Genomic DNA, 55,620 nt, shown 5'->3' with positions numbered 1-55,620 from the left:
AATCCGATGAATTTCACAACCTTGTCACTCATCTTTTTATACGAAAGTATAATTTAAATCTTTTATTTAGAAGTTAATAATTTTAAAAACAAAAAAAATTGAAAACATTTGAAATTTTACCACCACCCTAATTTTTTCGGTTGGCCTCTAAAATGCTCCAGCAATTCACAGATATAAGTGCCGGTGCCCGTAGCTGGGTCTAAAATATCCACGCCGGGGTCTATCAGGTATTTGTCAAAATGCTTTTGACACAACCAATCAGCCCCTTCAATCATAAAGCGCACTATTTCGTTGGGGGTATAAACTACGCCCAAGCGGTCGGCGGCTTTGGTGTTATAAACCTTGTAAAAATTTTCGTAAATGACCTTGAGAAAGGTTTGCTTCTCGCTGTGGCTGCCAATTTGGGTGGCCGTGCTACGAATAGCGGCATAGTAAGGCTCTAAGCCTTTGAGGGTTTGCTTTTTCAGTGCGCCGGTAAAAAACACCGATTCCAGCGCATACAACTCGCGCGCTACGTTATTGTGTTGGTGAAAATCACTATCGTCAAATACTTTAGAGAAAATTTCTTCGGTCAGGATATGCTGAATCAGCATTTCGCGCACATCGGCAGCGGTTAAAATGGGATTAATCGCCTCTTGCGCGTGCTGCAAAAACTTTTCTGCCGCTTGCTGAAATTCTGCATGGTTGCTTTGCGCTTGGTCTATCATGGCGCGCAGGGCTTGCAATACGGCAGGCAAATCCGTTTTGAATTGCGCTACCGCCGCGCGAAACCCTGCAATTTCGGGGCGCTCGTAGCCAAAAAACAGTTTGAGCAGTTTTTCTAGCGCCGTGGGGTTGCCCATATCGCAACGCAGCACCTCTTGTCGATTTTGCCAGAGTACGGCGGTAATATCGTCGCTGAATAAAATATTGTCTTGTGGGTAGCCTTTGGCAAACTTTTTATGCACTTCGGCTTCTAGTTTATCGTCGGCATCTTTGGCTTCCCAATAACCCAAAGGCAGCCGCAATTCGTGCAACAAAGCACCATCCACATTGATATTGGTTTTGTGGATCGTTTTGAGTGGGTATTCGGCCAAAAATACCAAACCCTGTTGTCGCCCCCACGCCTTGAGCAGGTCTTTGAAGGCTTCCCGCACAATGGTTTCGCGCTGGCTGCCACTGATTTTCTTAATCAGGTCTAGTTGGCGCAGGTAGTCGTGAATCAGGTGTTGGCTCATAGAGGCTTTCGGGGTGGGGCGCTTTTATCGTACCGCACCAGCACAGTTTAGTCCTCCGTAGCCTGCATGAGCGCACCAACGTACCAACGCACCAGTGCTTGGGCGGCGTTGTTTCAGGCAGCGGCCAGCTTAACGCAGCGCTTCGGGCAGCTCTATTTTGACTTCTAGGACTTCTAGGTTTTCTTGGCGCTCTAAATGCACCTTGATGTCATCCAAGTTGATGTCCACATACTTAGAAATCACGGCCAGCAACTCGCGCTGCAAGGCGGGCAGGTAGTCGGGCATCGCGGCATTGCGCCCACTGCGCTCGTGTGCCAGAATAATTTGCAGGCGCTCGCGCGCCACATTGGCGGAGGTTTTTTTTTCGCCTAAAAACAAGGTGAGCAAAGACATTTGCAGCTCACCTTCCGCCAAAAATGCGCTTAAAGAAGCCGGGCTTTTCTGCTTCGGTAAAGCGCATGGGTTTGTCTTCGCCCAAAAAGCGCGCCACCAAGTCTTGGTAGGCTTCGGCCACCGGGGTGCCCTTGAGGTGGATGGCCGGCAAGCCTTGGTTGGAGGCTTGCAGCACTTCTTCCGACTCGGGCACCACTCCCACGAGCGGAATACGCAAAATATCTTGGATGTCGGTCAGGGACAGCATGTGGCCGCCTTCTACCCGATTCGGGTCGTAGCGCGTGATGAGCAGATGCTCTTTGATAGGCTCGCCGCCATCAATGGCGCGCTGGGTTTTGCTGCCCAACATGCCCAAAATGCGGTCGGAGTCGCGCACCGAAGAGACTTCGGGGTTGGTGACCACCAGCGCATCATCGGCAAAGTGCATCGCCATCAGGGCACCGGTTTCGATGCCAGCGGGAGAGTCGCAGATGATGTAAGCAAAACCCATCTCCGCCAAGTCTTTTAGCACCTTGCCCACGCCTTCTATGGTCAGGGCATCTTTGTCGCGCGTTTGCGAGGCCGCCAAAATGAACAGGTTTTCGGTGTTTTTGTCTTTGATCAGGGCTTGGCTGAGGTTGGCCTCGCCCTGAATCACATTAATCAGGTCATAGACCACGCGGCGCTCGCAGCCCATGATGAGGTCCAGGTTACGCAGCCCGACATCAAAGTCAATGACGGCGGTTTTATGACCGCGCAGGGCCAGACCAGAAGAAAACGCGGCGCTGGTGGTGGTCTTGCCGACACCTCCCTTGCCTGAGGTCACGACAACAATTTTGGTCATGGAGTGCAATTCCTGTGCGGTATATAAAAAATTCAGAGGCAGACTGGGGCCGGTGGGCACCGTCCTTACAGCGCTTCGATGATGAGTTTTTCGCCATCGAGGCGCACTTGGGCCGGTTTGCCCACGACGTCGGCGGCAATCGCTACCTCGGTGGTGCGGTAAATGCCCGCAATAGAGATGAGTTGGGGGTCCATGCAGGTGGTAAAAATGCGCGCGCTGGTATCCCCTCTGGCCCCGGCAATGGCACGCCCACGCAGGGGGGCATACACGTGGATGTTGCCGTCGGCAATGACTTCGGCACCAAAACTGACCATCGCCAGCACCACCAAATCGGCCCCACGGGCATACACTTGCTGGCCCGAGCGCAAGGGTTTGTCCACGACCACCGCGGGCACGCGGGGGGCTGGGCGCACCACTTCGACTTCATGCACGACTTCGTGGATGATTTCGCGTATTTCGGGGCCAGGCGCTGGGGCACAAGCCGCAGCGGGAGCGCGCGGGGCAGGGGCATCGGAGGCCGCAATCAATCCGGCGCTGTGGGCGCTGGCCATTTGTGCGGCACTGCCGCCACGCACGGCCACCGGCACCGTATGGTGCTGGCGCAACAGCTGGTTGAGGGCCGCAAAGTCAATCGACCCGGTGTCGTCACGCACCCCGCTGAGGTCAATCAGCACGGGGTCGTTGTCAAAAAAATCGGGGTCCGCCGCCAAGCGCTGGGCCAGCTCGGCAGCCAGTACCCCGACATCGGTACTCTTGAGCACCACGGCCACCACGGGCAGTGAGGCGCTCTTGAGGTCAAAGCTGGCGCGATTCTGTACCGCAGTGTCTATGGCCATGGGCGTGAAAAATGAGGGGAAAAGAACAACCGGCGACGATTGCGCGTCTGTCAGCCGCGAAGTGTAACGCGCGCGCCCTTGGGATGCACCTGTTAAGACACGGGTTTAGGGCGCTTGGCAGCAGTCCATAAACACTTAGTAACAAAGGCCCACCTTGAGCGCGCAAAAAGGACACAAAAAAGGCCAAAAATGGGGCTTTGCAAGCCGCTAATTGCCCGCACAATGTGCCGTGTCGGCCTTGTGGCATGGTGCCACTGTTATCTGAGCTTGTTTGTTCTTTCAGAAAGATTTTTTGCATGATTGCCCTGAACCACACCCATGATCCTGCCGCCCGTAGCTGGTTGGCTTCGGCCAATTTACCCGGCTGCGATTTTCCTATTCAAAACTTGCCGATAGCTGTTTTTCGCCACTTCCGCGAAGACGAAGCCTTCCGGGGTGGCATTGCCATTGGCGACCAAGTGATTGATTTGGCGCGCGTGGTGGTGGTAGGCTGCCTAGAAGGGCGCGCCGCCGAGGCCGCGCTGGCCGGTGCATACCACAACCTCAATGTGCTGATGGCGCTGGGGCCAGATGCTTGGCAGGCATTGCGCCACGGCCTGTTTGATTTGCTCAAAGAGGGTGCCGAAGGCCCCAAAGTGGATGCCCTGCGTACCTGTCTGATTCCACAGGTGGCGGTCGAGTACAACGTGCCGGCCCAAATTGGCGATTACACCCATTTTGATACCTCGATTCACCACGCCGCCCACAGCGGTGCCGATGCCGTGCCGCCCAATTTTGCGTGGTTGCCGCTGGCTTACCACGGGCGCGTCTCTAGCATTGGTGTCAGTGGCCAAGCGTTCCACCGCCCGCAGGGCCAGTCTTTGCCCGCTGGTGCCACTGCGCCGGTGTTTGGCCCCAGCCAAAACCTAGACTACGCGCTAGAACTGGGCATTTACATTGGCCCCGGCAATGATTTGGGCCATTCGATTGGCCTAGACCAAGCCGAAGCGCATATTTTTGGCGTTTGCTTGCTCAATGATTGGTCAGCGCGCGATATTCAGGCTTGGGAAGCACAGGCTTTTGGGCCATTTTTGTCCAAGAGCTTTGCCACCACCGTCTCGCCGTGGATTGTGTCGATGGAAGCGCTGGCCCCCTACCGCCAAGCCTGGAGCCGCCCCGAGGCGGCGCCCAAGCCGCTGCCTTATTTGGATGCGGCCAGCAACCACGCCGCTGGTGCTTTGGATATTCAGTTGGAAGTGGCGATTCAAACCGCGCAACGCAGCGCTGCCGGTGCCGAGGCGGTGCGCGTGTCGCAAACCAGCTTCCGCCACCAGTATTGGACAGCCGCGCAAATGTTGGCGCACCACACCGTGGGCGGCTGTAACCTGCAACCGGGCGATTTGCTGGGCACGGGTGCCATCTCTGGCCCCACGCCCGCCGAAGCCGGTACGCTGCTAGAACTGACCCAAGGTGGCCGCGCCCCCATCACCCTGAGCGCCCCCGGTGCCGCTGATGAGCAACGCGCCTTTTTGCAAGATGGCGATACCGTGATTTTGCGCGGCTGGTGCGAAAAGCCCGGCGCCGCCCGCATCGGCTTTGGCGAATGCCAGGGCACGGTGCTGCCAGCGCGTAGCAACGGCTAAATCGGAGATGCAGGCTACTCGTTAGGTAGCCGTCTTAGTGATGCCATAAGGACGACTTGGTCGTCCTTTTTTTGTTGCTGGCGAAATCTACGCCCCATGTAAGTAGAAACCCTGTCAGTAAAAACCCGTACTTTTTGCCGCCCAAGGCTAAAATTCGCAGCTTTGACCAGTTGCGGAGCTTTTCTATGTCTTTGGCCAATCGGGTTCGTTACCCAGACTTTCTCCAGCGCGTGATGACTGCCGAACAGGCAGCCGCCTTGATTCCTGCCAGTGCCAATGTCGGCATGAGCGGCTTTACCGGCGCGGGCTACCCCAAAGCCGTGCCGCTGGCGCTGGCCGCACGCATCGAGAACGAACACGCCCAAGGGCACCCGTTCCGTATCAGTGTGTGGACAGGGGCTTCCACGGCACCCGAGCTGGATGGGGCGCTGGCCAAGGTCAATGGCATTGAAATGCGTTTGCCGTTCCAGTCGGACCCGATTTGCCGCAACAAAATCAACAGCGGCGAGATGCAGTTCAGCGACATGCACCTGTCGCACGTAGCGCAACATGCTTGGTTTGGCTTTTTGGGCCATTTGGATGTGGCCGTAGTGGAAGTGGCCGGCGTGCTGCCCGATGGCCGTTTGATTCCCTCCACCGCCGTGGGTAACAACAAAACCTGGCTGGATTTGGCCGACAAGGTGATTTTGGAAGTCAACACCCAGGTGCCAGAAAAAATGGACGGGATGCACGACATCTACTATGGCACTGCCGTGCCGCCGCACCGCAAACCCATCCCCATGACGCATCCGCACGAGCGCATTGGCGAGCCTTATCTGCACGTTGACCCGGCCAAGGTGGTGGCGGTGGTACACACCCAGCAGGGCGACCGCGACACCCGTTTTGCCGCACCCGATGCGGTATCGGAAAAAATCGCCAGCTACATCATCGACTTTTTGCAGTTTGAAGTGAAGCAAGGCCGCTTGCCGACCAACTTGCTGCCCTTGCAATCGGGTGTGGGTAACGTGGCCAATGCGGTGCTGGCCGGGCTGCTGCATAGCCCGTTTGAGCAACTGACCGGCTACACCGAGGTGCTGCAAGATGGCATGTTGGATTTGTTGCGCGCAGGCAAAATGGTGTCGGCCTCGGCCACGGCTATCTCTTTAAGTAAAACAGCGCTGGCCGACTTTACCCAAAACATTGATTTTTACCGCGAGCGCATCTTGCTGCGTCCGCAAGAAATCAGCAACCACCCCGAGTTGGTGCGCCGCTTGGGCATCATCGCCATGAACGCGATGATTGAGGCGGACATTTATGGCAACGTCAACTCGACCCACATCATGGCTTCGGGCATGATGAACGGCATTGGTGGCTCGGGCGATTTTGCGCGCAATGCTTATCTGTCGTTCTTTGTCACGCCTTCGGTGGCTAAAGACGGTGCCATCTCCTGCATTGTGCCGATGGCTTCGCATGTGGACCACACCGAGCATGATGTGCAAATTATCGTGACGGAACAAGGTTTGGCCGATTTGCGCGGCTTATCGCCCACGCAACGCGCCCAGCGCATTATTGACAACTGCGCGCACCCCGACTACCGCCCAGCACTGCACGATTATGTGGCCCGCGCCAAAAAAGGGGCCAGTGGCCAGCACACGCCGCATCTGCTGGACGAGGCGCTGTCGTGGCACAGCCGCTATGTGCAAACCGGCAGCATGAAAGCCGCCGCCTAAACAGGCACGCTGCCACTTTCAGTGGTGGTGGGCCAGTGCCAAGGCTTTTGCATGGCCTTGGCGCTGCTTTTTCAGAATAAAGCGCGCCAGCTCTTTGTCCAAGCGCCGAATGTGGATGGACAACCAATCGCGCAACAACCAAGACAGCTGTGCGGCCACCGTAATGGCCCCAGCATGGTAGCGCTGGCGCAGTTGCTGCAAGTCGGCCACAAAGCGCTCGTGGCCTTTTTTGTGCTCTGCCAGACGTGGGTAGCCTAAGGCTTCCATCTGCTGCTCTTCGTGGCGGATATGGCTGAGGGTGTCGCGGATGATGTCTTCTAACAAGCTGCCTACCACTTCGTGGCCGCGCCCCTCGGCGGTGGCGGTGTGCAAGGTATTGACTTGCTCGACCAACAATTGGTGGTCTTGGTCAATCGGGCCATTGTCAATAGCCATGTCGTTGCCCCATTGGAAATAAGCCATTTGCGTTCTCCCGTTGGTGGACACCATGTACACAAAAACGTCGATCCGGTGTCAGGGCCGACACCCCGTTTTTACGCCTGCTCTATGACAGAGGGAAGTAAAAAATGTGCATTTCTATATCGGCAGGACAAGCAAATAGTTTTTTTCTTTGTATCCTTGCCTCTTGATAGCTATTAATTTGATAGCAATCGAGTCGCTTTTTAAGCGCTTAAAATCCAGTGTAATTTACTCAACTATTGCTTGTATGTTAGAGCTGTGGCAGCATCAGCGTACCGCGCACCCGGCCTTGCAGCTGCAAAACTTGCTGCGACCGGCCATGCCGCAGTCAGGCCCGCTGGCACACCGCTGTCTTTGATGTTGTCAAGTTCCACACAAAACGACGAAGAACCGCGTCAAACCGCTGCACCACCATCAAAAAAGCCATCCGGCACCTGCAAAACAGGCAGCGGATGGCAAATTTTGGGGTGTGGGCCTATGCCCACACTGGCTGATTAAGCCTTTGCAGTGCTCTTGACGGTCTTGGCAACTACGTCAGTAACGTGCGCTTCGGCTTGGCTCATGGCTTGCTTGGCAGCAGCTTGGGCCGAATCCAGCACTTGTTGGCCGGTAGCAGCAGCGTTTTTGAACGCGGTAACAAAGGCTTCGCTGCCAGCAGGAGCATTTTTGGTCAGCGACTCAATCGAGCTGTTGAAGGTTTTTTGGGCTTCTGCAATCTTTTCTTTGGAAGACTTGCTCAGTTCGGTGCTGGTGGCCGAGGCGATTTCATAGACGCTGCGGCTGTAAGCGGTGGCCTTTTCTGTCAGGGGCTTGACCAGATTGGTTTGGGCGGCCAGCACTTCTTCTGGAGTCTTGGCAGCGGCGACGGCTTGCAGCGAGTCGAGCGTACCGGTCAGTACCGACTTGGCTGTGGCCAGGTTCAGCTCGGCCAGCTTTTCAAAACCGTTGAAAGCGGTGGTGGCGGCAGCAGAAAAATCAGCAGCAGCGTTTTTGCCAGCGTCAGCGATAGCTTGGGCGTTGATGGTTTGCATGTGAAAACTCCTAAAAAGTAAAAATTTGCGCGCCACCCCAAACCATACCGGGCTTAGAAAAATGTTGCGGCGCAACATGACTGTTATGGTAAGGCCGTTTTGCCAAATTGCAAGCAAAAAATGTTGCAGTGCAGCATTTTTTTACAAACGTCGCTTTTGCCAGTACCCAGCAGTCTGTGCCACACTTGCCCCATGTCTTCTAAAGAATGGGCAGACGCAGCGCTGCAAGCTTTCGATCAGGTGGTTCAATCGGGTGGGGGCCTGCGTAGTCGGCCCGGCCAGCGGCGCATGGCGCAGCAGGTGGCACACACCTTGAGTGTCGCCACCTTGGGCGCACCCGAGCCGCAAGGGGCCACGCCCGTGCGCTCTATTGCCGTGATTCAGGCCGGTACTGGGGTAGGTAAATCGCTGGCCTACTGCGCCCCAGCGATTGCGGTGGCTTTGGCGCGCGGCACGCGGGTGCTGATTTCTACCGCCACCGTGGCCCTGCAAGAACAACTCATCCACAAAGATTTGCCCACGCTGTTGGCACAAATGCCGCAGCCGTTCCAGTTTGCGTTGGCCAAAGGGCGCGGGCGCTATGTGTGCAAGCTCAAGCTAGAGCAACTCTCGGGCAGCGGAGCGCTTGCGTTAGAAGAAGACGATTTATTCTCGGAAGAAGAAAACGCCGCCCGTGCCACCCGACCTGCACACGAGACCGAAGCCCGTCTGCACTACTACCGCAGTTTGGCGCAAACTTTGGCGCACAACACCTGGAACGGTGACCGCGACAGCCTAGACCAGCCCCCACCCGCCGATGTATGGAGTCCGATAGCCGCAGAAGCTGGCGCTTGTACCGGCAAATACTGCGCGGCGTTTAGCCAATGTAGCTATTTTGAGCAGCGCAAAGTCTTGGTGGCCGCGCAGGTGATTGTGGTCAACCACGATTTGCTGCTCTCTACCTTGGGCGGACGGGTACTGCCCGATTTAGACAACTGCTTGTTGGTACTCGATGAAGCGCACCACCTGCCCGCCACCGCCTTAGAGCAATTTGCTTGCAGCATGGATTTAAGCCGCCTGCGCTGGATTGACCGCCTGGCGCACCAAGCCACGCGCGTGGGCGCCCACCTTGAAGCCCCTGAGATTGCCGACATTCCCGGCCATGCCACACAATTGCGCCAGCACCTGCAAGACCTGGCCCGTCTCATCATGGATGTGTATGACGATACCCTGCGCCCGGCCAGCCCCACCACAGGCCGCACAGGTGCGCCAGAATCCCGTATGCCCACCCGCGTGCGCGTGCCCGGCGGCATCTTGCCCGAGGCGCTACTGGCACCACTAGAACAATTGGGGCAACAATCGCTGGGGTTTCTCAATAGCCTCAGTGCCATCGGCAAAGCACTGCGCGCCAAAATCCGCGAGCAGCCCGAAGAGGCCCAGCGCCTCTCTACCCTGTATGCCCAAGTCGGCATGTTGGCACCGCGCTTAGAAGCCGTCTGCAACACCACCCAATGGCTGCTGCAACAACCAGCCCCCCATGAGGGCGCTACCGCCGTCCCCCATGCCAAATGGTTTACCGTCACAATGGATGGCGAATACATCGCCCTGCAAGCCCATGCCAGCCCCTTGCTACCGGGGGCCACCTTGCAGCAACAATTGTGGCAACAGGTGCGCGCTGCGGTATTGACCTCAGCCACTTTAAGCAACGGCGACCAGTTTGGATTTTTTCTGCGCGAAACCGGCTTAGATGAGGACGATGCCACCACCACCCTAGAAGTGCCCAGCCCGTTTGACTACGCACGCCAAGGCACGCTGGTGGCTGTGGCCACCCATGCCGACCCCAAAGATGCCAGCCGCTTTACCCCAGAAATGGTAGCGGCCCTGTTGGCTGATTTGGCCCAAGTGCGCGCTGGGGCGCTGGTGCTATTTACCTCGCGCGAGCAAATGCGCCAAGCGGTAGAAGCCCTGCCGCCAGCTTTGCTACCGCTGGTGTTGGTGCAAAACACCCTACCGCGCCCCCAATTGCTGCAACGCCACCGCGAGCGCGTGGCCGCTGGGCAAGCATCCATCATCTTTGGGATGCAATCGTTTGGGGAGGGGCTGGATTTACCCGGAAGCTTGTGTGAATCGGTATTTATCACCAAACTGCCCTTTGCCCCACCCGATGACCCGGTGGGCGAAGCGCGCGCCGAGTGGCTACGCGCCGTAGGGCGTGACCCGTTCAATGAGCTGGTAGTGCCCGCCACTGCCATGCGTTTAGCGCAATGGGCGGGCCGCGCCATCCGCAGCGAAGAAGACCAAGCCCATGTCTATTGCTACGACCGACGATTAACACAAACCCGTTATGGCCAGCGCTTATTGGCGGGTTTGCCCAGCTTCAGCCGCGTATTGCGCCCAGCGGCTTAAAAAATTTTGAGCCTGTGCCTTTAGGACTGTTTTTTCGGACTATAATTTTGGTCTTACTTCGGTAAGCGCACGATTTTCAAAAAATCGTCATCTGCGGGATTAGCTCAGTTGGTAGAGCGATACCTTGCCAAGGTATAGGTCGAGAGTTCGAGCCTCTTATCCCGCTCCAGTTTTTTCCTTTTGCGTGCAAACCGCCCATGTGGCTCAGTGGTAGAGCACTCCCTTGGTAAGGGAGAGGTCGCGGGTCCGATTCCCGCCATGGGCACCAAAGGACAATTTCAGGCCAATTCAGGCCATATCAAAAGCCCCTCTCTCCATAGGCAAAGGGGCTTTTTTGTTGCCTTGCATCGTGTCATAAGCCATCATGGCATCCCGCCTTTTTGTTGGTTCTTTTGTTGGTTTCTAACCAATAGCACCAACAGGCACCAACAGGGGATGCACCGTGGCACTGACCGACACCTTTATCAAGAACGCAAAGCACAGCGGCAAACCGGCTGGCGACAAACACAGCGATGGCGGAGGGCTGTACCTGCATATCAAGGCCCAAGGCAAGTATTGGCGCATGGCCTACCGTATCCACGGCAAACAGAAGACGCTGTATATCGGCATCTATCCGGCGCTATCGCTGGTGCAAGCACGCAAGGCGCGTGATACTGCCAAGGCCCAATTGGCCCAAGGCATAGACCCCAGCACCGCCAAACGCGAAGCCAAGCAAGCCAGCACCAGCGCTGCACAGCACACCTTTGAAGCTGTGGCACTGGCATGGCTAAAGGCTACTGCCCACAAACGCACGCCAGCCACAGCAGCGCGGATAGAGCGCCGCTTGCAGATTGACGTTTTCCCAGAGATAGGCCGGTTGCCCATTGCCTCTATCAAGCCACCCACCATGCGCGCTATGCTGGATAAGGTAACTGCCCGTGGTGTAACCGACACCGCCCAGCGTATCGGCAAAGCCTGCGAACTGGTGTTTGCCTACGCTATAGGCCGTGGCTTGGTAGAGCGGGACGCAACTGTTGGTATGCGTGCCACCATGCCCCGAGCCAAGATACACCACCATCCCGCTATCACTGACCCGCTGGCGCTGGGTGCCTTGTTGCGCGCCATGCACGCCTACAACGGCCATCCTTGCACGGTGGTGGCCTTGAAACTATCGCCGCTGCTACTGGTGCGCCCCGGTGAACTGCGCCGTGCCCAATGGTCAGAAATTGACCTCGACAGCGCAACATGGGCCATACCAGCGGACAAAATGAAAATGCGGAACGACCATATCGTGCCCTTGCCAGCCCAAGCCGTGGCGATGTTGCGCGAACTGCACAGCCTTACAGGGCATGGCCCTTGCGTCTTCAGCACCAGCGCCAAAGCAGATAGGCCCATGAGTGAAAGCACGGTGGCCCAAGCCTTGCGCGCTATGGGCTACCCCAGCACCGTACAGACTGCCCACGGCTTCCGTGCCACCGCCCGTACCATCTTGGATGAGGTGCTAGGTGAACGGGTTGATTTGATAGAACACCAGTTAGCGCACACGGTAAAGGATGCCAATGGCCGCGCCTACAACCGCACCGCCCACCTACCGGCCCGACGCACCATGATGCAACGGTGGGCAGACTACCTAGACCGGCTACGCACTGGCGCAGACATCATCCAACTGCACAGCAAGGCGGCATAACCACCACAGCGCCAGCCCGGCCATGCCACAATAGACCCCAGCGCCCCAAGCCTCGGACTAATTACCCGATGGCTATACCGGAACCCCCTGTCCGGTGTTGGGGCGCTTTCTTGTTTTCAGGGGGCATACAGGGGGAAGTATGGATTGTGCAGACAGCCTGCGAAAAATATGCGCCGATAGCCGCATTACTGAGTCCGTGGCTAATGGGCTGATAAGGCAAGCCGAATTCTTAAAACGCTGGAAAGAGGAAATACGCCCAGCGACACCAACGGAAACAGCTAGGGTGCGTTCCTTGCAGAAAATCAGCGAACTGGCCGATAAATTAAAAAATGCCATAGATGGCTTGGAATTTGAAGACCGCTTGGCTTTGGATTCTGAGTTTTTCAGCTATGACGATATGCTGGACACAGGCACACCAGCCAGAGAGCTAGACCTTGGTGGATATGTTGTTCCACGAATCACGATAGCAGCCTCCCGCGCAATTGAAAGAATACCAAGCAGTGGCAAGGCTGGCGCGGCAAAACTAATCCACAGGCAGGCTGACTTTATCCGCTGCATAGCCTCTGAGGTAATGCCCGCTGGCATCGTGCCAACACACACAGGGGTTTTCCGCAAGATTTGCGAGGCTGTATTCAAAGCGGCTGGCGTTCCATACTCGGACAAAGCACACCGATATTTCATGGAGCACGTCCGCCCAAGTTTCCGAGATGCTGGCTACAGCCTTTGAGCCGCTTTGTCTATGTACAAAATTGGCCCTTTTTTGGCCCGAATTCGTACATAGACTTACCGCAACAAACCCGAAAAAATGCGTGCATTCCATCCACAGGACTGCACAACATGCCAGCCAATACCCCAGCATTTGACCAACTGCCAGACAGCGCTTTTATCCGTCAATCGCAACTGGTGACCGACTCCAAGCGCCCCGGCCCGGCCTTGCTGCCTTTCAGTGCCAACACACTTTGGCGCAAGGTCAAGTCTGGCCAATTTCCCTCCCCAGCGAAACTTTCTGAGCGCGTAACCGCATGGCGCGTTGGTGACGTTCGCCGCTGGCTGGCACAGCAAGCCATTGGAGGTGCCGCATGAGCCAAGCCACCACTGCCCACCAAGAAGACGTAGAACAGACCCTCATGCAAGTGAAGGAGGGCATTCAAGACGTTCACCTTTACCAACACGACCAAACCGAAGTATTGAAGCGCCTCGAGGCCGTTTTGCTACGCATTGAAGCCACTCTGGCCACCGGTAAGCCTAGCCCCGTGGGGGCACAGTAATGGTGGCCGCCATCGTGTATTTGGTGCTGCGCTTGCGCCAGTGGAAGGCCGCCAAATGATGGCCCAAGCCACCTTAGGGCTGGCGCTGACTTGCACCGCCGCGCCGCGCTGTGGCACAATGACCACCGATGCCAACAAGCATCACGGGTTTGGAAGCCCGATTACCGAAGGCGCAGTAGCCGCGCCCAGTTTGGAGAGCGGCTTTTTTACGTCCACATGCTGCGTGTGGCACGCACAGCTATCCTTTTTGGTGGGCTGTGTGGGGGCATCTGCAAAGGTGCGCCGGTTCCTTCGGCCGGTCTTCCAACCCTGCACAGTCTGCCACCATCGTTTGGAAGCGATGGCGGCAGGTTTACCACCTGTTCCGAAGGAGCCTATCTTGGCTAACGCTATCCCCAAGGGCCACACTGCGCCCGCATCCAAGACCGCCTTGGTCAAACCCCACCTCGACCCCGTTGCTTTGCATGGCGAAGCCGTCAACGCGTTGGCTATGGCCAAGTTCTACGCCAATCGCCACAACCATGCTGGGGCCAAACGCAAATGCGTTCAAGCCTTGTCTGCGCTGCGCCAGTTGGCAGCATTTGAGCGTGTGGAGGTGGCCCATGCTGTCTAACAACACCCCCACCACTATCGAGCTGGCATCCAACAGTGTATTGACCGTTGCACCCTCTATGGTGTTTCCTAACCGCTGCATTGATATGCGGTTTTACGACCGCGCCGCATGGGCCAGCTTCGGCATTGAATTGAGCGCAGACCAAGCCCGCCAATTGGCCGCTGCACTGGTGGCCCAAGCGGACGCTTTGGAGGTGGCAGCATGAGTAACTTTTGCCTGAAAGACCCCAAAGGCCGCAATGCCTCCGTGCCCGATTACTCACCCTACGAACCCCAGCGTAATGAAGCGGCTGTACTGGTGGGTGAAATGGCGCTGGCACGCATTAGTACCGCCCACGAGGGTATCCGTTCCATCGTCACTATCTTGCAGCAGCGTGAGACAGATATGGAGATGGATGGCGAAGTGCTGGCGCTGTCAACCGCTACTGTGACGGGGTTACTCAATGCACTGGCTTGCTGTGCAGACTTTGCTGAGATGTACGCCACTGGCGCAGACCCCGGCCACACCCGCCGCCTCGAACGTGCCGAACATATTGCCGCTATACAGGCCGCTGAAAAAGCTGCCAAACGAGGCGAAGCGGCATGACAAACGAACTCGACCGCGCCCACAGCGCCCTGCAAGCCATCAGCCCCAACGTGCCCCGTGAGGACTGGGTGAAGGTGGCTATGGGTGCCCATGCTGCCGGAATCAGCTTCGACAGCTTCGACCAATGGAGTAGCCACGGCGACACCTACACCCAAGCGGCTGCCCGTGACCTGTGGAAATCCATTAAGCCCGGCAAAGGCAGGGGCGCTGCAACCCTGTTCGACATTGCCAAGCAACACGGCTGGCGCGATGGCAAAACAAGTCCACCACGGCCCGCAAAGGCCGCGCCGCTACCCATGCCTACCCCGAAGCCGCTGCGCCCCGGCATGGCCCCTGCTGAAGTCTGGGAGCGTGCAGCGCCAGCCACAGCCCAGCACCCTTACTGCGCCAAAAAGGAAATCAGCGACGGCCCCGCCCTTGCTGGCTTGCGCGTGCTACCCGATACCGACGCGCTACGCATTGGAGGGCACAGCATGGCCGGTGCATTGCTGGTGCCTGTACGTGGCCCCGATGGTGCGCTGCTATCGCTGCAAGCCATCCCGCCCACCGGCCCCAAGATGAACCTGCCCGGCTGTCCTATGGCTGGGGTGCATGTGGTTGGGCAACTGGTGGCAGGCCAGCCCGCCTATGTGTGCGAGGGTATCGGCGCGGCGTGGGCGTGCTTTATCGAGACAGGCCATGCCGCCGTGGTGGCCTTTGGCGTGGGCAACATGGGCAAAGCCGCTGGCGCTGTGCAGACTATGTGCCCCGGTGCCAGGCCTGTGCTGGTGCCCGATGCTGGCAAGGAAGCCGAAGCCGACAAGGTGGCCTTGGAACTGGGTTGCGCCGTGGCAAAGATGCCTGAAGGCAAGCCAGCCAACTATGACGCATGGGACGTTTGGCAGGATGAAAGCGTGCCCGGTGCTGTGGCCTTGGCCGCCATCCTAGAGGCCGCTACAGCCCCCGTAGAAGCCCCGGAACGCCTACCCCTTGGCATTGTCTTTGCCGACCAACTGGGAGACACCTACAACCCGCCCGATGAGCTGGTACAAGGGCTACTCACGGTGGGCGATGGTTCCATGCTGTACGGCGACAGCAACAGCGGCAAAACCTTCTTTGCTATCGACCTTGCCTGTGCTGTGGCCCGTGGCGTGGAATGGCATGGCCGCAAGGTAGAGCAGGGGCTGGTGATGTACGTGGCCAGCGAATCGCCCGGTTCTGTGCGTGGGCGACTGCAAGCCTACCAGCAGCACCACCGATGCAAGGTTCCACACTTCGCCATCGTGCAAAGCCCGCTAGACCTGTTTTCCGATGATGTGGATACGGTGGCCCTGATTGACGCGGCAAAGCACCTAGAGCGCCTTGCAGGCCAGCCCGTGCGCCTGATTGTGGGCGACACACTGGCGCGGCTGTCCGCTGGTGCCAACGAAAACAGTGGGCAGGATATGGGCCTAGTGGTGCAACGCTTTGACCGCATTCGCCGCGCTACTGGCGCGCACTTCCTCATGATTCACCACAGTGGCAAAGCCGCCGCCGCTGGTGCCCGTGGTTGGTCAGGTATCCGCGCTGCTGTGGACACCGAGATAGAGGTGACGGACGCACCCACAGGCCGCTGTGCCGAAGCCACCAAGCAACGGGATTTAAGCACCAAGGGAGAGCGCATTGGGTTCACCCTAGAGCGGGTAACGCTGGGGCTTACCAAGTGGGGAGAACAGGCCACGTCGTGCGTGGTAGTGCCCACCGATGCACCAGACAAGCCCACTGGCAAGCGCATGGGCGAAGTGGAGGGGGCCATCGTGGAATTTTTAGCCACCCGCAAGACTGGCCTCAAAAAGAAGGAATTGGTAGAGCACTTTGAAGGCCGGTACAGCAGTTCCGGCATCTACAACGCCGTTAAGAAGCTGGCTTCGGCCCAAGTGGTTTGGGACGTTGCTGGCATGGTTTCCATCGCTGGGAGTGCCCGGTGACTTCATTCCATCTTTTTTTTCCACTGGATTCCACTATTCCACTCCCTATAGGGGGAGTGGAATGGAATGGAATTTTCCACAATTCCATTTTATTCCAATGGAAAAGAATGGAATGCGTGGAATTCCTTGATAGATAAGGCATTGCAGCTACAAAAAGCATAGCAATCCCCCCCCTTTGCTGGCGCTGCCTGACACCCAGCGCCAGCCCCCCACCCAAGACCGAAAAAAGACCGCTATCAAAGACCGAAGAACGACCGAATCTATAACTTTTCAATCTATCAAAAAGGCTTTTTATGCTTATCCCTGACAGCACCCAGACCGACTACACCCCTATCGAGGCTGGCACCTACCCGGCCAAATGCGTGGGCTTGATTGACCTTGGTACGCAAACTAGCACCTATGAGGGCGAGGCCAAAGCGGCCCATAAAGTGCTGGTGTCCTTTGAAATCCTTGACCCAGAGACCCGGCGCAACGATGGCACGCCCTTCGTGGTGTCTAAGCGCTTTACCCTGTCCAAGCATGAAAAAAGCGCGCTGCGTGGCTTCCTGCAAGGTTGGCGCGGACGGGACTTCACTGCTGAGGAAATCCGCCGGTTCGATTTGGCCGTGGTGCTGGGGCAACCGTGCTTTTTGAGCGTGGTCAATACCGGTAAAGATGGCAAGACTTACGCCAATATCGCCAGCGCATCCAAGCTCCCGCGCGGTATGGCGGCCCCGGCTGGTGAACTGCCTTTGCAGCATTTTGATTTGAGCGCGCCAGACTGGGAGTTATTCGCCCAACTGGGAAGCCGCCTGCAACAGCAGATTAGCGAATCGCCGCAATATCAAGCCATCCCGAATAAGCCGCGTTCTATTGCACTGGCACCAGCACCTACCCCGGCCCCTGTTACCCCGCCTATGGCCCCACCAGCGCCAGCCGCTGCCCAGCCAGCACCACCGGCCTATTCAACCGAGTTCGCGCCGTTTGATGATGACGGCATCCCGTTCTAAGCGCCATGCGAATCAAGGACAAAGCTATCAAGGTGCTGGTGTCAGTCAGTGGCCCGGACTGCCTCAAAAAGCCCTGCTACTGGCCCCGGCCTGACCCCGGTTCATTTACACAGGGCAAGGGCTACACCAGCCGGGAGGGTAACGGCTGGCTATGCGGTACACGTGAAATCCACGGCTGCCCCCCTCAAGTTCACACCCCACCATTGGAGCGCACACCATGCTGATTTTTCTCGACATCGAAACCATCCCCAGCCAGCGGCCCGGCGCTGCTGATTTGGTCAAGGCCACGATTAAGCCGCCCGCTACCCTGAAGAAGCCCGAATCCATCGCCGCCTGGTGGGCTACCGATGCTGCCGAAGCCGCTGGGGAGGCGTACCTAAAGCAAGCCCTAGACGGTGGCAGCCGTGGGGAGATTGTCTCGATAGCTGCCACCAATGGCGACGGCCTAGAGTGGGTGCAATGCCGTGGGCAAGGCGATAGTGAGGCCGCCTTGCTGCAAGCCTTCTTTGACGCTGTAGAGGGCTGGCAAGTGAAGGAAAGCAAGCAATGGCCGCATACCTTCCCGCCCGATGACCATACCGCCGTGGCCCACAATGCCGCCTTTGATTTGGGCTTCCTCTACCGCCGCGCCGTGGTGCATGGGGTACGCCTCCCGCGCTGGCTTCGCAATGCAGGCCCAATGGGACGGGCTGGCCAGCACTACAAATGCACCATGCTGGCGTGGGCTGGCTTCGGCAAGTTCGTGCGGCTGTCCGAGTTGTGCGACGTGCTGGCGCTGCCCAATCCCAAGGATGGCATGGATGGTGCTGGCGTGTATGACGCATGGTTGGCTGGCCAGCGTGAGGCTATCGCCGCCTACAACCTACAGGACGCGCAAGCCGTGGCCAGTATCTGGCACAAGCTGCAAGCCGTGGGGGCCGTGTAATGGCTGGCATGTCTCGCACCAAGGGCAAGGTGGGGGAGCGGGAGCTGGCACGCCTGTTGTCCGAGTTGACCGGGTACACCGTGGCCCGCCGGGTTCGCAATCTGGCTGGGGAGGATGACCTGCAAGGGCTGCCAGGTTGGTCAATCGAGTGCAAGCGCTATGCAGCTATCACCCCGGCCCTAGTGGCTGGCTGGTGGGCACAGGCACAAAGGCAAGCCCAAGCCGTAGGGCAGGAGCCGGTGTTGTTCTACCGCGCCGATAAGGGGGCATGGCGTGCTGTCTGGGATGCCAGCCTACTACTGCCTAGCGGTCAGATGCTACTGCCCACCGATGGCAGGCCCATGCTGCCCGCTGGTGCAACCGTAGAGGCTTGCCCGGTGACGTGGTGGGCACTGGTGGCCTGTAGCAGGCTTGAAAGGTGAACGCTGCAATTTTTGTGGCTCCCTCCTAGCGTTTTCCCAGTGCGGGTAATTCGAACCCCGTACCGTGTGCAGGTAGTCCCTAGTAAAGTTACTGACAACTTTTCCAGTTAGTCCCTATGCCCAAGACTCCCAACAGCACCGCCCGTACAGAGAGAAACCGCGCCATGCGTGCCGACCGTGCCCGTGGTTTCAGCTATCGCAAGCTGGCACGGTTGCATGGGGTGTCGGTGGCTTTGGCCTACCGTGTGGCCAGCGATGTTTACATGGTGCTACCCGGCCCGTGGCACCGTGCAAGGCTACCCAAGGCCGTGCCACTGCCACCGTGCCCACAGGCCATGCAGTGGCGCCAGAGCCTCTACAGTGCCCGCTACTGACAGCGCCAGCCAGCACCATCAGCCCAGCCACTGCGCTGGGTTTTTTCTTGCTGGTGCTGTATGAATTGATACAGCTATTCGTATGAAAAATTACAGCTATCTGTATGTTTTGATACAGCAAAGCCCATGCTTTCGCTGTGCGCTGCTGTAGCGGTACTGGTGCTGGATGTATCGTTTGATACAGCATGGCGGTTTGATGCCGGAATATCTGGTATCAAGCTGGTGCTGGTGCCCGTGGTGCTGTGCAATTGACTCCCTCAGCCTGAGGATGTGAGATTCCCACCGGCTGTGGAAAAGGTACTCCCGCCGGGTTTGGCCCATGCGGGACGCAGGCGCGATTTCTGGCTGTTTCGTGGGGTCTCTAAGGGGGTTGTATTGTGACTATGCTGGATTGACCGACAGCACCAGCCAAGTGCTGGCCGTGGCGTGCCCGTGGTGCTGTGCATGGCCGTGAGATTCCCCCCGGCTGTGAGTATTCCGAGACACCGAAGCAGGAAATCCTGCTTTGCCTGGCTAATTCCGTTTCAAACGGAGAAACCTACCGAAGCCGGTGGCCTGCGGGTTAAATAACCCCGTCATGGTTTGACTGCCACAGAACCTAGTGGGGGGGGTAGGCAGGCATGGCCTGAAATGGTGTGGCTTTTGACTTCGATAGAGGGGGTAGGAACCCAATCCCCCAATGACAGCACCCAAAAACAGCAATTTTGTTCCCCGATTTATTCCCCGGTTTTGGTTTCGTTCCCCGGTTTTGGTTTCGTTCCCCGGTTTGGGATTCCAATACAGTGCCCGGTGATTTCCCGTAACGGGTTGCGACAATTGCCCCATGTGCTGTGCAACACCAGCATCGTGCCCGTGTCGTGGTGCTGTGCCTGGTAGAGCCGCTGGCCAGCATTGCCCCATGCTATGCAGCGCAACACCCCACCACGTTGACCAAGTGCAGGCCGTAGAGCTGCCGGCGCTGCTGTACCCGGTAGAAGCCGCCATCGTGCCCGTGGTGCTGGCATTACCGCAACCCGTTACGGAAAATGGCCGCCATGCCCAGCCATCGGTACCGGCTTGCTGGTTGTCGCCAAACTGCCACAGCCCCCATGCAGGGAGTCACTTTTCTTTTTGTTGGTCTTTTTGTTGGTTCTTTTGGCGTTTTTTGAAAATCTACAGAGGAGAGTTCGATTCCCGCCATGGCACCAAATGTTAATATTTTGCACGCCAACACACTGCATAAAACAAAAAAGCACGTTGCAAACAACGTGCTTTTGCTTTTTGGGGCACTAAGGCCGAACCGGCCTCAGCAAAAATAAATCAATACCCGCCTTGGCCGCCGTAGCCACCGCCGCTATCGCCACGGCCACCGCGCCCACGCGGGCCATTGCCGTAGGGGCTACGGAAACCACCCTCGCGGCCACCACCGCCCTCGCCTCCACGTGGAGCAGCATAACCGCCGCCGCCACCATAGCCGCCCTCGCTGCGACCACCACCGTAGCCGCCGCCACCTTCACGGCCAGCACCACCACCGTAGCCACCACCACCGTAGCCACCGCCGCCTTCACGGCCACCGCCGTAACCGCCGCCGCCACCGTAGCCACCACCGCTACGACCAGCGCCGCCGCCACCACCATAGCCGCCACCGCCGCCGTAACCACCGGAGCGCGGAGGACGCGGCTCCATAGGACGGGCTTCGTTGACCACAATGTTACGACCGCCCATAGGCTGACCGTTCATGCCATTGATAGCGGCTTGGGCCTCTGGGTCACTGCCCATTTCCACAAAGCCAAAACCCTTAGAGCGACCGGTATCGCGCTCCATCATCACCTTGGCGCTGGTCACATTGCCAAACTCGCCAAATGCTTGGGCCAAATCATCATCACGCACACCATAGGGCAGATTGCCCACATACAGTTTATTGCCCATTAAGGGACTCCTAAAAAACACATTTGACACCGCGATGGAGCCCCGAAAACTCAGTCTAGCGCGCCCGAAAGGGTGCGCCGCGCCCGCCACTACAGGATCACCGCAAAAACAACGCGGGCGTGGCCCGCAGACGCATTATGTCCCGAACAATTGCCAAAAACGCAAGGTTTTTGCAGGATGTGCTGTGTCTTTTAAGCAACACCATAAAAAAAGAGCCCGAAGGCTCTTTTTGAGAATGCTTGAATGGCTGAACGAAAGGCTCAGCGCATGGGCAGCACGGGCTTAGTAACCGCCACGGCCACCGCCGTAACCACCACCGCCGCCACTACGGCCACCGCCGTAACCGCCGCCGCCACCACCGTAGCCGCCGCCACCATTGCCACCGCCGTAACCACCGCCACCGCTACGGGGAGGACGGGGTTCCATAGGACGGGCTTCGTTGACGACCAAATCACGGCCACCCAGATTTTGACCATGCACGCCTTGGATGGCGGCTTGGGCTTCGGCATCGCTGCCCATTTCGACAAAGCCGAAACCTTTGGAACGACCAGTATCGCGCTCCATCATGACCTTGGCGCTAGAGACAGCACCGTATTGGCTGAAAGTTTGCTCCAGATCTTGGTCGCGGAAAGAATAGGGCAGGTTGCCCACGTAAAGTTTGTTGCCCATGAAGGACTCCCGAAAAAACATAAAACGCGATGGAGCCCGACGCAATCAACAAACCTGTGACGACTTCAAAGACGCGAAACTGACCAATCACCGCTAACTTAACCGCTTTGCTGTGAAAACAGGAAAGCGCACCCATTATGGGCCAAATTTTTGGTGTTGGAGATATTTATTTTTGCAGCCCTATCGGCACAGCCCCGCCAGTATCCAGCTGAAACACCGATACCGTCTCTACCAGCCCTTGGGCTTGGCTACGCAAACTGGAGGCAGCAGCGGCCATTTCTTCGACCAGCGCGGCGTTTTGCTGCGTTACTTCGTCCATGTGGGTGATGGCGCTGTTGACCTCAGAGACCCCGGAGGATTGCTCTTGGCTGGCTTGGCTGATTTCGTGCATGATGTCGGCCACGCGGCGCACACTGACCACAATCTCGTCCATGGTGCTGCCCGCTTGCTCTACCAAGGTACACCCGGCACTGACGTTGCCGACCGAGGTTTCTATCAGCCCTTTGATTTCTTTGGCCGCTGCGGCACTGCGCCCTGCCAAAGCACGGACTTCAGAGGCCACTACGGCAAAGCCGCGACCTTGCTCGCCAGCGCGGGCGGCCTCTACGGCGGCATTGAGCGCCAAAATGTTGGTTTGAAAAGCGATGCCGTCAATCACGCTGATGATGTCGGCAATTTTGCGCGAGGAGCTGTTGATGGCTTCCATTGTGTCCACCACCTGCGCCACCACTTGACCCCCTTTGGCGGCTACTTGGCTGGCGTTGTCGGCCACTTGGTTGGCTTGGCGCGCGCTTTCGGCATTTTGTTGCACCGTGCCATTGAGCTGCTCCATAGAGGAGGCGGTTTTTTCGAGTGCGCCAGCTTGGCTTTCGGTGCGCGCCGATAGGTCGTTGTTACCTTGGGCAATTTGGGCGCTGGCGCTGGCCAGATTTTCTGCGCTTTGGCGCACTTGGGCTACCACGGGGCGCAGTTTGGCGCGCATTTGCTGCAACACGGCAATCAGTTGGCCGACTTCGTTGCTGCCATGCGGCACATCGACACCGCCTAAGTTGCCTTGGGCTACCGCACCACCCAAGGCTTGGGCCTGGGCCAAAGGCCGCGTGATGGAGCGCACAAATACCAGCGCCAGCCCGGCAGTCATGGACAAGGTGAGCAGCAAGGCGGCCAAAACACCCAGCAAGGTTTGCTGCAGCTGCTGTACGCGCTCTTGCAGCCGCGTGTCCAAGGCTTGCATGGCTAAATCGTTGACGGCAAATAGGGCATCAATGGTGCGCGTGAAATCATCAAAATAATCTTTGGCGGGCATCTCCAAGCTGGTGGCATGGATGAGGTTTTTATCGGCCATTTGGCGCGTAGCGGCAATGCGTGCTTTCAGGTCCTGGGCTGGTGCTTCGAGTTGCTGGCGCAAGGGCGCATGGGCGGCCATCGCGCGGTCAAAATTGCGAAAGGTCTCGCCATACAGCTCGCCAGCGCGTTGTTGCAAGGCTTGCAAGGTGCTTTTGGTGGCGGGGGGCAATACCCCTTGCACCAAGGCGCTAGAGCCTTGGGCGCGCATGATGCCGAGCTTTTCACTGAGCATGGGGGCATCGACCAGCGTGGCCTGTACCAAAGCATGGGTGTCGGGGTCGGGGTCCATTTGCAGGCGGTAGGCATAACGCAGTTCTTCACTGAGCAGCATGATGCTGGCAATGAGCTGGGTATGCTGGGCGGTGCTTTGGGGTGGGGTCAGGCTACGCGCCGCTACTTGGGGTTCTAGGGCTTGCCAAGTTTGTTTGGCTTGCGCCCAAGCGGCCACCGACGTGGAGGACACCGCCGCTGCGGCAAAGCGCTCATCCACTTGGCTTAAGGCTTTGCCCAGCGCATCGCGGATGGGCGGACGGCGTGCGCCCAAGCCCTCATCACCACTGAGCATACTGGCCGATAAGCCCCGGTGGATTTGCATCAGCTGCACCACCTTGTTGAGCGCCATCAGCGGTGGCGCGCCAGCTACCTCGGTACGTGCCTCTTCGATGGTTTGCAGGGCGTGCTCTACGTACAAAAAGGTGGGCAAGGCACTCATCATCAAGCCCATCGTGCCCAAAATCATGAATTTTTGGAGCAAGCTCCAGCGGTGCAGCAAAGACATGAACATGGTGTATGGGCAGGTGCCGCCGTAGCTAAGGGATGGAGCAGCCGTCAGCCTAAAGCCGATTGCAACAAAGCGCGCGTTTTCAGGGCTTCGGCACGGGCGGCCGTCGCAAACTCAGTCCCGTTGCTGGCATACAAAATCGCCCGAGAGGAGTTGACCACAATCGGGCCATCGGCTCGCCAACCCGCCCGCACCGTGGCCAACGCATCGCCGCCTTGGGCACCAACACCGGGAATCAACAAGGGCACATGGGGGGCCAAGGCGCGCACGCGCTCAATTTCAGCCGGGTAGGTGGCACCCACCACCAAACCGAGTTGGCCATTGCGATTCCACGGGCCTTGGGCCAAGCGGGCAATGTGTTCGTAGAGCAGGGGCTGGCCATCGACGTTGGCCAAGCGCTGGTTTTGAAAATCATCCCCCCCCGGATTGGAGGTGCGACAGAGCAAAAAAGCCCCTTTGCCGGGGTATTGCAGGTAAGGCAGTACCGAATCAAAGCCCATAAAGGGTGAAAGCGTGACGGCATCCGCGCCGTAGCGTTCAAAAGCTTCTTTGGCGTATTGCTCGGCGGTGGAGCCGATGTCGCCACGCTTGGCATCCAAAATGATGGGCACTTGCGGCGCATGGCTACGCATGTGCTGCATCAGGCGCTCCAATTGGTCTTCGGCACCGTGGGCGGCAAAGTAGGCAATTTGCGGTTTGAACGCACAGACCAAGTCTGCCGTGGCATCGACAATGGCGGCACAAAAATCGTAAATTTTGCGCGCATCGCCCTGCATTCCAGCAGGAAAGCGGGTGGGCTCGGGGTCCAGGCCCACACACAACATGGATTGGTTTTGCGTGCTTGCGGCGCGCAGCATGTCAAGAAAGGTCATAGAACAATTTTAAGGTTCAGCTTGCGGCACGCTGAAAATGAAATACGGCGGTACTGGCGCGTAGATTAGGCCAAAAACGCACGATTTGTCCATTTTGTAGCCCAAAAGCATCCAAGGTTTGCAATTGGTTTTTTTGTGCCAACACGGCAAAGTCGGCATAGGTGCCCACGCGGATGTTGGGCGTGTCGTACCACTGGTAAGGCAGCCGCCGCGTCACGGGCATACGGCCACGCAACACCGACAGCCGATTGGGCCAGTGGGCAAAATTAGGAAAGGCCACAATGCCCGAGCGCCCCACGCGGGCGGTTTCGCGCAGCATGGTTTCGGCATTACGCAAATGTGGCAGCGTGTCGATTTGCAACACCACGTCAAAGGAGTTGTCGGCAAACATCGCCAGCCCCTCCTCGAGGTTAAGCTGAATGATGTTCACCCCCCGGCGCGCACAGGCCAGCACATTGGCATCGTCAATCTCGATGCCATAACCGCTGCAAGCGCGTTCGCGTTGCAGGTAGTCGAGCAAAGTGCCATCGCCACAACCCAAATCCAGCACGCGCGAACCCACGGGCACCAGAGCGGCAATCGCTTGCATGGTGGCTTTCTCGGTCATGCGAACTCCTTGGCAATGCGCTCAAAATAGGCACGAATCAGGTTCAGGTAGCGCGCATCGTCGAGCAAAAAGGCATCGTGGCCGTGTGGGGCATCAATTTCGGCATAGCTCACATCGCGCCGGTTGTCTAACAAGGCTTTGACGATTTCGCGGCTGCGTTGGGGCGAAAAACGCCAGTCGGTGCTAAAGCTGACCAACAAAAATTGCGCCGTGGCACGGGCCAGTGCTTGGCTTAAATTACCGCCAAAGGCCCGCGCGGGGTCAAAGTAATCCAAGGCGCGGGTGATGAGCAGGTAGGTGTTGGCATCAAAGTATTCGCTGAACTTGTCGCCTTGGTAGCGCAGGTAGCTCTCAATCTGAAACTCGATGTCTTGGGTGCTGTATTTGAGGGTCAGGCCCTCGCGCAGTTGGCGACCGAACTTTTCATTCATCACATCGTCACTCAGGTAGGTGATGTGGCCAATCATGCGCGCGATACGTAGCCCGCGTTTGGGTACCACGCCATGTTGGTAGAAATGGCCGCCATGAAAGTCGGGGTCGGTGACGATGGCGCGGCGTGCTACCTCGTTAAAAGCGATGTTCTCGGCGTTGAGGTTGGGCGCACTGGCCACGACTACCGCATGGCGCACACGCTCGGGGTATTGCAGTGTCCAGCTCAAGGCTTGCATCCCACCCAAGCTGCCACCCAACACAGCGGCCAGTTGTTGCACCCCTAAGTGGTCTAGCAGGCGTGCTTGGGCGTTGACCCAATCCTCCACTGTCAACACCGGGAAGTCTGCCCCATACACCTGTCCGGTATCGGGGTTGGTGTGCATGGGGCCAGTAGAGCCAAAGCAAGAACCTAAATTGTTGATACCAATGACAAAAAAGCGGTTGGTATCGACCGGTTTGCCCGGCCCAATCATGTTGTTCCACCAGCCTTCGCTTTTGTCTTGCCCGGCATACACCCCCGCGACATGGTGCGAGGCATTGAGGGCATGGCAGACCAGCACCGCATTGGAACGCTCGGCATTCAAGCTGCCATAGGTTTCGTAGGCCAGCGTGTAGTCACGGATAGAGGCACCACTTTGCAAAGGCAATGCCTGTGGGAAGTGCAGAAATTCAGGGGTGGCGATGAACGACATAAGAAAACCCGACAAGGCCAAAGCTAAAAACGGGGCCGGGCGGGGGTGTCGGTCTGTCTTTAGCTGGATTTATAGAGCGCCCGCAAGCTGTAGCAAATCGGCGCAGGTGGGCACTATAGCAAAAGCTGGATGCCTTGACAGGCACTTGCCGCCAGCTGGCATGGCACTGGGGGGGTGGATGGGGCCGTTTTGCCTTGCCAAACTGCCAAAAAGTTATCCTAGGCTATTAACTACTTTTTTTATATATACACATAGTAGTAGTAGTAGAAGGAAGCCGTTTTCTGTGGATAACTAAGGTTTCATGATTAAAATCAACAACTTATCCGGTGGATAACCCTGTGCATACCACCCCTCAATTCCTGTGACCGAAAAATGAACAACTTTTCAAAAGTGCCTACCCCTGTGGATAAGTACCTAGTTATTCAAAAATTTTCCACAGGGTTATCCACAGGCTAAATTGTTACATTTAGTTACATTCTGCCCAGTCCAAAAAGGGTTTTAGGTAGTGACCAGTGTGGCTATGGGGATGCTGGGCCAGAGCCTCTGGCGTGCCAGTGGCTACCACGGTGCCGCCGCCTGCGCCACCCTCTGGCCCCATGTCAATCAGCCAGTCGGCGGTTTTAATCACATCGAGGTTGTGTTCAATCACCACAATGGTGTTGCCTGCATCGCGCAACTGGTGCAACACCTTGAGCAACAGGGCGATGTCGGCAAAGTGCAGGCCGGTGGTGGGTTCGTCTAGGATGTAGAGGGTGCGGCCCGTGTCGCGCTTGCTCAGTTCTTGCGCCAGTTTGACGCGCTGGGCTTCGCCACCCGAGAGCGTGGTGGCGCTTTGGCCCAAGCGGATGTAGCTCAAGCCGACATCGAGCAAGGTTTGCAGCTTGCGCGCAATGCTGGGCACGTCTTTAAAAAAAGCGTGTGCTTCTTCTACTGTGAGTGCCAAAATTTGTGCAATGTGGCGGCCCTTCCATTGCACTTCTAGCGTTTCGCGGTTATAGCGTTGGCCGTGGCAGATGTCGCAGGGTACATAGACATCGGCCAGAAAGTGCATTTCTACCTTGACTACGCCATCACCCTGACAGGCTTCGCAGCGCCCCCCGGCCACATTGAAGGAGAAGCGTCCGGGGCCATAGCCGCGCTCTTTGGCGCTGGGGGTTTCGGCCATCAGTTCGCGGATGGGAGTGAACAGGCCGGTGTAGGTGGCCGGATTGCTGCGCGGCGTGCGGCCAATGGGGGATTGATCGACGTTAATGACCTTGTCGAAATAGTCTATGCCTTCAATGGCTTCGTGGGGGGCTGGCTCGTCGTGGGAGCGGTAGAGCTGCCGGGCAATGGCTTTGTGCAGGGTGTCATTGACGAGGGTGCTTTTGCCCGAACCCGAAACCCCCGTGACGCAGGTGAACAGGCCCACTGGAAAATCCACGCTGACCTGTTGCAGGTTGTTGCCGTGGGCACCCATCAGGCGCAATTGTTGCGTGGCCTTGGGCGGCGTGCGCCGCACTGGTACCGGGATAGAGTACGTACCGGCCAGATAGCGCCCAGTGGGCGATTGCGGGTTGGCGCGCACTTGCGCGTAGTTGCCCTGTGCCATGATTTGGCCGCCATGCACGCCAGCGCCCGGCCCCAGGTCGATGATGTGGTCGGCGGCGCGCATCATGTCTTGGTCGTGTTCCACCACAATCACGCTGTTGCCGATGTCGCGCAGGTGTTGCAGGGTGGCAATCAGGCGGTCGTTGTCGCGCTGGTGCAGGCCGATGCTGGGTTCATCCAGCACATACATCACGCCGCTGAGGCCCGAGCCAATTTGCGAGGCCAGCCGGATGCGCTGGGCTTCGCCACCGCTGAGGCTATCAGCACTGCGGCCCAAGCTGAGGTAGTTGAGGCCGACATCGTTGAGAAATTGCAGCCGCGTGACAATTTCGCGCACCACCGGGGCTGCAATCTCGGCTTTGCTGCCCGAGAGGTGCAGGCCAGAGAACCACGCATGGGCCTCGGCCAGCGTACTCTGGCTGATGTCTTGAATCGCCTTGGCTTGCGCGCCATCGCCTAGCTTGACGTGCCGGGCTTCGCGGCGCAGGCGTGCCCCTAAACAATCGGGGCAGGGTTGGGTGCTGCGCCAGCGGGCCAGCTCTTCGCGCACGGCGTTGGAGTCGGTATCGCGCCAGCGCCGGGCCATGTTGGGTAGGATACCTTCAAACGGGTGTTGTTTGCTGATGGCTTGCCCTTTGTTGGCCCCACTGCCTAAAAAGTATTGAAAGGCAATGGATTCATCCCCCGAGCCATGCAAAATGACTTGCTGCACTTTGTCTGGTAAAGCCGCAAACGGTGTTTCCAAATCAAAGCCGTAATGGCGGGCCAAACTCTCTAGCAGGGCAAAGCCGGTGCTGTTGCGCTTGTCCCAACCGGGGATGGCTCCACTGGCCAAACTGAGCGCTGGAAAGGCCACCACCCGTGCGGCAGCAAACACATCCCGGTGGCCAAGGCCATCGCAACTGGGGCAGGCCCCCAACGGCGCATTAAAAGAAAACAGTCGTGGCTCCAGCGCGGGCAGGGCGTAGCTGCACACGGGGCAGGCAAACTGGCTGCTGAACAGGTGTTCAGTGCCGCTGTCCATCTCCAGCGCCAGCACGCGCCCGCCTGCATCGGGGCCAGCTACGCGCAGCGCGGCCTCCACACTCTCGGCCAAGCGCTGCTGCACTTCGGGGCGCACCTTGAGCCGGTCTATCACCACATCGACATCGTGCTTGTCGGTTTTTTTCAACAGGGGCAGTTGCTCGTGGGCATAAATTTGTCCATCTACCCGAAAGCGCACATAACCACGCGCCTGCATCTCTTGGAACAGTTCCGTGAACTCGCCTTTGCGCTGGCGTGCCACTGGGGCCAACACCATCAAGCGGGTGTCGGCAGCCAAGGCCAGCAGGCTATCGACCATTTGGCTGATGGTTTGTGCTGCCAGCGCTTGGCCGTGGTCAGGGCAATAGGGGGTGCCTGCGCGCGCATAGAGCAGGCGCAGGTAGTCGTGGATTTCCGTCACCGTGCCCACGGTGGAACGCGGGTTGTGGCTGGTGGCTTTTTGCTCGATGGCGATGGCCGGGGACAGTCCCTCGATGCTGTCCACATCGGGTTTGTCCAAGCGCCCCAAAAACTGGCGTGCATAGGTGGACAGGCTTTCGACATAACGGCGCTGGCCTTCGGCATACAGGGTGTCAAAGGCCAAACTGGATTTGCCGGAGCCGGACAACCCGGTAATCACCACCAGCTGCTCGCGTGGGATGTCGAGGTCGATATTTTTCAGGTTGTGCGTGCGCGCGCCCCGAATGCTGATGCACTGCTGTCGGGCCAAAGCTGCCGCCAGTGGGCGGCCTTCTTCAGGGGGAGGGGCTGGGTGGTGGGCAGGGCGGTTGGAGGCTGGGGTGGGAGGTGCGTTCACGGTAGGGGCAGCAGGCAGAAGAGATGCTGCCATGATAGGGAGAACCCGCAGGCCAGCGGCGTTCATCCGGCGCTTCGCGCACAATCGCGGTTTTGGCTGCTGTTGGCTGTTGCTGTCTGTGTTGTCGGGTGTGTTGCCCGCGTCTGAGAACCCACTGTGTCTTCTTCCTCCTCCTCCTCTGCACCGGCTTCGGACAAGCCAGTGCGTATCGCCATGACGGCCTTAGAGCGGCGCTCTAGCACCTCGCTGGCGCTGATTTTTGCCCTGCGTATGCTGGGCCTGTTTTTGGTCTTGCCAGTGTTTGCGATTGAAGCCAGCCATTACCCCGGTGGCGATGACCCGGCATTGGTGGGTTTGGCGTTGGGCATGTACGGCTTAACGCAGGCGTTTTTGCAGTTGCCTTTGGGGATGGCCTCGGACCGCTTTGGGCGCAAGCGCATCATTGTGCTGGGGCTGCTGGTGTTTGCCGCCGGTAGTTTTTTGGCCGCTGGGGCCGATAGCCTGATGGGCCTGCTGTGGGGCCGGGTGTTGCAAGGCGCTGGGGCGGTATCGGCCGCCGTTACAGCCTTGCTGGCCGACCAAACCCGCGATGTGGTGCGTACCAAAGCGATGGCCTTGATTGGTGGCAGCATTGCCTTGATGTTTGCCTTGGCTTTGGTGGCCGCGCCCTTGTTGACACCGCATATTGGGCTGTCTGGTTTGTTTGCCCTGACGGGGGTGTTGGCGCTGGCTGGGGTGGCCGTGGTGTGCTGGTGGGTGCCGCCGGAACCCACACTGCACCAAGAAGCTCCTGCCAAAGGCCGTCTGGCCGATGTGTGGCGGCATCCCGACTTGTGGCGGCTCAATTTGGGCGTGTTTGCCCTGCATACCGTGCAGATGGCGATGTGGGTTGCCGTGCCAGCCTTGCTGGTGCAAGCGGGCTTGCTCAAAGGCGAGCATTGGCAGCTGTATTTGCCAGCGGTGTTGGTGTCTTTTCTGTGTTTGGGCGGCTTGTTTGCGCTAGAGCGGCGTGGCCATTTGCGCGCCGCCTTGCTGGGGGCGATTGCCTTGGTGTTGCTGGTGCAATTGGGCTTAGCTGGGGTAGCAGCCAGTGGCCAGATGCCATCGTTGTGGTTGCTGGGGGCTTTGCTGCTGCTGTTTTTTTGTGGCTTTAATGTGCTGGAGGCCAGCCAGCCCAGTTTGGTGTCGCGTTTGGCACCGGCCGCTACACGCGGTGCTGCGCTGGGGGCCTACAACACTTTGCAATCCTTGGGATTGTTTGCCGGGGGTGCCTTGGGCGGGGCTTTGCTCAAGGCGGGCGGGATGGTTTGCTTGTTTGGCGCTACCTCGCTCTTAACGCTGCTGTGGCTGCTGTGGAGTGGATCCATCCGCATGGCACCGCGCCCCTAAAATTTTAAAAAATAAAGTTTGCACAGGGTAGGCGCATCGGCAGCCAAGCCTTGCTTATACTGCACAATTTGTGCGTTGGGCGCACCGCGCACCCTCTTCTTTCAAGGTCAAGCAGCATGGCATCTATCAACAAAGTGATTATCGTTGGCAACTTGGGCCGTGACCCCGAAATGCGTACCTTCCCTAATGGTGATCAGGTGGCCAATGTTGCTATTGCCACCACTGACAAGTGGAAAGACAAGCAAACTGGCGAGCCCAAAGAACACACCGAATGGCATCGCGTGGTGTTCAGCGGGCGTTTGGCCGAAATTGTCGGGCAGTACCTGCGTAAAGGCTCACAGGTGTATGTAGAGGGCAGCTTGCGTACACGCAAATGGACAGACCAAGCGGGCATAGAAAAATACAGCACCGAAATCCGTGCCGACCAAATGCAAATGCTGGGCAGCCGCCAAGGCATGGGTGACCCCAGCACATCGACCGACGGTGGCTATGGTGCTGATGCCTACGACAACCCGCGCCGCGCTGCACCGGCGGCAGCGCCGCGCATGGCTGCTCCTGCGGCCCGCCCCGCACCAGCCCCGGCCCCTATGGCACCACCCGCACGCCAAAACTCTGATTTCAACAACTTTAGCGACGACGATATTCCGTTTTAGGCATAGCAGTAGGGCAAATATGAAACTCCACACGCTTGTGTATGCCGCTCTGGGCGCTTGCTGTTCGGTGCAGGCCGTCATGGCACAAACCACAACCGATGTGGCTGCCCCGCAAAACATCGGCCAACAGGTGTACCAATCGGTTTGCATCGCTTGCCACGATACTGGGGTGGCCCATGCGCCTAAGTTTGGCGACCGCAGCGCTTGGGAGCCTTTGGTTGCCGAAGGCCAGTCAGTGCTAACCGGCCATGCGTGGGTGGGCGTGCGCGCTATGCCCGCGCCGTCGCCTACATGGCCCGCAATGCCGGTGCAGATTGGCAAGACCCGAATCCGGTCGTCATGAAAAAAATTATCCGGGAGGCCGACCAGCGCTTGATTCAAACCATCAAAGAGCAGCAAGCCATGCAGCGCGAGCTGCACAAACTGGCCAAATGAGCGCGATGGCGCATATTGTGCAAAATCAGCGCCTGCCATGTCCCCCGCATCTCCTCGCATCCTCACCCTGCCCGGTTGGCAAAATTCCGGCCCTGACCACTGGCAAAGCCACTGGGAGCGCCAGCATGGCTACGAGCGCCTAGAGCAGCACGACTGGCAGCGCCCCCTGCGCGGCGATTGGAGCGCCCGGCTGCAAGAAACCGTGCTGGATAGCCCCGGCCCAGTGGTGTTGGTGGCGCACAGTTTGGCCTGTATTTTGGTAGCGTGGTGGGCTGCCCATGCGCCCGAGGCGCGCAACAAAGTGCAAGCAGCGCTGCTGGTAGCCCCGCCCGATGTAGAACGCCCCGATTTGCGCCAGCAACTGCCCGGTTGGGCACCCATCGCCCGCCAACCCTTGCCTTTTCCGTCTCTGCTGCTGGCGAGCAGCAATGATGCTTATGGCAGCAGCCCCCATGCCCAAGCACTGGCCCGAGCTTGGGGAGCTGATTTTGTCAATATGGGCGCGCGTGGCCATCTCAATGCAGACGCAGGTTTGGGAGACTGGCCCCAAGGGCTGGCGCTGCTGCACACCCTGATGGCCAAGGCTGCCAAGGCGCAGAAAAACCAGCTACCACCGCCATGATGCTGCCCCTGACGGAGCTGCTGCCCGGCCCATACCAACCACGCACGCACATGGACGAAGGCGCACTGTATGCGCTGGCCCAAAGCATCCGCGCCCAAGGCATCATGCAGCCGATTTTGGTGCGCCGCCTTCACAATGGCCCGCACGCCGGACGTTATGAAATCATTGCCGGTGAGCGCCGCTTTTGCGCGGCCAAACTGGCCGGATTGGACAGCGTGCCCGTGCTGGTGCGCGAGGTGCCCGACGAAGCCGCCGCAGCGATGGCGCTGATCGAAAACATCCAACGCGAAGACCTCAACCCATTGGAAGAGGCCCAAGGCTTGCAACGCTTGGTGCAAGAATTTGGCCTCACGCACGAACAGGCCGCGCAGGCCGTAGGCCGTTCACGCAGCACCGCCAGCAATTTACTGCGCCTGCTGCAACTGGCCGCACCGGTGCAAACCATGCTCATGGCGGGTGATTTGGACATGGGCCACGCTCGCGCCCTGCTGACGCTGGACAAAGCCACGCAAATCACGGCCGCACAGCAAATTGCCGCCAAAAAACTCTCGGTGCGCGAAGCCGAAGCCTTGGGCCAAAAGTTAGCCCAGCAGGGCCAGCGGGGCACAGATACCAAACCCAACACCCGCAGTAAATCACGCGACCTGTTGCGTTTAGAAGAAGAATTGTCCGACCTGTTGATGGCCCAAGTGCAAGTGCGCGTTAAAAAGCGCGTGCGCCGGGCGGGGCAGTTGGACGATGTGGGCGAGCTGGTGATTGGGTTTGACTCTACCGAAGCCCTCAATGGCCTGATTGAACGTCTACGCGCCGCTTGAACATGTTGCTGCATTTGCCTTGGCCGCTTCCTGCTGTGTTGGCGTGGTCTTCGGGCTGGTTGTTGCTGTTGTTGTTGCAACGGGTGTTGCCACCCTTGTGGGCGCTGGTGTTGGCGATGCTCTGGTGTACGCTGGTCAGTTTGCTGGGAGATAACCTCTGGCGCCGGGTGTTGATTGTGCTGGGCTTTCCGCTGTCGCTGGTGTTGACGGGCATGGCCAGCGTCCCGCAATGGGTTTGGTTGTTGCCGCTGGGTTTGTTGTTGGCGGTGTATCCGCTGCACGCTTGGCGCGATGCGCCGTTGTTTCCCACGCCCACCGATGCCCTGAACCGTTTGCCAGACCATGCTTGGCTAGAGCCAGAGGCCGAGGTACTGGATGCCGGTTGTGGCTTGGGCGATGGCCTGTTGGCCTTGCGCCAAGCCTATCCCTTGGCACGCTGGCATGGCCTAGAGTGGAGCCGCCCGCTGCGCTGGCTGTGCGCGCGCCGCTGCCCGTGGGCGCAGGTGCGCCAAGGCGACATTTGGCAAGAGCCTTGGGGACGCTATGCGCTGGTGTATTTGTTTCAACGTCCCGAAAGCATGGCGCGCGCTTGGGCCAAAGCCCAGGCTGAGATGGCCCCCGGCGCGTGGCTGGTCAGTTTAGAGTTTGCCGTGCCCGATGTGCCGCCCTATGCCCACTACCAGTTAGAAGGTGAGCGGGCCGTGTGGGTCTATCGCATGGGCGATAGGCTGGAATCGCCAGTGCAGCAAAGTGCGCTCAACGTTGAACACTGAAAAAGAAAATCCCCTCAAATAATCAAGGATATTATTTTTAACTGCATTAATCTAAAATGAAAGATAGAGTAATTTAGAATTTTTACCTCAGGAGATGCCAGTGTCTATTAATCAATTGATTTACATTAGCCAAGCTACGCGAAAAATGTCCAGCGAAGACCTGCTCGACATCTTAAAAATAGCCAAAGAAAAAAATCAAAAAATAGATGTCACGGGCAGTTTATTTTACAACGGTGGCTGGTTTTTGCAGGTGCTGGAAGGGCCTTTGAGTACGCTAAATACGCTGTACAAAAAAATTGAAAAAGACCCGCGCCATAAAAATTCGCGCATTTTGTACAATGAGCCAGCAAGCTTCCGAACATTTACCCGTTGGAGCATGAATATGACGAATTTAGATGATAGACAAGCCGATAAATACAATCAACTGGTCGAAATCATCGAGGCAGCCAAAACAAACCGTAAAATTGGTGCTGCATCGCCCGCAGTGACGCTGCTTAAAATATTCAAAGAATAAGCAGTCGTTGCTCTGGTTCCCAAGCCCAACGCTGCCCCACTCAATCGGCCAGCAAAAAATGGGGGTCAAAAAAATGGGGGTCAGACGCTCATTTTTCATTCCAATGCTGTCTTTTGCGCCTTGGCCGCAGCGCGCACCGCCCGCCGCGACACCTTGGCCACCGCGCAAGCCATGTCCAGCGCGGTAAAACCTACCGGCTCGCCGCGCAAAGCTCTGGCAATGATGTTGTCGGCCCAAGCGACACCACAAGGTTGAATTGGCTCCCATTGCGTAGGCTCTGGGCCGCGCCATTGTTCTAACAGGCCAAACAAGCGCGCTTTGGCTTGGGCGCTTTCTTCGGCAGTGACGGGTGGATAGACGGGCGCAGGCGGTTGATAAAGCGGCGTAGCTGGTGCTTGGTTGCTGCTGGCAGCCAGCGTGGCCACCACCGGCAAACGTGGTGGCGGGCGTTGGTTATTGAGCCATGCCGGGTCAAACCCAGCCCAATCGTTGAGCGCCATCACCTGCACCACCCAGCCCAAGGGTTTGCCCAAAGTGGCTGCATGGTCTAGCAATTGTTGGCATTGCAAGGCGTTGGGCAAAGCAGGGCGCTTTTTGGCATGGCGCACCTGTTGCCAAGCCTCTAGCGTGCTTTGATCCTCGGGGCTTTGCAGGGCGGCTAAAAATAAACAAGACGATGAGGAAGATGAGAACACCGGCTGCTGTACCACAGGCGCTGGTTCGGGCGCTGGGGCTTCCGTTATCTTTGTCGGTTCAAATGCGTTCAGTCCGTTCTGGGTGGTGATTTCTGCACTGCGGGCGGAAAAATCACCACCTGTGGCGGCCGAAAACACCACCTCGGTGGATAAATTTTCTGCCAGCGTCGGGGCCAAAGCCGCCTCATTCACGCGGTACACATGCGTGCTGATGCCCGACATTTTGCCGACTTGCAACACGCCCATTTTTTCCAATTGGGCAATATGGCTTTGCACCGTGCGTTTGTGCAGTCCACACAAACGCGCCACCCGCCCCACCGACGGAAAAGCCATGCCGCGCGCATCGTTGTAGTGGTGCAAGATACAAAGCAATACCAATTTGGCCCCGCTGGGCAAAGCACACTGCCAAGCAGCACGGCCCATCCGCAAACTGGCGCGGGTAATAGAAAACATCTCGGACATGGCAAAACCTCTCCGCACAGAGAAAACACAACACACAGGCGCGCAGACGCTGGCCGCCTTAGCAGGCAGTCGTCAAAACAAAGCGCAAGAAGAAGAAAAAAACGCGGGTGCGCGGCGACTTAATGCGCGCGCTGCGTCATGGCGGCAAACAGCAAATCGGTGCTGCCATCGGCGGCAAAACCGGCCAACAATTGCAAACATGGGCGGTTGCGCCACAGCAAAGCGCGTTGGCGTTGTTGGCACCAAGTGCCATTGCGGCTGTGTGCTGGCTCGGCCAGCAAAATTTCTAGTTGCTGCAAAGTGCGTTGCAACACCTGCGCGCTGGGCGGCGCGGTGGATGTGTGGGAGAAGGTGTCAGCCATGATGGCTCCGTTTGGACAAATAATGCAACCTGCCATCTACCGCTTCCGGCAATAGGTGGCAGACCGTGTGAGGTCGGAAGACCGGCAAACGGAACCGGCACGCCCTCAGGAGCGTCCCCACACAGCCCACCATAGCAGGGGCCATGCGCGCAGCATGAGAAACCAAAAAGTCGCGTTCCCTAGGAACAGGGGCGACTACTGCGCCGTTTGAAACCGGGCTTCCGACCCGTATCCCGCTTTTTTTGCGGGACCCCCCAAGTCTAATGGCTAGACCCACCTACGCGCAAGCCCCCGCCTCTGTGCGGAAAAATCGGGGTCAGCATCTCATGGCACAAAAATAAGTCCCAACGAATGAAATCTCCCACAGCTAAACGCAAAGCGTTGTAGCTGGGGTTTCTCGCTTCACCGACCGGTACGCCAAGATGTTGCCAGCTTGACGATTTACCCATGTCTCTACGAGCGTAGGCTAGGTTGCCCCAGCCGGTTTGGAGCATTCCGCCCCTACCTTTTGTTGTTTTATCCTTGCCCGCTTGACTTTCTTCTTGGCTACACCCTCGCCCAGCATCAGGGCTACCCCGCGTTTGACCAGTACCTTGGCGGCGTTGGTGTCGGCGTTGTCGGTGTAGTGGCAGCTTTGGCAAACAAACGCGGCTTGAGAGCGCCGGTTGTCTGGATGAGTGAAGCCACAATGGCTGCACTCCTGCGAAGAATAATGTGCGGGCACTTCGATGCACAGTTTGCCTGCGCGCAGGGCTTTGTATTGTGTGTAAACCTTGATTTGCCCCCAGCCTGAAGCCAAGATGGCGCGGTTGAGTCCGGCTTTTTGCTGGACGTTTTTGCCCGGTTTCTCGGTATCGCCTTTGGCACTGGTGGTCATGTTTTTGACTTTGAGCGCCTCCAATACATACAGCTTGTAAGCAGGGTCTGCTACCAAGGCATGGCTGGTTTGATGGCAAAAATCGCGGCGCAGGTTAGCTGCGTATTGCTGGCATTGGGCTACACGCTGCTTGGCTTTTTTCCAACGCCTTGAACCCTGCATTCTTCGTGCTTGGCGGCGTTGCCAGCGCTTTTTGTGTTTTTCTTGCCGGGTTAAACGCTTTTTTTCTATTGCCCGGAAATCAAAATTTTGCCTGTCGCTGGCGCTGGCCGCCAATGGAATCTGGACACCTCTGTCCAAACCCAGTGTGACGCTGCTCAGTTCAGCGGCGCTGAAGCTGCATAGCCATTGGGTGGTTTCTTCAGCGCTGGGTTCGGCGATGCCATCATCATAGTTGAAAGACACATGCCAGCGCCCGGCATGGATGCTCAAATGGATGGAAGCTGGGGGTAAATAATCACGGTGGGCTGTAAAAGCCAAGCAGCCCAGGGGATGCTTTTTGGTGCCAAGGTGCAGCAGGTGGTGCGTGACTTTTCCGGTCTCATCTTTGATAGGCTCAAAGGAAAACAATTCGCGCGTAAGCCACATCGATTGTTTACCATGCCTAGTCTGGATGGTAGGGCGGCCAGCTAAACCGGCAAAGAAACGGCTGTAAGCCTGCATCCACTTGGCGGCACCATTGCGTAACAGCTGGCTAGGCACCTCCGAGAGCCACGGGGTCAGTTCTGGGTGCTTGAACTGGCTGTATTGTTGGTCTATGGCGGCAAACTACCCAGCATGGTCGAGTGACTTGCGGGCAAAGGTGCGAAAATAGCGGTCTTCTTGCACCTTGGCGTTATAAATAAAGCGCTGGCAACCTATCCACTGCAACAGCACTTTTTCTTGTGCTGGGGTGGGGTAACAACGAAAACGGTTGCCAATTTGCATCGGAGAATTTTATTCCTTATCCAGCAAAAAAGGCACTTTGCAAGTGCCGCTCGCTTGACCCGCACCCTGCCTAGCGGCTAGGGTGGGGAATGCGCTCGCAAGGAGTTCAACCCAAGCCAAAGCCATACTCCACCGTGAGCGGCGCATGGTCGCTAAAACGCTGTGCCTTGTAAACGCTGCTGCTTTGTGCCAGTGCGGCCAGTGCGGGCGTGGCCAGCTGGTAGTCAATGCGCCAACCGACATTGTTGGCCCAAGCTTGCCCTCGGTTGCTCCACCAAGTATAGGCTTCGGCGGTGCTGTCGGGGTGCAGACGGCGATAGACATCCACCAGTCCATCGCGCTCTAGCAGCTGGCTCATCCAAGTGCGTTCTTCGGGCAGGAAGCCGCTGTTCTTCAGGTTGCCTTTCCAGTTCTTCAGGTCTATTTCTTGGTGGGCGATGTTCACATCACCGCACAAAATAAAGTCGCGCTCGGCGCGCAAGCGCAGCAAATGGGGATGAAAGCTGGCCAAAAAGCGGAACTTGGCTTGTTGGCGCTCCTCGCTGCTGGAGCCACTGGGAAAATAGACGCTCAAAATCGAGAGCTTGCGCGTGGGCGTATCAAAGCGCAGTTCAATGCAGCGGCCCTCGGCATCAAACTCTGCGTCACCGTAGCCGATGCGGACCTCGCTGGGTTGGTGCCGGGTATAAATGCCTACGCCAGAGTAGCCTTTTTTCTCGGCATAGTGAAAATAGCCCTGCATTCCTGCCAAAGTATCGAGCTGGCCTTGGACATCAGCGGCTTGCGCCTTGATTTCTTGCACGCAAATACAATCAGCGCGCAGTGACTCCATCCAAGCTTCTAGGCCCTTGCGGGTGGCCGAACGCAGGCCATTGAGATTGAGGCTGGTTAATTTGAACAAGGAATTCCTCATGGTAGTTGGTAGCGCCCCGGCGCAGAACAAGGGCCTTTTGGCACAAGAGTTTGTTGGTTTTGCCGTGCAGTCGGGCGTGTTGCGCTTTGGCGAGTTCAAGACCAAGGCCGGGCGCCTCAGTCCGTATTTCTTCAATGCCGGGCTGTTTGATGATGGGGCCAAAATGGGCCGCCTGGCCGAATTTTATGCAAAGGCCATCTTGGCCAGCGGCATCGAGTTCGATATGGTGTTTGGCCCCGCTTACAAAGGCATCCCCTTAGCCGCCACGGTGGCCGTGGAGCTGGCGCGCCAAGGGCGCAATGTGCCATTTGCCTACAACCGCAAAGAAGCCAAAGACCACGGCGAAGGCGGCACCCTGGTGGGCGCACCCTTGCGTGGGCGGGTGTTGATTGTCGATGATGTGATGTCGGCGGGTACGGCGGTGCGCGAGTCGATTGCATTGATTCAAGCCGCAGGGGCCAGCCCCCATGCTGTCGCTATTGCGCTAGACCGCCAAGAAAAAGCCACCGAGAATGGACAGGATGTAGCGTACAGTGCCGTACAGTATGTGCGCCAGCAACTGGGCTTGCAAGTTTGCGCCATTGCCCAGCTGGCCGACTTGCTGCAATACTTGCAAGCCGGTGGTGGGCCAGAATTGGCCAGCCACCACGAGCGCGTGCTGGCCTACCGCCAGCGCTATGGTGTCAACCAAGGAGCAGACGATTGAACTTAGGCCCCCACTTCCCTACAGGCAGCGCTGTGCGCCGTGCAGTGTTATGGGCCATGCTCGGAAGTGGCTGCTACATACCGTGGGCGCAAGCACAAGCCCCGGTTCCCAATAGCGGGGGCATTTACAGCTGCATTGATGCCCAAGGGCGGCGTTTAACCGCCGACCGGCCCATTCCGCAATGTATTGACCGCGAACAGCGCGAGCTAAGCCCCTTGGGCACGGTGCGCCGCGTGATTGGCCCTACCCTGACTGAGCAAGAGCGCGCCCAGCTAGAAGTCCAGCGGCGCAAAGAACAAGAAGAACGCACCCAACTGGCCGAAGAGCGCCGCCGCGAGCGCGTTCTGCTGGCGCGCTATCCCAACCAAATGGCCCACGATGCCGAACGGGCCGAGGCTTTAACGCAAATTGATTTGGTTACTGCCGCAGCCGTCAAACGCATTGCCGAGCTGCAAGAGCAGCGCAAAGCGTTGGACTTGGAGATGGAGTTTTACCGCAAAGAGCCGAGCAAAGCCCCCATGTCGTTGCGCCGCATGATGGCCGAAAACGAAGCCGATGTGCTAGAGCAGCAGCGCTTTATTGCCAGCCAAGACCGAGAAAAGCGCCGCGTCCATCAGCGTTTTGATATAGAGTTGGCCCAACTGCGCCAACTGTGGCTGGCGCAGCGTGGCCCCCTGATACCCTTGTCGGCCTCATCGGCAGGCGTGGGGGCGGCAGCAGTTGGCAGCCCCCCTCCTCCTTACATGACACCCCGGCCCCCAGCGGTCAGTGCTGCGCCCTAGTCCTGGGACGCAGGCAAGCCACGCCAGAGCGCAGGCCCACATCAGGCCAGCTTGGCCTTGAGCAAGTCATTCACCTGCTGTGGATTGGCTTTGCCTTTGCTGGCCTTCATCACTTGGCCGACCAAAGCATTGAAGGCTTTGTCTTTACCAGCGCGGTATTGCTCTACATTGGCGGCGTTGGCGGCAATCACCTCGTCGATGATTTTTTCTAGTGCGCCCGAGTCATTCATCTGCTTGAGGCCCTTGGCCTCAATCACGGCATCCACCTCGCTGGCCTCGCCACTCCAGAGGGCTTCAAACACCTGTTTGGCGGCATTGTTGCTGATGGTGCCATCACTGATGCGGCCAATCAAGGTAGCCAATTGGGCGCTATTGACTTTGGCGGTGTCGATGCCAATTTCTTCCAGATTCAGGCGGCGCGAGATTTCGCCCATCACCCAGTTGGAGGCCAGTTTGGGCTGGCCACAGGCTTGGGCGGTAGCCTCAAAGTAGGCCGCCATGCCTTGGCTTTGTGTCAGGGTGCTGGCATCGTACTCGGGCAGACCATAGGCCGCGACAAAGCGCGCCGCCATCACGCGCGGCAGTTCGGCCATGTCGGCGCGCACTTGCTCTACCCATTCGGGCGCAATCACCAGCGGTGGTAAATCGGGGTCGGGGAAGTAGCGGTAATCGGCGGCATCTTCTTTGGTACGCATGGCACGGGTTTCGCCCGTGTCGGGGTCAAACAACACCGTGGCTTGTTGGATGGCGTGGCCGTCTTCAATCTGTTCAATTTGCCAGCGGATTTCGTAATCGATGGCCTGCTGCATGAACTTGAACGAGTTCAGGTTTTTGATTTCGCGGCGCGTGCCCAGCGGCTGACCGGGCTTGCGTACCGAGACATTGGCATCGCAGCGGAACGAGCCTTCTTGCATATTGCCATCGCAAATGCCAATCCACGTCACGATTTTGTGCAGCTCTTTGGCGTAGGCCACGGCTTCTTCGGTGCTGCGAATATCGGGTTCGGTCACGATTTCCAGCAGCGGCGTGCCAGCGCGGTTGAGGTCAATGCCAGACTGGCCGATAAAGTCTTCGTGCAGCGATTTGCCCGCGTCTTCTTCGAGGTGGGCGCGTACCAAGCGCACGGTTTTTTTCTCGTCGCCCAAGAAGAACGACACTTCACCGCCTTGCACTACCGGAATCTCAAACTGGCTGATTTGGTAGCCCTTGGGCAAGTCAGGGTAGAAGTAATTTTTGCGCGCAAAAATGCTGCGCGGCGCAATGGTGGAGCCTAGTGCCAAGCCCAGCTCGATGGCGCATTCCACGGCCTTGCGGTTCATGACCGGCAGGGTGCCGGGCAAGGCCAAATCGACGGCGCAGGCTTGGGTGTTGGCTTCGGCACCAAAGGCGGTGCTGGCGCGGCTGAAAATCTTGCTCTGGGTGGCAAGTTGGGCATGGGTCTCGAAGCCAATCACGACTTCGTAGCCTTGGATGAGTTTGGCAGTCACGGTCAGAAACCCTCGGGCTGGCGCAGATGGAAATCAGTGGCTTGTTGCAGGCGGTGCGCTGCGTTGAGCAGGCGTGCCTCTTGGAAGTAGTTGCCAATCAGTTGCAGGCCCACCGGCATTTGGCTGTCGCCAAAGCCTACGGGTACGCTCATACCGGGCAAACCGGCCAAGGAGGCGGGTAGGGTAAAAATATCGGCCAGATAATCGGCCAGCGGGTCGCTGCTGTGTTCGCCCAGCTTCCAAGCCACTGTGGGAGCTACCGGCCCGGCAATCAGGTCGCACTGCTGGAACGCTTGCTGGAAGTCGTCGGCAATCATGCGGCGGATTTTTTGTGCCTGCAAATAATAGGCATCGTAATAACCGTGGCTAAGTACATAAGCCCCGGTCATGATGCGGCGCTTGACCTCATCGCCAAAGCCTTCGGCGCGGGTCTTTTTGTACATGTCTTCCAAGTCAGTGAAGTTTGGTGCGCGGTGGCCAAACTTCACACCATCAAAGCGGCTTAAATTGGAGCTGGCCTCAGCTGGGGCAATGATGTAATACACCGGAATCGACAACTCGGTGCGCGGCAGACTGATGGGCACCAGTTTGGCCCCCAGTTTTTCGTATTCCTTGAGTGCCGCATCCACAGCAGCACGTACATCAGCGGCCAAGCCCTCGCCAAAGAATTCTTTAGGGACACCAATCCGCAGGCCCTGCAAATTGTCGTTCAGGCGGGCGCTAAAGTCTTCGGCGGGCACATCCAAGCTGGTGGAATCGCGGTCGGGGTCCGGGCCACACATGGCCGAGAGCAGCAGGGCGCAGTCTTCGGCGCTGCGCGCCATTGGCCCAGCTTGGTCTAGGCTGGAGGCGTAGGCAATCATGCCGTAACGGCTGGCGCGGCCATAGGTAGGTTTGATGCCGGTAATGCCACAAAACGAGGCTGGTTGGCGAATCGAGCCGCCGGTGTCGGTGCCGGTCACAGCCGGAGCCAAGCGTGCGGCTACCGCCACGGCACTACCGCCCGAGGAGCCGCCGGGCACGCGCGTGGTGTCCCAAGGGTTGCGTACTGGAGCGGGGGCGTTAAAGCCTACCGGGGCCACGGCAGAGTTCTCGTTGGCCGAACCCATTGCAAACTCATCGCAATTGAGCTTGCCCAGCGTCACGGCCCCAGCTTGCGCCAAACGGCTGACCACGGTGGCATCAAAGGGTGACTGGTAGCCCACCAGCATTTTGGAGCCAGCGGTGGTAGGGAAGTCGCGCGTGACAAAAATATCTTTGTGCGCGAGGGGCACACCCTCTAAGGGGCCAGCGCTGCCAGCGGCCAAGCGCGCATCAGCAGCGCGGGCTTGGGCCAAGGTGGCTTCTTCGTTCAGGGCGACATAGGCACCCAAATGCTGGTGGGCGTGGCTACGGGCCAGAAAATGCTGGGCCACTTCGGTGGCGCTAACGTGGCGTTGGCGCAGTTGGGCGGCCAGTGCCGTGACGCTCAGATCGTGCAGGGGGAGGTGGGAGGTGGTCATGCGTGCTTACTCAATCACTTTGGGCACCAAAAACAGGCCGTTTTCTACCGCTGGGGCGCTGCGCTGGTTGGCCTCGCGTTGGTTGCTTTCCGAGACTACATCGTCGCGCAGGCGCAGGGTGATGTCTTGCACCATAGCGACGGGATGCGCCAGCGGCTCCATGCCGGTGGTATCGACGGCGCGCATTTGCTCCACAATGTCAAAAAAGCCGTTAAGCCGGGTGAGCATACGCTCGCCTTCTTGCGGGCTAAGTTCTAGCCGGGCCAGATGGGCGATGCGGCTGATGTCCTGGGGGGTCAGTGCCATAGCGAGAACGTAATCAGAAACCAAAGGTAAACCTGTACTTGCTTTTAAGGGCTTCACAAGCTATTTACAGGGGATGCGGTATTATCCCGCCTTTGCCGCGATACCCTGCCCATCATCGGTCATTGTGCAAAAAAGAGCCACTTTAGACCCCATATACACCCCGTAAACAGCCGGCGACGGTAGGCCGAAGCGCCTGCCGTGCCCGAGAGGATTTTTGAATGTTCGGAGCTTTCCGTCGGTATTTTTCCACCGACTTGGCCATTGACCTTGGCACCGCTAATACCCTGATTTTTGCCCGCGACAAAGGCATCGTACTCGATGAACCCTCCGTCGTGGCCATTCGCCACGAAGGTGGCCCGCACGGCAAAAAAGTGATTCAAGCCGTGGGCCGCGAGGCCAAGGCCATGCTGGGCAAGGTGCCTGGCAACATCGAGGCCATTCGCCCGATGAAAGACGGCGTGATTGCCGACTTTGTCATCACCGAGCAGATGATTAAGCAATTTATCAAGATGGTGCATCCGCGCACGCTGCTCACGCCCAGCCCGCGCATCATCATCTGCGTGCCCTGTGGCTCCACCCAAGTCGAGCGCCGCGCCATCAAAGATGCCGCCGAAGCTGCTGGGGCCACGGCGGTCTATCTGATTGAAGAGCCGATGGCTGCGGGCATTGGTGCTGGCTTGCCGGTGTCCGAGGCTTCTGGCTCGATGGTGGTGGACATTGGCGGTGGCACCACCGAAGTGGGCGTGATTAGCCTGGGCGGCATGGTCTATAAAGGCAGTGTGCGCGTGGGCGGTGATAAATTCGATGAGGCCATCATCAGCTATATCCGGCGCAACTATGGCATGTTGATTGGCGAGCCGACGGCAGAATCCATCAAAAAGACCATCGGTTCGGCCTTTCCCGGTTCCGAAGTCAAAGAGATGGAAGTGCGCGGGCGCAATCTGTCCGAAGGCGTGCCGCGCAGTTTTACCATTTCTTCCAACGAGGTTTTGGAGGCCCTGACCGAGCCACTCAACCAAATTGTTTCTGCCGTCAAAAACGCGCTAGAGCAAACCCCGCCCGAGTTAGGTGCTGACATTGCCGAGCGCGGCATGATGCTCACCGGCGGTGGTGCTTTGCTGCGCGATTTAGACCGCTTGCTGGCCGAAGAAACCGGCCTGCCGGTGCTGGTGGCCGAAGACCCGCTCACTTGCGTGGTGCGTGGTTGCGGTATTGCGCTAGAGCGCATGGGCCGCACGGGCAGCATTTTTACCAGCGAGTGAAAGCCTGGCCTGCCTTGCAGGCCAAGCCCTTTGCGTTAGCATCATGGCCACTGCCTTGGCCGCTTTGTTGCCTGCACCGGTGCGTGCAAGCCAGTGTGGCCCCTGAACAACGGATGTTCCCATGCCCCTTGGCACCTTGGATCGCCGCACACCTTCTTTCATGCGGCAGGGCCCATCGGCCCTTTCGCAGATTATTCTTTACAGCGCTTTGGCCTTGTTTCTGATGGTGGCTGATGCGCGCTGGCGCATGACCGACCCGCTACGCCAATCGGTGGCCGCCGTGCTGTACCCGATACAGTGGCTGCTATTGCAGCCCAAGCAATGGGCCAGCCAGGGCGAAGGTTATTTTGATACCCTAGAGCAGGCCCAAACCGCCGCAGATGCCGCGCGCCAAGAATTGGTGCGCCTGTCGGTGCGCGCCAACCAAGCACAAGAATTGCTGCAAGAAAACGAGCGCCTGCGTAAACTGCTCGATTTACAAGCCCGCCTAGAACCACAAGCCCATGCGGCGCAGATTTTGTACGACACCACTGACCCCTATACGCGCCGCGTGGTGGTCGATCGGGGTTTGGTGCAGGGCGTAGCGCCGGGTTCACCGGCGGTCGATGAGGCCGGGGTGTTTGGCCAAGTCACACGGGTGTATCCGTTTGTCAGTGAAGTGACGCTGTTGGTGGACCGCGAGCAAGCCATACCGGTACTCAATACCCGCACGGGCGCGCGCGGTGTCGCCTATGGTGACCCGGTCGCCAGCCACGGCGGTGGCTTAGAACTGCGCTTTGTCGCCGCCAATGCCGATGTGCAAGAGGGCGATATGCTCTCGACCAGCGGTTTGGATGGTGTCTATCCGGCAGGCTTGCCCGTGGCCCAGGTGGTGCGCGTCGAGCGCCGTGCCGATTCCGCCTTTGCGCGCATTTATTGCAAGCCCTTGGCCAAGGTTGAAGGAGCGCGCCACATTATGCTGATTACCCCGGTGGACAACCTGCCAGCACGCCCACCCGCAGATGCTGGCGGCGCTGCCAATACCGCCCCTGCCCCTGCCACCGGAGCCCACTGATGATTATGCCCCGTGGGCAGGAGCTGCTGCTGCCCGTCAACCCGGTGTTTATTGCCATCACCTTGTTGCTGGGTTTGGTGCTGAACATGCTGCCCTTGGGGCAGCTACTTTGGACCCCCGACATCTTGCTGATTTTGCTGGCCTTCTGGGGCATCCACCAGCCCGAGCGCATTGGCATGGGCATCGCCTTTATGCTGGGGCTGTGCATGGATGTGCAAGAGTCGGCCTTGCTGGGCCAACATGCCTTGGCCTATGCTGCCCTGATGTTTGGCACCAGCTGGGGCCATCGGCGCTTGTTGTGGTTTAAACCTTGGGTACAAGCGCCGCAAATGCTGGGTTTGTTTGCCGGTGTTCATGCCTTGCAGTGGTTGGTGCGCTTCATTTCGGGCAGTGGCTTTGCTGGGCCAGAATTGGCCCTGGCTCCGCTGTTAGAAGCCCTGCTGTGGCCGCTGGCCAGCTGGTTGCTGCTCTTGCCCCAGCGGCGCCCGCCCGACCGTGATGCCAATCGGCCTTTGTAACGCCCCATGACCGAGCTGCGTAACGTAGAGATGGACAGCGCGCGCTTTCGCGCACGCATTTTGGTAATCGGGCTGACCGTGCTACTGGCTTTTATGTTGGTGGTCGCCCGTTTGGTATTTTTGCAAGTGGTGCGCCACGATGATTTGGCCGAGCAGGCCGAGAGCAACCGCACTGCCATTTTGCCCGTGGTGCCCAACCGGGGCCTGATTTTGGACCGCAATGGCGTGGTGCTGGCCACCAATTACGCCGCCTACACCCTGGAAATCACCCCCTCTAAGGCAGGCAATGTGGACAAAACCATCGAAGCCCTGACCGAGATACTGGAAATCCACCCGCGTGACAAGCGCCGCTTTAAGCGCCTGCGCGAAGATTCGCGCAGTTTTGATTCGCTACCCATTCGCACGCGCCTGAGCGATGAAGAGGTGGCACGTTTTGTCGCGCAGCGCTACCGCTTTCCGGGCGTGGATGTCAAAGCGCGGCTGTTTCGCAGTTACCCCTTGGGCGATGTGGCCAGCCACGCCATTGGTTACATAGGCCGTATCAACCAAAGAGAAAAAGAACGCATCGAAGATTCTGAAAACCAAGCCAATTACCGAGGCACCGAATACATCGGCAAACTGGGCATAGAGCAAAGTTTTGAGGCCCAACTGCATGGCATCACCGGCGTGGACCAAATGGAAACCTCGGCGGGTGGGCGCGCGGTGCGCCGCCTCAATAGCTTTCCGGCCACACCGGGCCACACCATTGCCCTGACCTTGGACATCAAGCTGCAAAAAATGGTGGAGGATTTGTTTGGCGAGCGCCGTGGCGCTTTGGTGGCGATTGACCCGCGCAACGGCGAAGTGCTGGCCTTGGTGAGCAAACCCACCTTTGACCCCAACTTGTTTGTCGAGGGCATTGACCAAGAAAATTGGGCCACACTGAACGAATCGATTGACAAACCACTGCTCAACCGCGCTTTGCGTGGCACCTACCCGCCGGGTTCTACCTACAAGCCGTTTATGGGCTTGGCGGCCCTAGAGACCGGCAAACGCACCCCAGGCAGCATCACCCACGATGGCGGCTCTTGGACTTTTGGCGGCCACACCTTCCGCAGCCACGGCGACCACGGCTTGGGTGCAGTTGATTTGTACCGCAGCATTGTGCAATCGAGCAACGTTTATTACTACCAACTGGCCAATGACATGGGCGTGGATGCCATGCACGACTTTATGAAGCCTTTGGGCTTTGGCCAACTCACGGGCATTGATTTAAACGGCGAGTTGCGCGGCGTGTTGCCTAGCCAAGAGTGGAAACGCAAAACCTACCGCCGCCCCGAACAAAAAAAATGGTACGCTGGCGAGACCATCTCTTTGGGCATTGGTCAGGGTTACAACAACTTCACCATGTTGCAATTGGCCTATGCCACGGCCACCTTGGCCAACGGCGGTACCCAATACCGGCCCCATTTGGGCATGGCCACCATTGATGCCGTCACGCGCGAGCGCCGCCCGATTGAGCAGCCCGCGCCCGCGTCTATGGGTTACAAACCCAGCCACGTAGAGGCCGTGCGCCGCGCGATGGTGGGCGTGACCCAAGGCGGCACCTCAACGCGCGTGTTTGCCGGGGCGGGCTATGTTTCGGCGGGCAAAACCGGTACCGCCCAAGCCGTCACGATTGGGCAAAAAGACAAGTACAACGCGGCCCGTTTGCAAGAGCGCCAACGCGACCATGCGCTCTACATTGCTTTTGCGCCGGCAGACAACCCCCAAATTGCGGTGGCCGTGATTGTAGAAAACGCCGGTTTTGGTGGTGCCCACGCCGCCCCCATTGCGCGGCGCGTGTTTGATTATTGGTTGCTGGGCCAGTACCCGAGTGAACAAGACATGGCCGCTATGCGTAAAGGCCAAGCGATGGCCCCGATAGGCCAGCCACGCGCGGTGGCTGATATTAGTTTGCCCGAGCGCTAAGGCAGCAGCAGGCAGGCAAGGGGCAGGCAAAAAAAAAGACACTGACCATTAAAGAATCAGTGCCTTGCAAGGGGGGCGCATCTCATGGCGGATGCTTAAAAAATATGGTTGTGGCTTTGTGGTTTGTCTCCTCGGCCCCTCGTCTGGCGCATCGTAACGCGCCGTTGAGTGCCGTTAATGTAGCCGTTTGCACCGCTGCGGTGCATAGGGGGTTTCCCTGCCCCCGTTCTGGGGCATGGGTGGGCGCACAGCTGCTGGTGCAAGCTGGCATGGCTTGTGCAGTAGCCAAGGCACTACATCCACGCAAAGAGAACCATGCCAATGCCAATCCAACGATACAAGGGCTACAAGGGCGCACTGACCATGCTGTGGGCACTCGGGGCGCTACTGGCTTGGGGCAGCGCTGCCAGCGCACAAACTTCCGCCCCAGCACCCGTGCGCCCGATGCTGGTGGCGCAAGATACTTTGCACGCTGCCGATACGGTCTGGGTGCTGGTGTCCACCGCATTGGTGCTGCTGATGGCTTTGCCGGGCATTGCGCTGTTTTATGCGGGCATGGTGCGGCGCAAAAACGTACTCAACACGATGGCCAGTGTGTTGGGCATTGCCAGTGTGGTCAGTTTGCTCTGGTTTGCAGTGGGTTACTCGTGGGCGTTTACGCCGGGTTCGGCTTGGTTGGGCGGGGATGCGCGCCTGTGGTTTGCGGGTCTGGATTACCAAATCAGCAGTGGCCAAGTGGCCGTGAGCCACATTGCACCGCACATTCCGGAATCGGTGTTTTCGATGTTTCAGCTGGCGTTTGCCATCATCACCGCCACCTTGATTGTCGGGGCGCTGGTGGAGCGGATGCGCTTTTCAGCCCTGCTGTTGTTTATGTCGCTCTGGACGCTGCTGGTCTATGCCCCGATTGCCCATTGGGTCTGGGAGCCGGGTGGTTGGTTGGCGCGCATGGGTGCTTTGGATTTTGCGGGCGGTGCGGTGGTGCATATCAACGCGGGCGTGGCCGGTTTGGTATGTGCGTGGTTTTTGGGGCCGCGCCGAGGCTATGGCCGCGAAGCCTTTGAGCCTTACAACTTGGGCCTGACGATGGTTGGGGCTTGTTTGCTCTGGGTGGGCTGGTTTGGCTTCAATGCGGGTTCGGCGTTGTCGGCGGGTGGGCGCGCTGGCTTGGCTTTGGCTGTCACGCACATTGCAGCAGCAGCGGGTGCCGTGGCGTGGATGCTGGCCGAGGCCGTGGTGCGTGGCCGTGGCTCTTTGCTCGGCCTGTGTTCGGGCTTGGTGGCCGGGCTGGTGGCCATTACCCCGGCGGCAGGTTTTGTGACCCCGGCAGCTGCCTTGGTGATTGGTGGCGTGGCGGGTTTGGCCTGTTATTGGGGTGCTACCGGGCTGAAACGCCTACTGCGTACCGATGACTCTTTAGACGTGTTTGGCGTGCATGGCATTGGCGGCATCGTCGGGGCCTTGCTCACCGGGGTGCTGGCCGATAAATCCATTGGGGGTGTAGAGGGCAGTTTGCTCACCCAAACGTTGAGCGTGTTGGCCGTGATGGCGTATAGCTTGGTGGCTACCGCGCTGCTGTTGTGGTTGACGCGCTTGGTGGTGGTTGATTTGCGGGTGGATGTGCAAGATGAACAGACGGGCTTGGACATCTCTTTGCACCGCGAGCGTTTAGGCAGTTAAGGAATTGAATATGCACGATACCGAAACCATCGACACCGTGGCCATCGCCGCGCATCTGCATGTCTTGTTGCGGCGCAAAACCGGCCGCGTTACCGATACCGAGTGGATGGCATGCAATGCCGAATACGCCCAAGAAATAGTCCGTTTTGCCCGCGAACGCGCCCGGCTAGAGCATCTGCCCGAGCTGGCTGATTGGGCGCAGCGCCTAGAGCAAGCCCTGCGCCAAACACAGGCCGCCCCCATAGTCCAGCAGCCACTGCTACATCGCGCAGAGCCGGACATGGCAGCACCCGCACCGATAGCACCACGGTATGTAGGCGGCATTCGTTAATGGGGGCTGCTGGAGGTGGAAGCAGCAATGGCGGTACTATCTAGCCTGTCCATTTGCTTCTGTTGGGCCGACTTGGCCTTTTTTGCCCATCCATGTCTGACGCGCTGCCCTGCTTGCAACCCACCCACAGCCCCGAAGGGGTTTGGCTGCAATTGTCTGGCCGTTGGGGTGCCGCAGAACTGGGCGAGCGCCAACAATGGCACGCCTTATCGCGCCAGCTGGCCCAGTATCCGGCCAGCGCCAGCTTAGGCTGGGATTTGCGTGCCTTGGACTGGCTAGACCATGTGGGCGCGCAGCTGCTGTGGAACCACTGGGGCCGCACTTGGCCACAGCGCTTGCAAGTGCAAGCGCAGCACCGCAGTTTGCTAGAGCGCGCCGCCCAATACAGCACCCAGCCACCACCCGCCCCGCCGTGGCGCTTGGCGGACCAAATCGACCGCCTCGGGGTGCTGGTGCTGCATGGCTTGGACCACGCCCGGCACCTGCTGCAATTGGTGGGGCAATTGCTGCTCGATAGCCTGTATTTGTTGCGCCACCCCTACCGGGCACCGTGGCGCGATGTCTCGGGGCATTTGTACCGCATGGGGGCGATGGCGCTACCCATTACCGCGCTGGTGGGTTTTTTGATTGGCGTGGTGCTGGCCTACCTGATGAGCCTACAACTGCGCCAGTTTGGGGCCGAAGCCTTTATCGTCAACATTTTGGGGATTTCTTTGATTCGGGAGCTGGGGCCGATGCTGGCAGCTATTTTGGTGGCTGGGCGCTCAGGCTCGGCCATTACCGCCCAAATTGGCGTGATGCGCGTGACGGAAGAGCTGGATGCCATGCGCGTGATGGGTATCCCGCACGGTTTGCGTTTGGTTTGGCCGCGCGCGCTGGCCTTGGCCATTGCCATGCCTTTGATTGCCGTTTGGACCACGTTGGCCGCGCTGGCCGGTGGCATGTTGGCCGCTGATTTGGCCTTGGGCATCTCACCGGGTTACTTTTACCAAGCCCTGCCCGCCGCAGTGGGTGTGGCCAATTTGTGGCTGGCACTGGCCAAATCGGTGGTGTTTGGCACCATGATTGCCCTGATTGGCTGCCATTGGGGCCTGCGCGTAAAACCCAATACGCAAAGTTTGGGCGAAGGCACCACGGCCTCGGTGGTCACAGCCATCACGATGGTGATTATGGTCGATGCCCTGTTTGCGGTGCTGTTCAAAACCGTGGGCTTTTCCTGATGTTGACCGCCACTCCAGCAGCTGCCCCGGTGGTACGCATAGACCGCCTGTGGAGCATTTTTGGCAAGGGCGATGCCGCTTTCAGCGTACACCAAGATTTGGATTTAACCGTGCAGCGCGGCGAGATGCTGGCGCTGGTGGGTGGCTCGGGCACCGGCAAAACGGTGTTGTTGCGCCAAATTTTGGGTTTAACCCAACCTGCCCGTGGCAGCGTGACAGTGCTAGGCCGCCCGGCACACGAGTTGGGCGGTAGAGGGGCAGCCAGCCGGGTGGGCATGTTGTTCCAGCATGGGGCGCTGTTTTCGGCCTTCAATGTCTTGGATAACATCGCTTTTGCCTTGCGTGAGCAAGGCACCTTGCCCGCTGCGGTGGTGCGCGATGCCGCGATGGTCAAGCTGCAAATGGTGGGCCTCAAACCCGAACACGCTACCCGAATGCCGGCCGATTTGTCGGGTGGCATGATTAAACGGGTGGCACTGGCGCGCGCCCTCATCATGGACCCGCCCTTGTTGCTGCTCGATGAGCCTACTGCTGGGCTAGACCCGCATGGCTCGGACGAGTTTTGCGCCTTGGTGCGCCAGTTGCAAGCCCTGCTGGGCATCACGATGGTGATGGTGACGCACGATTTAGACACCCTGTTTGCCCTGTCTAGCCGCGTGGCGGTACTGGCCGAGAAAAAAGTGATTGTGACAGGCCCCCCTGCCGAGGTGGCGCGCTTTCATCATCCTTTTACCGAACAATTTTTTCAGGGTGAACGCGGTCGCCGTGCGATGGCACCCGTGCAAGCCCCATAGAAGCCCCATAGGAGTCATGATGGAAAACAAAGCCCATGCCGTAGCCGCCGGGCTGTTTGTGCTGATTGTCGCGGCCTTGGTGGCCGGTTTGGGCATGTGGCTCACGCGCGACACCGGCAATTACCACAGCTACGAACTCTCTAGCCGTGAGGGCGTGAGCGGCCTGCAAGAGCAAGCGGCGGTGCGTTACAAAGGTGTGGCCGTGGGCAAAGTGACCAAAATTGGCTTTGACCCCCAAATCAGTGGCAATGTGCTGATTCGCATCGCCGTGCATGAAACCACCCCATTAACCCCTAGCACCTTTGCCATCTTGGGCTACCAAGGCGTGACGGGGCTGGCCTATGTGCTGCTCGACGATGCGGGCGAAGCCCAAGCCACCTTACCGGCTGGCCCCAGCGGTTTGCCACGTTTGCCGCTACGCAACTCGCCGTTTAGCCAACTGGCCGACCAAGGCCAAGCCATTTTGGGGCGCGTAAACGAAGCGGTGCAGCGCATCAACCAATTGCTCAACGATGACAACCAGCAGCGCATTAGCACCGCCTTGGGCCATTTGGGCCAAGCAGCAGGCAGCATTCACACCTTGGGGCAGCGCCTCGATGCCACCGTGAGCCAACGGCTAGACCCCGCCTTGGCGGCTTTGCCCCCTTTGGCCCGAGACTTTAGCCAGACTTTGCAGCTGCTACAAGGCACCAGCAGCGCCGTCACGGGGGCGGCCCGTGCTTGGGGGCACACTGCCGGGCAACTCAACGCCCCAGGCGGGGCCTTAGAGCAAGCCACGGTGGGCGCGCAAGCCCTCAACCATGCCATTGACCGCTTTAACCACGGCACACTGGCCCACATCGAGGGGGTCAGTGACGATGCCGCCCACGCAGCGCGCCAGTTGGGTGGCGTGGCGGCCAAGCTCAATGACAACCCGCAAGCGCTGATTTACGGGGCTGGCCCGGCCGTGCCCGGCCCCGGCGAGCCGGGGTTTGTGGCCCCCGTGGTGCCGTTGGCCCAACCTTAAATAATCTTGAACACCCGCACCACTGCCATGCCCGCAGCACAGGGCAGGCACTGCTACGCTGGCTGCCATGCTGCAAATTTTGTCCCTGACCACCCCTATTTACCTCATCATTGCCTTGGGCTTTGCCTGTGTGCGTGCTGGTGTCTTTAACCGTGAACAAATGGGGGTGCTGGGGCAGTTTTTATTGCGTATCAGTCTGCCATGCCTGATTTTTCGGGCCATTTCGCAGTATCGGCTAGACGAAGTGCTCAACCCCGGCTATTTGGCAGTTTATGTGTCGGGTTCTTTGTTGGCTTGGTTGGGCGGCTTTGCCTATGCGCGTTGGTATTGCCGACATGGCCGTAGCCGCAGTGCGCTGTATGGGCAGGCGATGGCAGCCTCCAACAGCGTGTTTGTCGGTTACCCGATTGCCCAGCCGTTGTTGGGGCCTGCGGCCGATATTGCCCTGCCGCTGTGCCTACTGACCGAGGTGGCGGTCATCATCCCCCTGACGATGGCGCTGGCCGATGCCAGCGAAGAGGTGCGCTGGCAACAGTCTTTGCTGCAATCGTTGCGGTCTTTGTTCAAAAGCCCGGTGTTTTTGGCTATCTTGGCTGGACTGGCGTGGTCGGCCAGCGGATGGACCGTCTTGGCCCCCGTGCAAAAAACCCTGACCCTGCTCAGCAGTGCCGCTGCTCCGGTAGCGCTGTTCATGATTGGCGGCATGTTGGTCGGCCAGCCTTTGCGCGCTGCCGGGCAAGATTTGGGCGTGCTGGCCGCCGGCAAACTGCTGCTGCACCCACTGGCGGTGCTGCTGATGTTGTGGCTTTGGCCCGGCTTTGACCCACGCCTGCAAGTGGCCGCACTGGTGTTTGCCTGTATGCCGATTCCGGTGCTGCTGCCGGCCTTGGCGCAGCGCTACGGATTGGCTGGTTTTTGTTCTGCTGCCTTGGTGGTGGCCACGGTGCTGTCGTTTGTCAGCTTGAACACTTGGCTGGCCATCATGCCGTTCCTAAAACCATAGACAAATATGCCTAAGCCCCAAAAGGACTCAGAAAGGCACATCGCCCAGTACGTCAGCCGAACCGTTTTGCTGGCGATTCGCACCACGGGATTGCGCCGTGGAAGACCAGAAAGCACACAATGGCTGCATTGCTGGAGCCAAAGGTGATGGTGATTTTTGATGATCACCATGCCGGTAATGCGCTACATGCGCTGCTTTAAGGTTTGTGCGAACTTTTGACCAAAACGACCACACATGCTTTGCGCGATTCCTTACAGGTAGCTCAAAGGTGACATGACCGCCATTGGCTACAGGCACAACGCCTACAGCCACCGCCGAACGCTCAGACAAACCCAAACCTCTGCGGGCGATAGCAATAGCCGCGCCCTGATGAACCGAAAATCCTTTTGTTTGCGCGTAATTGACAGCGCCAATCACTGACGTATAAGCTGGGTTGACCTCCATCACCTCAACCCCGGCTTTGTTGCACAAATCCCCCGACCAGCAGGTAAGCTAACGTCCCATGAGTGAAGTCGCACCCGCCAAGACCCGCTACAAAACCACCAACTGGCCCGAGTACAACGCCGCCTTGAAGGCCCGCG

The 55,620-nt window shown here is 58.5% G+C and carries 57 protein-coding genes and 2 tRNA genes; 37 read left to right on the top strand and 22 right to left on the bottom strand.

All coding sequences use genetic code 11. The features are described from left to right. Positions 1 to 116 precede the first annotated feature (116 nt). From PHX60_RS12795 to minC, 4 genes are all read right to left on the bottom strand, one after another. The gene (locus PHX60_RS12795; RefSeq protein ID WP_300078355.1) at positions 117 to 1,217 is read right to left on the bottom strand and encodes an N-6 DNA methylase; all 1,101 of its coding nucleotides are present in this window, start codon (positions 1,215 to 1,217) and stop codon (positions 117 to 119) included. A 129-nt stretch (positions 1,218 to 1,346) separates the two neighbouring features. Then, on the bottom strand, positions 1,347 to 1,610 hold the full coding sequence (minE, locus tag PHX60_RS12790) for a cell division topological specificity factor MinE (RefSeq protein ID WP_300078352.1): 264 nt from the start codon (positions 1,608 to 1,610) through the stop codon (positions 1,347 to 1,349). Positions 1,611 to 1,617: 7 nt separating this feature from the next. Then, positions 1,618 to 2,433, bottom strand: coding sequence for a septum site-determining protein MinD (gene minD, locus PHX60_RS12785; RefSeq protein WP_300078349.1), 816 nt, complete (start codon positions 2,431 to 2,433; stop codon positions 1,618 to 1,620). A gap of 65 nt (positions 2,434 to 2,498) precedes the next feature. Then, the gene (gene minC, locus PHX60_RS12780) at positions 2,499 to 3,269 is read right to left on the bottom strand and encodes a septum site-determining protein MinC (RefSeq protein WP_300078346.1); all 771 of its coding nucleotides are present in this window, start codon (positions 3,267 to 3,269) and stop codon (positions 2,499 to 2,501) included. A gap of 296 nt (positions 3,270 to 3,565) precedes the next feature. On the opposite strand from minC, the gene fahA reads away from it, so the two are divergent. Together fahA and PHX60_RS12770 are read left to right on the top strand one after the other, a co-directional pair. Next, complete coding sequence (fahA, locus tag PHX60_RS12775; RefSeq protein ID WP_300078343.1) at positions 3,566 to 4,891, top strand: fumarylacetoacetase; 1,326 nt, start codon at positions 3,566 to 3,568, stop codon at positions 4,889 to 4,891. A gap of 185 nt (positions 4,892 to 5,076) precedes the next feature. Continuing rightward, positions 5,077 to 6,600, top strand: coding sequence for an acetyl-CoA hydrolase/transferase family protein (locus tag PHX60_RS12770; RefSeq protein ID WP_300078341.1), 1,524 nt, complete (start codon positions 5,077 to 5,079; stop codon positions 6,598 to 6,600). A gap of 18 nt (positions 6,601 to 6,618) precedes the next feature. Here PHX60_RS12770 and PHX60_RS12765 read toward each other — a convergent pair whose 3' ends face one another. Together PHX60_RS12765 and PHX60_RS12760 are read right to left on the bottom strand one after the other, a co-directional pair. Beyond that, complete coding sequence (locus tag PHX60_RS12765; protein WP_300078338.1) at positions 6,619 to 7,062, bottom strand: bacteriohemerythrin; 444 nt, start codon at positions 7,060 to 7,062, stop codon at positions 6,619 to 6,621. 491 nt (positions 7,063 to 7,553) lie between these two features. After that, on the bottom strand, positions 7,554 to 8,090 hold the full coding sequence (locus tag PHX60_RS12760) for a phasin family protein (RefSeq protein ID WP_300078335.1): 537 nt from the start codon (positions 8,088 to 8,090) through the stop codon (positions 7,554 to 7,556). Positions 8,091 to 8,282: 192 nt separating this feature from the next. Between PHX60_RS12760 and dinG the strand changes: the two genes are divergently transcribed. The 16 genes from dinG (at position 8,283) to PHX60_RS12680 (ending at position 19,515) form a co-directional block, all read left to right on the top strand. Continuing rightward, a complete protein-coding gene (gene dinG, locus PHX60_RS12755; protein ID WP_300078332.1) occupies positions 8,283 to 10,475 on the top strand; it encodes an ATP-dependent DNA helicase DinG in 2,193 nt (730 codons plus the stop codon). Between the two features lie 93 nt (positions 10,476 to 10,568). Continuing rightward, positions 10,569 to 10,644: transfer RNA gene (locus PHX60_RS12750), tRNA-Gly, on the top strand. 24 nt (positions 10,645 to 10,668) lie between these two features. Then, positions 10,669 to 10,743 (top strand) — tRNA-Thr (locus PHX60_RS12745). A 174-nt stretch (positions 10,744 to 10,917) separates the two neighbouring features. Continuing rightward, positions 10,918 to 12,141 carry an integrase arm-type DNA-binding domain-containing protein gene (locus PHX60_RS12740; protein ID WP_300078329.1) on the top strand — a complete coding sequence of 408 codons (1,224 nt, stop codon included), beginning with the start codon at positions 10,918 to 10,920 and terminating at the stop codon, positions 12,139 to 12,141. Positions 12,142 to 12,280: 139 nt separating this feature from the next. Beyond that, a complete protein-coding gene (locus tag PHX60_RS12735; RefSeq protein ID WP_300078326.1) occupies positions 12,281 to 12,868 on the top strand; it encodes a hypothetical protein in 588 nt (195 codons plus the stop codon). Between the two features lie 110 nt (positions 12,869 to 12,978). Further along, positions 12,979 to 13,224 (top strand): AlpA family phage regulatory protein, encoded by a 246-nt coding sequence (locus PHX60_RS12730; RefSeq protein ID WP_300078323.1) that lies wholly within the window; start codon positions 12,979 to 12,981, stop codon positions 13,222 to 13,224. Beyond that, the gene (locus PHX60_RS12725) at positions 13,221 to 13,409 is read left to right on the top strand and encodes a hypothetical protein (protein WP_300078321.1); all 189 of its coding nucleotides are present in this window, start codon (positions 13,221 to 13,223) and stop codon (positions 13,407 to 13,409) included. The genes PHX60_RS12730 and PHX60_RS12725 overlap by 4 nt, the downstream gene beginning before the upstream one ends. A gap of 379 nt (positions 13,410 to 13,788) precedes the next feature. Further along, on the top strand, positions 13,789 to 14,022 hold the full coding sequence (locus PHX60_RS12720; protein WP_300078318.1) for a hypothetical protein: 234 nt from the start codon (positions 13,789 to 13,791) through the stop codon (positions 14,020 to 14,022). Beyond that, positions 14,012 to 14,227 (top strand): hypothetical protein, encoded by a 216-nt coding sequence (locus PHX60_RS12715; protein ID WP_300078316.1) that lies wholly within the window; start codon positions 14,012 to 14,014, stop codon positions 14,225 to 14,227. Before PHX60_RS12720 ends, PHX60_RS12715 begins: the two co-directional genes overlap by 11 nt. Continuing rightward, positions 14,224 to 14,607 carry a hypothetical protein gene (locus PHX60_RS12710; protein WP_300078313.1) on the top strand — a complete coding sequence of 128 codons (384 nt, stop codon included), beginning with the start codon at positions 14,224 to 14,226 and terminating at the stop codon, positions 14,605 to 14,607. The genes PHX60_RS12715 and PHX60_RS12710 overlap by 4 nt, the downstream gene beginning before the upstream one ends. Beyond that, positions 14,604 to 16,553 carry an AAA family ATPase gene (locus tag PHX60_RS12705; protein WP_300078310.1) on the top strand — a complete coding sequence of 650 codons (1,950 nt, stop codon included), beginning with the start codon at positions 14,604 to 14,606 and terminating at the stop codon, positions 16,551 to 16,553. The genes PHX60_RS12710 and PHX60_RS12705 overlap by 4 nt, the downstream gene beginning before the upstream one ends. Before the next feature lie 293 nt (positions 16,554 to 16,846). Continuing rightward, on the top strand, positions 16,847 to 17,542 hold the full coding sequence (locus tag PHX60_RS12700; protein WP_300078307.1) for a phage replication initiation protein, NGO0469 family: 696 nt from the start codon (positions 16,847 to 16,849) through the stop codon (positions 17,540 to 17,542). Between the two features lie 217 nt (positions 17,543 to 17,759). After that, the gene (locus PHX60_RS12695) at positions 17,760 to 18,467 is read left to right on the top strand and encodes a hypothetical protein (protein WP_300078304.1); all 708 of its coding nucleotides are present in this window, start codon (positions 17,760 to 17,762) and stop codon (positions 18,465 to 18,467) included. Then, positions 18,467 to 18,889, top strand: a complete 423-nt coding sequence (locus PHX60_RS12690; protein ID WP_300078302.1) for a hypothetical protein — start codon at positions 18,467 to 18,469, stop codon at positions 18,887 to 18,889. The genes PHX60_RS12695 and PHX60_RS12690 overlap by 1 nt, the downstream gene beginning before the upstream one ends. 116 nt (positions 18,890 to 19,005) lie before the next feature. Then, positions 19,006 to 19,263: a hypothetical protein gene (locus tag PHX60_RS12685; protein ID WP_300078299.1), complete on the top strand. Its 258-nt coding sequence runs from the start codon at positions 19,006 to 19,008 to the stop codon at positions 19,261 to 19,263. A gap of 126 nt (positions 19,264 to 19,389) precedes the next feature. Then, positions 19,390 to 19,515, top strand: coding sequence for a hypothetical protein (locus PHX60_RS12680; protein ID WP_300078296.1), 126 nt, complete (start codon positions 19,390 to 19,392; stop codon positions 19,513 to 19,515). Positions 19,516 to 20,562: 1,047 nt separating this feature from the next. Here the strand turns inward: PHX60_RS12680 and PHX60_RS12675 are convergent. The 7 genes from PHX60_RS12675 to uvrA all read right to left on the bottom strand — a co-directional run bounded on the left by PHX60_RS12675 (position 20,563) and on the right by uvrA (position 30,034). After that, positions 20,563 to 21,171, bottom strand: a complete 609-nt coding sequence (locus PHX60_RS12675; RefSeq protein ID WP_300078293.1) for an RNA-binding protein — start codon at positions 21,169 to 21,171, stop codon at positions 20,563 to 20,565. Between the two features lie 282 nt (positions 21,172 to 21,453). Continuing rightward, positions 21,454 to 21,840 (bottom strand): RNA-binding protein, encoded by a 387-nt coding sequence (locus PHX60_RS12670; protein ID WP_300078290.1) that lies wholly within the window; start codon positions 21,838 to 21,840, stop codon positions 21,454 to 21,456. 166 nt (positions 21,841 to 22,006) lie between these two features. Then, positions 22,007 to 23,965 (bottom strand): methyl-accepting chemotaxis protein, encoded by a 1,959-nt coding sequence (locus PHX60_RS12665; RefSeq protein WP_300078287.1) that lies wholly within the window; start codon positions 23,963 to 23,965, stop codon positions 22,007 to 22,009. 50 nt (positions 23,966 to 24,015) lie between these two features. Beyond that, a complete protein-coding gene (gene pyrF, locus PHX60_RS12660) occupies positions 24,016 to 24,840 on the bottom strand; it encodes an orotidine-5'-phosphate decarboxylase (protein ID WP_300078285.1) in 825 nt (274 codons plus the stop codon). Positions 24,841 to 24,856: 16 nt separating this feature from the next. Further along, positions 24,857 to 25,447 (bottom strand): methionine biosynthesis protein MetW, encoded by a 591-nt coding sequence (metW, locus tag PHX60_RS12655; protein ID WP_300078282.1) that lies wholly within the window; start codon positions 25,445 to 25,447, stop codon positions 24,857 to 24,859. Then, positions 25,444 to 26,571, bottom strand: coding sequence for a homoserine O-acetyltransferase (locus tag PHX60_RS12650; protein ID WP_300078279.1), 1,128 nt, complete (start codon positions 26,569 to 26,571; stop codon positions 25,444 to 25,446). Before PHX60_RS12650 ends, metW begins: the two co-directional genes overlap by 4 nt. Before the next feature lie 466 nt (positions 26,572 to 27,037). Next, on the bottom strand, positions 27,038 to 30,034 hold the full coding sequence (uvrA, locus tag PHX60_RS12645) for an excinuclease ABC subunit UvrA (RefSeq protein ID WP_300078276.1): 2,997 nt from the start codon (positions 30,032 to 30,034) through the stop codon (positions 27,038 to 27,040). A gap of 180 nt (positions 30,035 to 30,214) precedes the next feature. Here uvrA and PHX60_RS12640 point away from each other — a divergent pair, with 180 nt between their 5' ends. From PHX60_RS12640 to PHX60_RS12610, 7 genes are all read left to right on the top strand, one after another. Continuing rightward, positions 30,215 to 31,390: an MFS transporter gene (locus PHX60_RS12640; RefSeq protein WP_300078367.1), complete on the top strand. Its 1,176-nt coding sequence runs from the start codon at positions 30,215 to 30,217 to the stop codon at positions 31,388 to 31,390. Between the two features lie 116 nt (positions 31,391 to 31,506). Continuing rightward, positions 31,507 to 32,043, top strand: coding sequence for a single-stranded DNA-binding protein (gene ssb, locus PHX60_RS12635; protein WP_300078274.1), 537 nt, complete (start codon positions 31,507 to 31,509; stop codon positions 32,041 to 32,043). A gap of 79 nt (positions 32,044 to 32,122) precedes the next feature. Beyond that, positions 32,123 to 32,386 (top strand): c-type cytochrome, encoded by a 264-nt coding sequence (locus tag PHX60_RS12630; protein ID WP_300078271.1) that lies wholly within the window; start codon positions 32,123 to 32,125, stop codon positions 32,384 to 32,386. 129 nt (positions 32,387 to 32,515) lie between these two features. After that, positions 32,516 to 33,100: an alpha/beta fold hydrolase gene (locus tag PHX60_RS12625; protein ID WP_300078268.1), complete on the top strand. Its 585-nt coding sequence runs from the start codon at positions 32,516 to 32,518 to the stop codon at positions 33,098 to 33,100. Then, positions 33,100 to 33,915, top strand: a complete 816-nt coding sequence (locus PHX60_RS12620) for a ParB/RepB/Spo0J family partition protein (RefSeq protein ID WP_300078265.1) — start codon at positions 33,100 to 33,102, stop codon at positions 33,913 to 33,915. Before PHX60_RS12625 ends, PHX60_RS12620 begins: the two co-directional genes overlap by 1 nt. 2 nt (positions 33,916 to 33,917) lie before the next feature. Continuing rightward, positions 33,918 to 34,688, top strand: coding sequence for a class I SAM-dependent methyltransferase (locus PHX60_RS12615; protein WP_300078262.1), 771 nt, complete (start codon positions 33,918 to 33,920; stop codon positions 34,686 to 34,688). Positions 34,689 to 34,782: 94 nt separating this feature from the next. Beyond that, entirely contained in the window at positions 34,783 to 35,202 is a 420-nt protein-coding gene (locus PHX60_RS12610) for a BLUF domain-containing protein (protein WP_300078260.1), read from the top strand. A gap of 95 nt (positions 35,203 to 35,297) precedes the next feature. Here PHX60_RS12610 and PHX60_RS12605 read toward each other — a convergent pair whose 3' ends face one another. The 5 genes from PHX60_RS12605 to PHX60_RS12585 form a co-directional block, all read right to left on the bottom strand. Then, positions 35,298 to 36,359 (bottom strand): helix-turn-helix domain-containing protein, encoded by a 1,062-nt coding sequence (locus PHX60_RS12605; protein ID WP_300078257.1) that lies wholly within the window; start codon positions 36,357 to 36,359, stop codon positions 35,298 to 35,300. A gap of 119 nt (positions 36,360 to 36,478) precedes the next feature. Beyond that, on the bottom strand, positions 36,479 to 36,721 hold the full coding sequence (locus tag PHX60_RS12600; protein WP_300078254.1) for a hypothetical protein: 243 nt from the start codon (positions 36,719 to 36,721) through the stop codon (positions 36,479 to 36,481). Positions 36,722 to 37,187: 466 nt separating this feature from the next. Next, complete coding sequence (locus PHX60_RS12595; protein ID WP_300078364.1) at positions 37,188 to 38,357, bottom strand: transposase; 1,170 nt, start codon at positions 38,355 to 38,357, stop codon at positions 37,188 to 37,190. A 9-nt stretch (positions 38,358 to 38,366) separates the two neighbouring features. Then, on the bottom strand, positions 38,367 to 38,525 hold the full coding sequence (locus tag PHX60_RS12590; protein ID WP_300078251.1) for a helix-turn-helix domain-containing protein: 159 nt from the start codon (positions 38,523 to 38,525) through the stop codon (positions 38,367 to 38,369). Positions 38,526 to 38,631: 106 nt separating this feature from the next. Then, positions 38,632 to 39,426 (bottom strand): exodeoxyribonuclease III, encoded by a 795-nt coding sequence (locus PHX60_RS12585; protein WP_300078248.1) that lies wholly within the window; start codon positions 39,424 to 39,426, stop codon positions 38,632 to 38,634. Between the two features lie 10 nt (positions 39,427 to 39,436). Here PHX60_RS12585 and pyrE point away from each other — a divergent pair, with 10 nt between their 5' ends. Beyond that, positions 39,437 to 40,144, top strand: coding sequence for an orotate phosphoribosyltransferase (gene pyrE, locus PHX60_RS12580; RefSeq protein WP_300078246.1), 708 nt, complete (start codon positions 39,437 to 39,439; stop codon positions 40,142 to 40,144). Between the two features lie 56 nt (positions 40,145 to 40,200). Then, positions 40,201 to 40,926: a DUF4124 domain-containing protein gene (locus tag PHX60_RS12575; RefSeq protein ID WP_300078362.1), complete on the top strand. Its 726-nt coding sequence runs from the start codon at positions 40,201 to 40,203 to the stop codon at positions 40,924 to 40,926. A gap of 41 nt (positions 40,927 to 40,967) precedes the next feature. Here the strand turns inward: PHX60_RS12575 and gatB are convergent, their stop codons facing one another. Genes gatB through gatC form a run of 3 tightly spaced genes read right to left on the bottom strand, consistent with a single transcriptional unit; the run spans position 40,968 to position 44,221 of the window. Continuing rightward, entirely contained in the window at positions 40,968 to 42,413 is a 1,446-nt protein-coding gene (gene gatB / locus PHX60_RS12570; RefSeq protein WP_300078244.1) for an Asp-tRNA(Asn)/Glu-tRNA(Gln) amidotransferase subunit GatB, read from the bottom strand. Positions 42,414 to 42,415: 2 nt separating this feature from the next. Continuing rightward, on the bottom strand, positions 42,416 to 43,915 hold the full coding sequence (gene gatA, locus PHX60_RS12565; protein ID WP_300078241.1) for an Asp-tRNA(Asn)/Glu-tRNA(Gln) amidotransferase subunit GatA: 1,500 nt from the start codon (positions 43,913 to 43,915) through the stop codon (positions 42,416 to 42,418). A gap of 6 nt (positions 43,916 to 43,921) precedes the next feature. Further along, positions 43,922 to 44,221, bottom strand: a complete 300-nt coding sequence (gene gatC, locus PHX60_RS12560) for an Asp-tRNA(Asn)/Glu-tRNA(Gln) amidotransferase subunit GatC (protein WP_300078238.1) — start codon at positions 44,219 to 44,221, stop codon at positions 43,922 to 43,924. Between the two features lie 218 nt (positions 44,222 to 44,439). Here gatC and PHX60_RS12555 point away from each other — a divergent pair, with 218 nt between their 5' ends. From PHX60_RS12555 to PHX60_RS12510, 10 genes are all read left to right on the top strand, one after another. After that, on the top strand, positions 44,440 to 45,483 hold the full coding sequence (locus PHX60_RS12555) for a rod shape-determining protein (RefSeq protein WP_091456459.1): 1,044 nt from the start codon (positions 44,440 to 44,442) through the stop codon (positions 45,481 to 45,483). A 121-nt stretch (positions 45,484 to 45,604) separates the two neighbouring features. Then, positions 45,605 to 46,537, top strand: coding sequence for a rod shape-determining protein MreC (gene mreC, locus PHX60_RS12550; protein ID WP_300078234.1), 933 nt, complete (start codon positions 45,605 to 45,607; stop codon positions 46,535 to 46,537). Next, positions 46,537 to 47,055, top strand: coding sequence for a rod shape-determining protein MreD (gene mreD / locus PHX60_RS12545; protein WP_300078231.1), 519 nt, complete (start codon positions 46,537 to 46,539; stop codon positions 47,053 to 47,055). Before mreC ends, mreD begins: the two co-directional genes overlap by 1 nt. 6 nt (positions 47,056 to 47,061) lie before the next feature. After that, a complete protein-coding gene (gene mrdA, locus PHX60_RS12540) occupies positions 47,062 to 49,005 on the top strand; it encodes a penicillin-binding protein 2 (protein ID WP_300078229.1) in 1,944 nt (647 codons plus the stop codon). A 363-nt stretch (positions 49,006 to 49,368) separates the two neighbouring features. After that, complete coding sequence (locus PHX60_RS12535; protein WP_300078359.1) at positions 49,369 to 50,685, top strand: ammonium transporter; 1,317 nt, start codon at positions 49,369 to 49,371, stop codon at positions 50,683 to 50,685. A 10-nt stretch (positions 50,686 to 50,695) separates the two neighbouring features. Beyond that, a complete protein-coding gene (locus tag PHX60_RS12530) occupies positions 50,696 to 51,016 on the top strand; it encodes a hypothetical protein (RefSeq protein WP_300078226.1) in 321 nt (106 codons plus the stop codon). Positions 51,017 to 51,108: 92 nt separating this feature from the next. After that, positions 51,109 to 52,236 (top strand): ABC transporter permease, encoded by a 1,128-nt coding sequence (locus PHX60_RS12525; protein ID WP_300078224.1) that lies wholly within the window; start codon positions 51,109 to 51,111, stop codon positions 52,234 to 52,236. Then, a complete protein-coding gene (locus PHX60_RS12520; protein ID WP_300078222.1) occupies positions 52,236 to 53,030 on the top strand; it encodes an ATP-binding cassette domain-containing protein in 795 nt (264 codons plus the stop codon). Before PHX60_RS12525 ends, PHX60_RS12520 begins: the two co-directional genes overlap by 1 nt. Before the next feature lie 19 nt (positions 53,031 to 53,049). After that, entirely contained in the window at positions 53,050 to 54,036 is a 987-nt protein-coding gene (locus tag PHX60_RS12515) for an MlaD family protein (RefSeq protein WP_300078357.1), read from the top strand. A 67-nt stretch (positions 54,037 to 54,103) separates the two neighbouring features. Further along, complete coding sequence (locus PHX60_RS12510) at positions 54,104 to 55,039, top strand: AEC family transporter (protein WP_300078219.1); 936 nt, start codon at positions 54,104 to 54,106, stop codon at positions 55,037 to 55,039. Between the two features lie 27 nt (positions 55,040 to 55,066). On the opposite strand, the gene PHX60_RS12505 is transcribed toward PHX60_RS12510, so the two are convergent. Beyond that, positions 55,067 to 55,483, bottom strand: a complete 417-nt coding sequence (locus tag PHX60_RS12505; protein ID WP_300078217.1) for a hypothetical protein — start codon at positions 55,481 to 55,483, stop codon at positions 55,067 to 55,069. Positions 55,484 to 55,620 lie beyond the last annotated feature (137 nt).

This window comes from Giesbergeria sp., from assembly GCF_028686475.1.
Taxonomy (GTDB): domain Bacteria; phylum Pseudomonadota; class Gammaproteobacteria; order Burkholderiales; family Burkholderiaceae_C; genus Simplicispira.
The sequence above is the reverse complement of the archived record's forward strand: the minus strand, read 5'-3'. Positions and strand labels throughout refer to the sequence as shown.

Coding starts and splice junctions, on each gene's coding strand:
- PHX60_RS12690 (WP_300078302.1), top strand. CDS start 18,467: ATGGCTGGCATGTCTCGCACCAAGGGCAAGGTGGGGGAGCGGGAGCTG.
- PHX60_RS12675 (WP_300078293.1), bottom strand. CDS start 21,171: ATGGGCAATAAACTGTATGTGGGCAATCTGCCCTATGGTGTGCGTGAT.
- PHX60_RS12630 (WP_300078271.1), top strand. CDS start 32,123: ATGGCACAAACCACAACCGATGTGGCTGCCCCGCAAAACATCGGCCAA.
- PHX60_RS12725 (WP_300078321.1), top strand. CDS start 13,221: ATGAGCCAAGCCACCACTGCCCACCAAGAAGACGTAGAACAGACCCTC.
- minC (WP_300078346.1), bottom strand. CDS start 3,269: ATGGCCATAGACACTGCGGTACAGAATCGCGCCAGCTTTGACCTCAAG.
- mreC (WP_300078234.1), top strand. CDS start 45,605: ATGCCCCTTGGCACCTTGGATCGCCGCACACCTTCTTTCATGCGGCAG.
- minD (WP_300078349.1), bottom strand. CDS start 2,433: ATGACCAAAATTGTTGTCGTGACCTCAGGCAAGGGAGGTGTCGGCAAG.
- pyrE (WP_300078246.1), top strand. CDS start 39,437: ATGGTAGTTGGTAGCGCCCCGGCGCAGAACAAGGGCCTTTTGGCACAA.
- PHX60_RS12735 (WP_300078326.1), top strand. CDS start 12,281: ATGGATTGTGCAGACAGCCTGCGAAAAATATGCGCCGATAGCCGCATT.
- PHX60_RS12610 (WP_300078260.1), top strand. CDS start 34,783: ATGCCAGTGTCTATTAATCAATTGATTTACATTAGCCAAGCTACGCGA.
- PHX60_RS12605 (WP_300078257.1), bottom strand. CDS start 36,359: ATGTCCGAGATGTTTTCTATTACCCGCGCCAGTTTGCGGATGGGCCGT.
- PHX60_RS12525 (WP_300078224.1), top strand. CDS start 51,109: ATGTCTGACGCGCTGCCCTGCTTGCAACCCACCCACAGCCCCGAAGGG.
- PHX60_RS12530 (WP_300078226.1), top strand. CDS start 50,696: ATGCACGATACCGAAACCATCGACACCGTGGCCATCGCCGCGCATCTG.
- PHX60_RS12685 (WP_300078299.1), top strand. CDS start 19,006: ATGCCCAAGACTCCCAACAGCACCGCCCGTACAGAGAGAAACCGCGCC.
- PHX60_RS12535 (WP_300078359.1), top strand. CDS start 49,369: ATGCTGTGGGCACTCGGGGCGCTACTGGCTTGGGGCAGCGCTGCCAGC.
- PHX60_RS12555 (WP_091456459.1), top strand. CDS start 44,440: ATGTTCGGAGCTTTCCGTCGGTATTTTTCCACCGACTTGGCCATTGAC.
- gatA (WP_300078241.1), bottom strand. CDS start 43,915: ATGACCACCTCCCACCTCCCCCTGCACGATCTGAGCGTCACGGCACTG.
- PHX60_RS12765 (WP_300078338.1), bottom strand. CDS start 7,062: ATGGCTTATTTCCAATGGGGCAACGACATGGCTATTGACAATGGCCCG.
- PHX60_RS12665 (WP_300078287.1), bottom strand. CDS start 23,965: ATGTCTTTGCTGCACCGCTGGAGCTTGCTCCAAAAATTCATGATTTTG.
- PHX60_RS12575 (WP_300078362.1), top strand. CDS start 40,201: ATGCTCGGAAGTGGCTGCTACATACCGTGGGCGCAAGCACAAGCCCCG.
- PHX60_RS12620 (WP_300078265.1), top strand. CDS start 33,100: ATGCTGCCCCTGACGGAGCTGCTGCCCGGCCCATACCAACCACGCACG.
- PHX60_RS12795 (WP_300078355.1), bottom strand. CDS start 1,217: ATGAGCCAACACCTGATTCACGACTACCTGCGCCAACTAGACCTGATT.
- PHX60_RS12695 (WP_300078304.1), top strand. CDS start 17,760: ATGCTGATTTTTCTCGACATCGAAACCATCCCCAGCCAGCGGCCCGGC.
- PHX60_RS12590 (WP_300078251.1), bottom strand. CDS start 38,525: ATGCAAATTGGCAACCGTTTTCGTTGTTACCCCACCCCAGCACAAGAA.
- metW (WP_300078282.1), bottom strand. CDS start 25,447: ATGACCGAGAAAGCCACCATGCAAGCGATTGCCGCTCTGGTGCCCGTG.
- PHX60_RS12705 (WP_300078310.1), top strand. CDS start 14,604: ATGACAAACGAACTCGACCGCGCCCACAGCGCCCTGCAAGCCATCAGC.
- PHX60_RS12715 (WP_300078316.1), top strand. CDS start 14,012: ATGCTGTCTAACAACACCCCCACCACTATCGAGCTGGCATCCAACAGT.
- PHX60_RS12700 (WP_300078307.1), top strand. CDS start 16,847: ATGCTTATCCCTGACAGCACCCAGACCGACTACACCCCTATCGAGGCT.
- PHX60_RS12505 (WP_300078217.1), bottom strand. CDS start 55,483: ATGGAGGTCAACCCAGCTTATACGTCAGTGATTGGCGCTGTCAATTAC.
- PHX60_RS12680 (WP_300078296.1), top strand. CDS start 19,390: ATGCTTTCGCTGTGCGCTGCTGTAGCGGTACTGGTGCTGGATGTATCG.
- ssb (WP_300078274.1), top strand. CDS start 31,507: ATGGCATCTATCAACAAAGTGATTATCGTTGGCAACTTGGGCCGTGAC.
- minE (WP_300078352.1), bottom strand. CDS start 1,610: ATGTCTTTGCTCACCTTGTTTTTAGGCGAAAAAAAAACCTCCGCCAAT.
- gatC (WP_300078238.1), bottom strand. CDS start 44,221: ATGGCACTGACCCCCCAGGACATCAGCCGCATCGCCCATCTGGCCCGG.
- PHX60_RS12510 (WP_300078219.1), top strand. CDS start 54,104: ATGCTGCAAATTTTGTCCCTGACCACCCCTATTTACCTCATCATTGCC.
- PHX60_RS12760 (WP_300078335.1), bottom strand. CDS start 8,090: ATGCAAACCATCAACGCCCAAGCTATCGCTGACGCTGGCAAAAACGCT.
- dinG (WP_300078332.1), top strand. CDS start 8,283: ATGTCTTCTAAAGAATGGGCAGACGCAGCGCTGCAAGCTTTCGATCAG.
- PHX60_RS12710 (WP_300078313.1), top strand. CDS start 14,224: ATGAGTAACTTTTGCCTGAAAGACCCCAAAGGCCGCAATGCCTCCGTG.
- mrdA (WP_300078229.1), top strand. CDS start 47,062: ATGACCGAGCTGCGTAACGTAGAGATGGACAGCGCGCGCTTTCGCGCA.
- PHX60_RS12640 (WP_300078367.1), top strand. CDS start 30,215: ATGACGGCCTTAGAGCGGCGCTCTAGCACCTCGCTGGCGCTGATTTTT.
- PHX60_RS12770 (WP_300078341.1), top strand. CDS start 5,077: ATGTCTTTGGCCAATCGGGTTCGTTACCCAGACTTTCTCCAGCGCGTG.
- PHX60_RS12600 (WP_300078254.1), bottom strand. CDS start 36,721: ATGGCTGACACCTTCTCCCACACATCCACCGCGCCGCCCAGCGCGCAG.
- fahA (WP_300078343.1), top strand. CDS start 3,566: ATGATTGCCCTGAACCACACCCATGATCCTGCCGCCCGTAGCTGGTTG.
- mreD (WP_300078231.1), top strand. CDS start 46,537: ATGATTATGCCCCGTGGGCAGGAGCTGCTGCTGCCCGTCAACCCGGTG.
- PHX60_RS12670 (WP_300078290.1), bottom strand. CDS start 21,840: ATGGGCAACAAACTTTACGTGGGCAACCTGCCCTATTCTTTCCGCGAC.
- PHX60_RS12515 (WP_300078357.1), top strand. CDS start 53,050: ATGGAAAACAAAGCCCATGCCGTAGCCGCCGGGCTGTTTGTGCTGATT.
- pyrF (WP_300078285.1), bottom strand. CDS start 24,840: ATGACCTTTCTTGACATGCTGCGCGCCGCAAGCACGCAAAACCAATCC.
- uvrA (WP_300078276.1), bottom strand. CDS start 30,034: ATGGCAGCATCTCTTCTGCCTGCTGCCCCTACCGTGAACGCACCTCCC.
- PHX60_RS12520 (WP_300078222.1), top strand. CDS start 52,236: ATGTTGACCGCCACTCCAGCAGCTGCCCCGGTGGTACGCATAGACCGC.
- PHX60_RS12650 (WP_300078279.1), bottom strand. CDS start 26,571: ATGTCGTTCATCGCCACCCCTGAATTTCTGCACTTCCCACAGGCATTG.
- PHX60_RS12730 (WP_300078323.1), top strand. CDS start 12,979: ATGCCAGCCAATACCCCAGCATTTGACCAACTGCCAGACAGCGCTTTT.
- PHX60_RS12615 (WP_300078262.1), top strand. CDS start 33,918: ATGTTGCTGCATTTGCCTTGGCCGCTTCCTGCTGTGTTGGCGTGGTCT.
- PHX60_RS12625 (WP_300078268.1), top strand. CDS start 32,516: ATGTCCCCCGCATCTCCTCGCATCCTCACCCTGCCCGGTTGGCAAAAT.